Origin of the sequence: Pseudomonas sp. BN414 (genome assembly GCF_029871275.1) — a bacterium.
GTDB classification, from domain to species: domain Bacteria; phylum Pseudomonadota; class Gammaproteobacteria; order Pseudomonadales; family Pseudomonadaceae; genus Metapseudomonas; species Metapseudomonas resinovorans_C.
Map to the genome: position 1 here is coordinate 227,925 of NZ_SSOL01000066.1, position 57,671 is coordinate 285,595.

41 protein-coding genes (1 of these 41 only partly in view) are annotated in these 57,671 nt (G+C 63.5%); 24 read left to right on the forward strand and 17 right to left on the reverse strand.

Annotated elements, in window-relative coordinates:
• Nucleotides 1-21 precede the first annotated feature (21 nt).
• Together fahA and hmgA are read right to left on the reverse strand one after the other, a co-directional pair.
• Nucleotides 22-1,326 (reverse strand): fumarylacetoacetase, encoded by a 1,305-nt coding sequence (gene fahA, locus E8E95_RS15410; RefSeq protein WP_280351561.1) that lies wholly within the window; start codon nucleotides 1,324-1,326, stop codon nucleotides 22-24.
• A gap of 1 nt (nucleotide 1,327) precedes the next feature.
• Complete coding sequence (gene hmgA, locus E8E95_RS15415; RefSeq protein WP_280351563.1) at nucleotides 1,328-2,623, reverse strand: homogentisate 1,2-dioxygenase; 1,296 nt, start codon at nucleotides 2,621-2,623, stop codon at nucleotides 1,328-1,330.
• 102 nt (nucleotides 2,624-2,725) lie between these two features.
• On the opposite strand from hmgA, the gene E8E95_RS15420 reads away from it, so the two are divergent.
• Entirely contained in the window at nucleotides 2,726-3,514 is a 789-nt protein-coding gene (locus E8E95_RS15420; RefSeq protein ID WP_280351565.1) for an IclR family transcriptional regulator, read from the forward strand.
• Between the two features lie 121 nt (nucleotides 3,515-3,635).
• On the opposite strand, the gene E8E95_RS15425 is transcribed toward E8E95_RS15420, so the two are convergent.
• The 3 genes from E8E95_RS15425 to phhA form a co-directional block, all read right to left on the reverse strand.
• Nucleotides 3,636-4,829: an amino acid aminotransferase gene (locus tag E8E95_RS15425; RefSeq protein ID WP_280351567.1), complete on the reverse strand. Its 1,194-nt coding sequence runs from the start codon at nucleotides 4,827-4,829 to the stop codon at nucleotides 3,636-3,638.
• Nucleotides 4,826-5,182: a 4a-hydroxytetrahydrobiopterin dehydratase gene (locus E8E95_RS15430; protein WP_077525746.1), complete on the reverse strand. Its 357-nt coding sequence runs from the start codon at nucleotides 5,180-5,182 to the stop codon at nucleotides 4,826-4,828. The genes E8E95_RS15425 and E8E95_RS15430 overlap by 4 nt, the downstream gene beginning before the upstream one ends.
• Nucleotides 5,183-5,302: 120 nt before the next feature.
• Entirely contained in the window at nucleotides 5,303-6,094 is a 792-nt protein-coding gene (phhA, locus tag E8E95_RS15435) for a phenylalanine 4-monooxygenase (protein ID WP_280351569.1), read from the reverse strand.
• A 260-nt stretch (nucleotides 6,095-6,354) separates the two neighbouring features.
• On the opposite strand from phhA, the gene E8E95_RS15440 reads away from it, so the two are divergent.
• A complete protein-coding gene (locus E8E95_RS15440; RefSeq protein WP_280351571.1) occupies nucleotides 6,355-7,914 on the forward strand; it encodes a sigma-54-dependent transcriptional regulator in 1,560 nt (519 codons plus the stop codon).
• A 253-nt stretch (nucleotides 7,915-8,167) separates the two neighbouring features.
• Here E8E95_RS15440 and mdtI read toward each other — a convergent pair whose 3' ends face one another.
• From mdtI to E8E95_RS15455, 3 genes are all read right to left on the reverse strand, one after another.
• The gene (gene mdtI, locus E8E95_RS15445; protein ID WP_179060833.1) at nucleotides 8,168-8,497 is read right to left on the reverse strand and encodes a multidrug/spermidine efflux SMR transporter subunit MdtI; all 330 of its coding nucleotides are present in this window, start codon (nucleotides 8,495-8,497) and stop codon (nucleotides 8,168-8,170) included.
• On the reverse strand, nucleotides 8,494-8,850 hold the full coding sequence (locus E8E95_RS15450) for an SMR family transporter (protein WP_280351574.1): 357 nt from the start codon (nucleotides 8,848-8,850) through the stop codon (nucleotides 8,494-8,496). Before E8E95_RS15450 ends, mdtI begins: the two co-directional genes overlap by 4 nt.
• A gap of 434 nt (nucleotides 8,851-9,284) precedes the next feature.
• Nucleotides 9,285-10,166, reverse strand: coding sequence for a LysR substrate-binding domain-containing protein (locus tag E8E95_RS15455; protein ID WP_280351576.1), 882 nt, complete (start codon nucleotides 10,164-10,166; stop codon nucleotides 9,285-9,287).
• A gap of 138 nt (nucleotides 10,167-10,304) precedes the next feature.
• Between E8E95_RS15455 and E8E95_RS15460 the strand changes: the two genes are divergently transcribed.
• Nucleotides 10,305-10,943: an NAD(P)H-dependent oxidoreductase gene (locus E8E95_RS15460; protein WP_280351578.1), complete on the forward strand. Its 639-nt coding sequence runs from the start codon at nucleotides 10,305-10,307 to the stop codon at nucleotides 10,941-10,943.
• Between the two features lie 10 nt (nucleotides 10,944-10,953).
• Nucleotides 10,954-11,259 (forward strand): multidrug efflux SMR transporter, encoded by a 306-nt coding sequence (locus tag E8E95_RS15465; RefSeq protein ID WP_280351580.1) that lies wholly within the window; start codon nucleotides 10,954-10,956, stop codon nucleotides 11,257-11,259.
• Between the two features lie 126 nt (nucleotides 11,260-11,385).
• Here E8E95_RS15465 and E8E95_RS15470 read toward each other — a convergent pair whose 3' ends face one another.
• Nucleotides 11,386-14,493, reverse strand: a complete 3,108-nt coding sequence (locus tag E8E95_RS15470) for a transglycosylase domain-containing protein (RefSeq protein WP_280351582.1) — start codon at nucleotides 14,491-14,493, stop codon at nucleotides 11,386-11,388.
• A 548-nt stretch (nucleotides 14,494-15,041) separates the two neighbouring features.
• On the opposite strand from E8E95_RS15470, the gene E8E95_RS15475 reads away from it, so the two are divergent.
• From E8E95_RS15475 to E8E95_RS15535, 13 genes are all read left to right on the forward strand, one after another.
• The gene (locus E8E95_RS15475; RefSeq protein ID WP_280351584.1) at nucleotides 15,042-16,442 is read left to right on the forward strand and encodes an amino acid permease; all 1,401 of its coding nucleotides are present in this window, start codon (nucleotides 15,042-15,044) and stop codon (nucleotides 16,440-16,442) included.
• A 114-nt stretch (nucleotides 16,443-16,556) separates the two neighbouring features.
• A complete protein-coding gene (locus E8E95_RS15480; RefSeq protein ID WP_179060826.1) occupies nucleotides 16,557-16,964 on the forward strand; it encodes a VOC family protein in 408 nt (135 codons plus the stop codon).
• Between the two features lie 78 nt (nucleotides 16,965-17,042).
• Nucleotides 17,043-17,864 carry an aldo/keto reductase gene (locus E8E95_RS15485; protein WP_280351587.1) on the forward strand — a complete coding sequence of 274 codons (822 nt, stop codon included), beginning with the start codon at nucleotides 17,043-17,045 and terminating at the stop codon, nucleotides 17,862-17,864.
• Between the two features lie 379 nt (nucleotides 17,865-18,243).
• On the forward strand, nucleotides 18,244-19,023 hold the full coding sequence (locus E8E95_RS15490; protein ID WP_280351589.1) for an efflux RND transporter periplasmic adaptor subunit: 780 nt from the start codon (nucleotides 18,244-18,246) through the stop codon (nucleotides 19,021-19,023).
• Nucleotides 19,020-20,339, forward strand: coding sequence for an HlyD family efflux transporter periplasmic adaptor subunit (locus tag E8E95_RS15495; protein WP_280351591.1), 1,320 nt, complete (start codon nucleotides 19,020-19,022; stop codon nucleotides 20,337-20,339). The genes E8E95_RS15490 and E8E95_RS15495 overlap by 4 nt, the downstream gene beginning before the upstream one ends.
• The gene (locus tag E8E95_RS15500) at nucleotides 20,336-22,432 is read left to right on the forward strand and encodes a biotin/lipoyl-binding protein (RefSeq protein WP_280351750.1); all 2,097 of its coding nucleotides are present in this window, start codon (nucleotides 20,336-20,338) and stop codon (nucleotides 22,430-22,432) included. The genes E8E95_RS15495 and E8E95_RS15500 overlap by 4 nt, the downstream gene beginning before the upstream one ends.
• Nucleotides 22,433-22,456: 24 nt before the next feature.
• On the forward strand, nucleotides 22,457-23,257 hold the full coding sequence (locus tag E8E95_RS15505; protein ID WP_280351593.1) for an aspartyl/asparaginyl beta-hydroxylase domain-containing protein: 801 nt from the start codon (nucleotides 22,457-22,459) through the stop codon (nucleotides 23,255-23,257).
• The gene (locus tag E8E95_RS15510) at nucleotides 23,233-24,243 is read left to right on the forward strand and encodes a sulfotransferase family protein (protein ID WP_280351595.1); all 1,011 of its coding nucleotides are present in this window, start codon (nucleotides 23,233-23,235) and stop codon (nucleotides 24,241-24,243) included. The genes E8E95_RS15505 and E8E95_RS15510 overlap by 25 nt, the downstream gene beginning before the upstream one ends.
• A gap of 147 nt (nucleotides 24,244-24,390) precedes the next feature.
• Nucleotides 24,391-24,894, forward strand: a complete 504-nt coding sequence (locus tag E8E95_RS15515) for a GNAT family N-acetyltransferase (protein ID WP_280351597.1) — start codon at nucleotides 24,391-24,393, stop codon at nucleotides 24,892-24,894.
• Nucleotides 24,891-25,202, forward strand: a complete 312-nt coding sequence (locus E8E95_RS15520) for a hypothetical protein (RefSeq protein ID WP_280351599.1) — start codon at nucleotides 24,891-24,893, stop codon at nucleotides 25,200-25,202. The genes E8E95_RS15515 and E8E95_RS15520 overlap by 4 nt, the downstream gene beginning before the upstream one ends.
• A gap of 80 nt (nucleotides 25,203-25,282) precedes the next feature.
• Nucleotides 25,283-25,894 carry a tail fiber protein gene (locus E8E95_RS15525; RefSeq protein WP_280351601.1) on the forward strand — a complete coding sequence of 204 codons (612 nt, stop codon included), beginning with the start codon at nucleotides 25,283-25,285 and terminating at the stop codon, nucleotides 25,892-25,894.
• 99 nt (nucleotides 25,895-25,993) lie between these two features.
• A complete protein-coding gene (locus E8E95_RS15530) occupies nucleotides 25,994-37,687 on the forward strand; it encodes a DUF4347 domain-containing protein (protein ID WP_280351603.1) in 11,694 nt (3,897 codons plus the stop codon).
• Between the two features lie 52 nt (nucleotides 37,688-37,739).
• On the forward strand, nucleotides 37,740-39,236 hold the full coding sequence (locus E8E95_RS15535) for a TolC family protein (protein ID WP_280351605.1): 1,497 nt from the start codon (nucleotides 37,740-37,742) through the stop codon (nucleotides 39,234-39,236).
• A 147-nt stretch (nucleotides 39,237-39,383) separates the two neighbouring features.
• Here the strand turns inward: E8E95_RS15535 and E8E95_RS15540 are convergent, their stop codons facing one another.
• On the reverse strand, nucleotides 39,384-40,271 hold the full coding sequence (locus tag E8E95_RS15540) for a neutral zinc metallopeptidase (protein WP_280351607.1): 888 nt from the start codon (nucleotides 40,269-40,271) through the stop codon (nucleotides 39,384-39,386).
• A gap of 148 nt (nucleotides 40,272-40,419) precedes the next feature.
• Here E8E95_RS15540 and E8E95_RS15545 point away from each other — a divergent pair, with 148 nt between their 5' ends.
• A complete protein-coding gene (locus E8E95_RS15545; protein ID WP_280351609.1) occupies nucleotides 40,420-41,724 on the forward strand; it encodes an ATP-binding protein in 1,305 nt (434 codons plus the stop codon).
• Nucleotides 41,725-41,728: 4 nt separating this feature from the next.
• Nucleotides 41,729-42,643 carry a response regulator gene (locus E8E95_RS15550; protein WP_280351611.1) on the forward strand — a complete coding sequence of 305 codons (915 nt, stop codon included), beginning with the start codon at nucleotides 41,729-41,731 and terminating at the stop codon, nucleotides 42,641-42,643.
• A 21-nt stretch (nucleotides 42,644-42,664) separates the two neighbouring features.
• Here the strand turns inward: E8E95_RS15550 and E8E95_RS15555 are convergent, their stop codons facing one another.
• From E8E95_RS15555 to E8E95_RS15585, 7 genes are all read right to left on the reverse strand, one after another.
• The gene (locus E8E95_RS15555; protein WP_280351613.1) at nucleotides 42,665-43,705 is read right to left on the reverse strand and encodes a GlxA family transcriptional regulator; all 1,041 of its coding nucleotides are present in this window, start codon (nucleotides 43,703-43,705) and stop codon (nucleotides 42,665-42,667) included.
• Between the two features lie 156 nt (nucleotides 43,706-43,861).
• Complete coding sequence (gabP, locus tag E8E95_RS15560; protein ID WP_280351752.1) at nucleotides 43,862-45,271, reverse strand: GABA permease; 1,410 nt, start codon at nucleotides 45,269-45,271, stop codon at nucleotides 43,862-43,864.
• Between the two features lie 388 nt (nucleotides 45,272-45,659).
• Entirely contained in the window at nucleotides 45,660-47,153 is a 1,494-nt protein-coding gene (locus E8E95_RS15565; RefSeq protein WP_280351616.1) for an aldehyde dehydrogenase, read from the reverse strand.
• A complete protein-coding gene (locus tag E8E95_RS15570; RefSeq protein WP_280351618.1) occupies nucleotides 47,146-48,057 on the reverse strand; it encodes a dihydrodipicolinate synthase family protein in 912 nt (303 codons plus the stop codon). The genes E8E95_RS15565 and E8E95_RS15570 overlap by 8 nt, the downstream gene beginning before the upstream one ends.
• Before the next feature lie 74 nt (nucleotides 48,058-48,131).
• Nucleotides 48,132-49,460, reverse strand: a complete 1,329-nt coding sequence (locus E8E95_RS15575; RefSeq protein WP_280351620.1) for an MFS transporter — start codon at nucleotides 49,458-49,460, stop codon at nucleotides 48,132-48,134.
• A gap of 176 nt (nucleotides 49,461-49,636) precedes the next feature.
• Nucleotides 49,637-50,956: an FAD-binding oxidoreductase gene (locus E8E95_RS15580; protein WP_280351622.1), complete on the reverse strand. Its 1,320-nt coding sequence runs from the start codon at nucleotides 50,954-50,956 to the stop codon at nucleotides 49,637-49,639.
• Between the two features lie 316 nt (nucleotides 50,957-51,272).
• Nucleotides 51,273-52,223 (reverse strand): LysR family transcriptional regulator, encoded by a 951-nt coding sequence (locus E8E95_RS15585; RefSeq protein WP_280351624.1) that lies wholly within the window; start codon nucleotides 52,221-52,223, stop codon nucleotides 51,273-51,275.
• Nucleotides 52,224-52,468: 245 nt separating this feature from the next.
• Here E8E95_RS15585 and E8E95_RS15590 point away from each other — a divergent pair, with 245 nt between their 5' ends.
• The 5 genes from E8E95_RS15590 to proX form a co-directional block, all read left to right on the forward strand.
• On the forward strand, nucleotides 52,469-53,680 hold the full coding sequence (locus tag E8E95_RS15590; RefSeq protein ID WP_280351626.1) for an aromatic ring-hydroxylating dioxygenase subunit alpha: 1,212 nt from the start codon (nucleotides 52,469-52,471) through the stop codon (nucleotides 53,678-53,680).
• 98 nt (nucleotides 53,681-53,778) lie between these two features.
• Complete coding sequence (locus E8E95_RS15595) at nucleotides 53,779-54,699, forward strand: DMT family transporter (protein WP_280351628.1); 921 nt, start codon at nucleotides 53,779-53,781, stop codon at nucleotides 54,697-54,699.
• Between the two features lie 246 nt (nucleotides 54,700-54,945).
• Nucleotides 54,946-56,118 (forward strand): glycine betaine/L-proline ABC transporter ATP-binding protein, encoded by a 1,173-nt coding sequence (locus E8E95_RS15600; RefSeq protein ID WP_280351630.1) that lies wholly within the window; start codon nucleotides 54,946-54,948, stop codon nucleotides 56,116-56,118.
• A gap of 47 nt (nucleotides 56,119-56,165) precedes the next feature.
• Entirely contained in the window at nucleotides 56,166-57,119 is a 954-nt protein-coding gene (gene proW / locus E8E95_RS15605) for a glycine betaine/L-proline ABC transporter permease ProW (RefSeq protein ID WP_280351632.1), read from the forward strand.
• 55 nt (nucleotides 57,120-57,174) lie between these two features.
• On the forward strand, nucleotides 57,175-57,671 hold the 5' portion of the coding sequence (proX, locus tag E8E95_RS15610; RefSeq protein WP_280351634.1) for a glycine betaine/L-proline ABC transporter substrate-binding protein ProX. 544 nt of this gene lie beyond the right edge of the window; the window shows 497 of its 1,041 coding nt (coding positions 1-497); it begins with the start codon at nucleotides 57,175-57,177; its stop codon lies beyond the right edge, outside the window.

The following is a 57,671-nucleotide window of genomic DNA, read 5'->3' on the forward strand; positions in this document are numbered from 1 at the left end:
GTTGGTTGCCCCTTTTTCATTTCAACGTGCCGCCAGCAGCACGCCGCGACATTCGCCGAAGCCGATGGCGGGGTAGCCCTCCCTCTGGCAACGCGCACGCAGAATCACTTCATCCCCATCTTCCAGGAAGGTGCGCTGCTCGCCGCTCGGCAGGCTGATCGCCTGCTTGCCGCCAAAGGTGCTCTCCAGCAGGCTGCCGAAGGCCTCGGGCTCCGGGCCGGAGAGGGTGCCGGAGCCGAACAGGTCACCGGCTTGCAGCTTGCAACCGCCAACGCTGTGGTGGGCGACCATCTGCGCCACGGTCCAGTACATGTTCTGGGTGTTGCTCAGCGCCAGGCGGTGGGGTGCCAGGCCCTGCTCGCGCATGGTGGCGGTGAGGATCAGCACTTCCAGCTGGATGTCGAAGGCGCCTTTGGCCTGGTCCGCTTCGTCCAGCAGGTACGGCAACGGTTGCGGGTCGCCTTCAGGGCGGGCCGGCTGCGCAGCGCGGAAGGGTTCCAGGGCTTCGGCGGTGACCACCCAGGGCGACACCGTGGTGCCGAAGTTCTTTGCTAGGAAGGGGCCGAGCGGCTGGTATTCCCAGGCCTGGACATCGCGGGCCGACCAGTCGTTGAGCAGGCAGTAGCCGGCGATGTGCTGCTGGGCGTCGGCAATGGCGATGGAGTCGCCCATCTCGTTGCCCTGGCCGATCCAGATGCCCAGTTCCAGTTCGTAGTCCAGGCGCTTGCTCGGGCCGAAGTTCGGCACTTCCTGGCCCGGCGGCATAGTCTGGCCGAGCGGTCGGCGCACCGGGGTGCCGGAGACGCAGACGGTGGACGCGCGGCCGTGGTAGCCGATGGGCACGTACTTGTAGTTGGGCAGCAGCGGGTTGTCCGGACGGAACAGGCGGCCGACGTTATTGGCGTGGTGGATGCCCACATAGAAGTCGGTGTAGTCACCGACCTTGGCCGGCAGGTGCAGCTGGCAAGTGGAAGCGGACGGCAGCAATGCCTGACCCATGGCTTCCAGGCGCTCCTGGGCGCTGCTGCCTTCGGCCAGCAGGTCTTGCAGCTGGGTGCGCAGGGCGCGGCGGGTGGAGGCACCGAGGGCGAAAAAGGCGTTGAGGCTGTCTCCGCAGGCGGACTGCGCGGCTTCGGCCGCTTCGCCGCTGAACAGGCCGGCATCGGCGGCGACCTTGAGGTCGAAGATCGCGTCGCCGATGGCAACACCACCGCGCGGCGAGGCGCCGGCCGGGCTGAAGATGCCAAGTGGCAGGTTCTGCAGGGGGAAGTCCGGGTGGCCGTTGGCGGAGGCGATCCAGCTACGGCGGTTGTCTGCTTGGGTCATATCAAATCCTGCCCTTGTCGAAGGTCTTGGCCATGCCGGCCCAGCATGCATCGTAGTCGCTCTGCAGCTGCGGGCATTCCAGCGCGTACTGGCTGGGGCGCAGCACGCGGCTGGTCTCGAACATGAAGGCCATGGTGTTGTCGATCTTGTGCGGTTTCAGATCGGCGGCGATGGCGCCGGTGGTGGTGGCGTTGTCCGGGCCGTGGGCGCTCATGCAGTTGTGCAGGGAGGCGCCGCCCGGGGAGAAGCCTTCCGCCTTGGCGTCGTAGGCGCCCTGGATCAGGCCCATGAATTCGTTCATCAGGTTGCGGTGGAACCACGGCGGACGGAAGGTCTTCTCGGCCACCATCCAGCGCGGCGGGAAGATCACGAAGTCGACGTTGGCCTGGCCATGGGTTTCGCCGGGCGAGGTGAGCACGGTGAAGATCGAGGGGTCCGGGTGGTCGTAACTCACGGTGCCGATGGTGTTGAAGCGGCGCAGGTCGTACTTGTAGGGCACGTTGTTGCCGTGCCAGGCGACCACGTCCAGCGGCGAGTGGTCGAGCTCGGTGGACCAGAGTTCACCGAGGAATTTCTGCACCAGGGTGACCGGTGTGTCCATGTCTTCGTAGTGCGCCACCGGGGCGAGGAAGTCCCGCGGGTTGGCCAGGCCGTTGCTGCCGATGGGGCCGAGGTCCGGCAGGCGCAGCGCGGCGCCGTGGTTCTCGCAGATGTAGCCACGAGCGGTGGCGTCCAGCAGTTCCACGCGGAACTTCATGCCACGGGGGATCACCGCGATTTCCAGCGGCTCCACTTCCAGCAGGCCCAGCTCGGTGGCGATGCGCAGGCGGCCGTGCTCGGGAACGATCAGCCATTCGCCGTCGGCATTGAAGAACACCCGCTGCATCGAGGTATTGGCGCGGAACAGGTGCACGCTGACGCCAGAAGCCTGTTCGGCGTCGGCGGTGGCGGCGATGGTCAGCAGGCCATCGATGAAGTCGGTGGCCACGGCGGGTATTTCCTGAGGATTCCAGCGCAGGCGATTGGGCGTCACCGGCCCCAGGCGATTGCCGGCGATCTGGCGCTCCAGGCGCTGGTACTGCGGGTGATTGGCCGAGGGCTTGATGCGGTACATCCAGGTGCGCCGGGCTTCGCTGCGCGGAACGGTGAAGGCGGTGCCGGAAAGCAGTTCGGCATAGAGGCCATAGGGCACTTTCTGCGGCGAGTTCTGGCCAACGGGCAGGGCGCCCGGCAGCGCTTCGCTGCTGAACTCGTTGTCGAAACCGGATTGGTAAGTGAGCTGCGTGGGGGAGACCATGGCGACCTCGCGGTTTTTGTAATTTGATTACGCATAACGTAATTTGAAAGCAAAAAGGGGTCAAGCTATAACAGCGCCCTCCACACCGACCAAGGCCAGGACATGACGAACGATAACGACAGCGCAGGCGCACCCCGCCGCCAGAAGGTGCAGGCCGCGGAAGTGGGAACCGACATCCTCAAGGGGCTGGCGGAGCTGGCACCGGCCACCTCGCTGTCGAAACTGGCCGAGCACGTCGGGATGCCGGCGAGCAAGGTGCACCGTTACCTGCAGGCGTTGATCGCCAGCGGTTTCGCCGAGCAGGACGCCACCACCAACCACTATGGCCTCGGCCGCGAAGCGCTGCTGGTAGGGCTGGCCGCCATCGGACGGCTGGACGTGGTGAAGGTCTCCATGCCGCACCTGGTGGAATTGCGCGATGCGCTCAATGAGACCTGCTTCCTCGCCGTATGGGGCAACAAGGGGCCGACCGTCGTGCATGTCGAGCAGGCGCTGCGCGCGGTGACGCTGGTCACCCAGGTGGGCTCGGTGCTGCCGTTGCTCGGTTCGTCCACCGGCATGGTGTTCAACACCTACCTGCCGGAGGGTGAAACCGCGTTCCTGCGCGATGAGGAAATGGCCCTGCCGGATGCGCCCGGTAGCATCGAACTGCAGGATCAGATGGCACAGATCCGCGCCACCGGGATGCACCCGGTGCACGGCCTGCTGATGCCGGGAGTGAACGCCCTGTCGGCGCCACTGTTCGCCACCGGCAACAAGCTTGCAGGTGTGATCACCGTGGTCGGCGCCGCCAGCGTGTTCCGCGCCGACACCGACAGCTCCGCCGCCGAACGACTGCACCGGGCAGCCGAGGCCATCAGCCGGCGGATGGGGGGTCAGCAGCCGGAGTAGGGCTGATTTGGATTATGTGTAGGACCGAGGGGGACGCCCAGTTCTTGCTCGCGAAAGCTCGGGCTCAAGAGCTTCGCGAGCAAGCTCGCTCCTACAGGTGCAGTGGAGCCGGGTGTTTTGCTCAGCAGACCTTGGCGATCGCTGCGGCCAGGTCGGCGATGCGGCTGTGATCCAGCCCCGCGACGTTGGCCCGTCCGGTGCTCACCATGTACACGCTGAACTCCGCACGCAGGTGGGCCACCTGTTCAGGCGAGAGGCCGGTGTAGGAGAACATGCCGCGTTGCGCGCCGATGTGGGCGAAGCGATCCGCCAGGCCATAGGGCTGCAGGGCTTCCACCAGGCCGGCACGCAGTTCTGCGACGCGTGAACGCATGACTTCCAGTTCCGTCATCCACTCGGTCTTGAGCGTGGCGTCACCGAGGATGGTGGCGACCACCGCGGCGCCATGGGCGGGCGGGGTAGACCAGAGGTTGCGGGCGAGGAAGGCCAGTTGGCTGCGAACGTCGGCCAGCTTCTCGGTGTCGGCGGTGCAGACGATCAGCGCGCCGGTCCGCTCTCGGTAGAGACCGAAGTTCTTCGAGCACGAGCTGGTGACCAGTACTTCCGGCAGCGCATCGGCGAACAGGCGCACGGCCCAGGCGTCTTCTTCCAGGCCATCACCGAAGCCCTGGTAGGCGAAATCGATCAGTGGCAGCAGTTCGCGCGCCTTGACTACCTCCAGCACCTTGCGCCAGTCGTCCTGGGAAAGGTCGAAGCCGGTGGGGTTGTGGCAGCACGCATGCAGCAGCACCACGTCACCGTTGGGCACCTGCTCCAGGGCTTTGATCATGGCGCTCACGTCCAGGCGGTTGGCCGCATCCACGTAGGGGTAGTGACGGACCGCGATGCCGGCGCCGGCAAAGATGGTTTCGTGGATCGGCCAGGTCGGATCGCTCAGCCACACGCCACGGCCAGGCAGGTTACTGGCGATGAACTCCGCCGCCAGACGCAGTGCGCCGGTGCCGCCCGGAGTCTGGGTAGCACCGGCGCGGCCTGCAGCCTCGAGCGAGTTGCCGGTACCCAGCACCAGGTCCAGCAGCAGTCGGCCGAAGGCCGCGTCACCGTGGCCGCCGATGTAGGTCTTGGTGGTTTCGGTGTCCACCAGGCGCTGCTCGGCGAGCTTCACCGCATGGGGAATGGGCGTCAGGCCCCGGGCGTCCTTGTAGACGCCCACGCCAAGGTCGATCTTGGCCGGGTTGGGGTCCAGGCGGTAGGCGTCCATCAAACCGAGGATGGGATCGCCGGGCACCCGGCCTACCTTGGCGAAATGGCTCATTTACGGCCCTCGGCGGTCTCCGCGACCTGGTCGGTACGAGCGGACATGATGAAGTCGTTGCGATGCAGGCCCTTGGCCTCATGGCTCCACCAGGTCACGGTGACCTTGCCCCACTCGGTCAGCAGACCCGGGTGATGACCTTCTTCCTCGGCAATGGCGCCAACGGCATTGGTGAAGGCCAGGGCGTAGCGGAAGTTCTTGAAGCGGAATTCCTTCTCCAGCTGCATGACACCGTCACGCACTTCGATGTTCCAGTCGGGGATCTGCTTGATCAGCACGGCCAGTTCTTCATCGGATACCAGCGGGGCGTCGGCGCGGCAGGCTTCGCAATGGGCTTGGGACAGGGCGGTCATTAGGGTTCTCCAATTAAGGGGTTCTGTAGGTTGGCGCCGAGCCTGCGAGGCCCAACGAGCGGGGCCAGCAAGCCGGCAATGTTGGGCTTCGCTGCGCTCTGCGCCAACCTACGAAAAGCGTCAGGCAGCCTTCGGCTTCGGCGGGAACTTGGGCGCGTGCAGGCCCATGCCCATGGCCTTGTGCACCAGCGCCATGATGTCTTCATGGGCGAGGTCGAACAGGCGCTTGAGGTCCGGCAGCACGAAATACAGCGGTTGCAGGATGTCGATGCGGTAGGGAGTGCGCATGCATTCCAGCGGGTCGAAGGCCTGATGCTCGGGTTCACCCGACAGAGCGTAGACGGTCTCCTTCGGCGAGGAGAGGATGCCACCGCCATAGATACGCCGGCCCTGCGAGGTTTCCATCAGGCCGAACTCGATGGTCATCCAGTACAGGCGCGCGAGGTAGACACGTTCCTCTTTGGTGGCCTTCAGGCCGAGCTTGCCGTAGGTGTGGGTGAATTCGGCGAACCAGGGGTTGGTCAGCAGCGGGCAGTGGCCAAAGATCTCGTGGAAGATGTCCGGCTCTTGCAGGTAGTCCAGCTCCTCCGGCGTGCGGATGAAGGTGGCCACCGGGAATTGCTGGCTGGCCAGCAGTTCGAAGAAGGTCTGGAAGGGGATCAGCGCCGGAACGCGGGCAACGCTCCAACCGGTGGTCGCCTGGAGCACCTTGTTGATTTCGCCCAGTTGCGGGATGCGGTCATGGGGCAGGCCGAGCTGCTCGACGCCGTCGAAATATTCCTGACATGCGCGGCCTTCGATCACTTTCAACTGGCGGGTGATCAGGGTGTTCCACACCTGATGCTCGGCTTCCGAGTAATGGATGAAACCGTTGGCATCAGGTTCGCGGGCCACGTACTGCGTCGTTTTCATTCGGCCTCCTGGGGGATGGGGCTTCGTTGTTGTGTTGCCATATCGATAGCGCAGACCGGGCCACAACGCAGCAGGGGCAAGGCTTGCATAAGTCCAGGCAGGGCGGTCAAAGCGTAAGGAAATATTTACAGTGGCGGCGGGGAGGCCAGATATCGCCTTGTCGGAGCGGCGATATGTCACATATTCTTGACGGAAAAGTTGGGTCGAGAACGGATTCTTTCGTCGATCACCCACGGAAAAACCCGACCCAGGGGTGCCTGATGCGTATCAAAGTCCATTGCCAGAACCGCGTGGGAATCCTCCGCGACATCCTCAACCTGCTCGTCGATTACGGCATCAACGTCAATCGCGGTGAAGTCGGCGGCGACCAGGGCAACGCCATCTACCTGCTCTGTCCGAACATGATCAACCTGCAGCTGCAGTCGCTGCGGCCGAAGCTCGAAGCCATTCCGGGCGTGTTCGGCGTCAAGCGCGTGGGACTGATGCCCAGCGAGCGCCGCCATCTGGAGCTGAACGCGTTGCTGGGCGCGCTGGATTTCCCGGTGCTGTCCATCGATATGGGCGGCTCCATAGTCGCAGCCAACCGCGCGGCGGCCCAACTGCTTGGCGTGCGTGTGGACGAGGTGCCGGGAATCCCGCTGTCGCGTTATGTCGAGGACTTCGACCTGCCGGAGCTGGTGCGCGCCAACAAGGCCCGGATCAATGGGCTGCGCATCAAGGTCAAGGGCGACACCTTCCTCGCCGATATCGCGCCGTTGCAGTCCGAGCACGATGAAAGCGAAGCCCTGGCTGGCGCGGTGCTGACATTGCATCGCGCTGACCGGGTTGGCGAGCGCATCTACAACGTGCGCAAGCATGAGCTGCGAGGCTTCGACAGCATCTTCCAGAGTTCCAGGGTGATGGCCGCGGTGGTCCGTGAAGCCCGGCGCATGGCGCCGCTGGACGCGCCGCTGCTGATCGAGGGCGAAACCGGAACCGGTAAGGAGCTGCTGGCCCGCGCCTGCCACCTGGCCAGCCCACGCGGGCAGTCGCCGTTCATGGCGCTGAACTGTGCCGGCCTGCCCGAATCCATGGCCGAGACCGAACTCTTCGGCTACGGCCCCGGCGCCTTCGAGGGTGCCCGCCCTGAGGGTAAGCTGGGCCTGCTGGAACTCACTGCTGGCGGCACGCTGTTCCTCGATGGCGTTGGCGAGATGAGTCCTCGCCTGCAGGCCAAACTGCTGCGCTTCCTGCAGGACGGCTGCTTCCGCCGGGTGGGCAGCGATGAAGAGGTTTACCTCGACGTACGGGTGATCTGCGCCACCCAGGTGGACCTGTCCGAACTCTGCGCCAAGGGCGAATTCCGCCAGGACCTCTACCACCGACTCAACGTCCTGTCGCTGCACATCCCGCCATTGCGCGAGTGCCTGGACGGCCTGCCGCCGCTGGTGGAGCATTTCCTCGATTCGGCCAGCCGGCAGATCGGCTGCAGCCTGCCGAAACTGGCGCCGCAGGTGCTGGATAAGCTTGGCCACTACCACTGGCCGGGTAATGTGCGGCAACTGGAGAACGTGCTGTTCCAGGCGGTTTCGCTGTGCGACGGCGGTACCGTCCGTCCCGAACATATCCGCCTGCCGGACTACGGCGCGCCGCAGCCCTTGGGCGACTTCTCACTGGACGGCGGGCTGGACGTGATCATCGGCCGCTTCGAAAAGGCGGTGCTGGAGCGGCTCTACGCCGAGCATCCGAGCAGCCGCCAACTGGGCAAGCGGCTCGGGGTTTCCCACACCACCATCGCCAACAAACTGAAGTTGCACGGATTGGGCAAGGACGAGAGTTAGACCATCGTTCAATGGTCCGGTGAGGTATCGGAGCGTAAAAAGGGTCCTGTCTGAATCTTGCGTGATGCGGACACAAGCGTTTCTGACATTCCTCTCCCGGAATGATTGGGCGGGCGACCAGATGGTCGCCCCTTTTTTTGCCCGTAATTTTTGGCGGACGAAGTGGCCGGACAATGACGTAGGTTGGGTAGAGGAACGAAACCCAACGAGCGTGGCCACGTATCGCCGAGAGGTCCACCCTACATCCCGACCTTCACGCCAGCTTCAACAACCCCATCCCCACCAGCAGCAATCCCAATCCGAGCCAACCACGGCCCGCCAGGCGCTGGCCGAACAGCGTCCAGCCCACCGCGACGGTGGCGAGGATGCCGAAACCGCCCCAGATGGCATAGGCCAGTGACAGGTCGATACCACGTACGGCCTGCGCCAGTGCGGTGAAGGCCATCAGGATGCAGAGAATCGCCGCACCCCCCAGCAAACGACGGCGGAAGCCGTCGGAATACTTCAGCAACACGTTGGCCAGCACCTCCAGGGCGATGGCGGCGCCGAGCCAGGCGAAGTGAATCCAGGTCACGCCGTTCATGCCAGCACCTCCTGGCCGCGAGCCGAGGGTGCGGCACGGGTACCGGATTTGATCAGCAGGATGCCGGCGATCATCACCGTCAGGCCGAGTGCTTTGTACAGGCCGATGCTCTCGCCCAGCCAGGTCACACTGACGAGAGTGATCAGCACGATGCCAATACCTTCCCAGAGGGCGTACGCCACGCCGACCGGCACCCGCTTGATTGCCAGCGACAGGAAGAAATACGACAGGCCGATCAGGCCGTACATCAGCAGGTAGCCGAACACGGGGGCGTGCTCGGCGGCGAACTTCATCGAAGTGGTGCCGACGACTTCAAAAAGAATCGCGGCCAAAAGATAGAACCAGGAACGCATGGTGCCCTCCCATGGGCATGCAGAGCCCTCCGCCCGGAGGCGAACGACGTGTTTGCAGGAAATCCTGACCCTGGAATATCGGGGTGCGCCCGACGCTTCCACGGTAATGAGGAGAGGGGAGGGGGCTACAGGTCGCCGGTCCAGTGGCGCTCGCGGGAAGCGAGGCGGGCGAAGTGGAAGGGGTGAAGCAGGGTGTTCAACATAATGAACACAATATTAGCGATGTTGAGGGTGAAAGGCAATTTAACGGCTGTGACGGCTTGTCGCGGCGGTGTTTGTGTTCGTTATTTTGTTCGAATGGGCTTCGAATTTTTCCTTGTGGGAGCGAATTCATTCGCGATTGCTGGACTCCGGCAATGAAACCGATGGGAACGCTTCGCGCTCCTTCGCGAATGAATTCGCTCCTACAAAAAGGGGTGACGAATTACTGGCTACTACCCCACCTCCCGACTCAACCAGTCGAAGAAGGCCTTCACCGGCGGGTGCCGTTCGCGGCCCGGCACGCACAGGGTCGAGTAGCCCGCGCCGGCCACGCTGACTTCCGGCCGGAAGGGCACCAGCAGGCCGCTGGCCAGGCTTTCCGAAACCAGAATCGAGCTGGCCAGCACCAGACCCTGGCCTGCGATGGCAGCCTGCAGGGCGTAGTGTTCTTCGTCGTATTCCCGCTGCGGTGCGCTAGCCAGCAGGTGTTCCGCTCCAGCCGCCTGGCACCATGCCTTCCAGCCCAGCTCGTAGAGCAGGGCGTTGCGCCAGCGCACCGTGATCAGCGTCGGCACTTCGTTGCCGAGTCCGGCCACCAGAGCGGGCGATCCATAGACGCCGAAGCATTCGTCCAGCAGGCACTGGCTGTGCAGGTTGGGGTAATCGCCCATGCCGTAGCGGATCACGAAGTCGACACTGGCGTCCTGGTGCAGGTCGATCAGGCTGTTGCTGGTATCCAGGCGCACGCTTACTTCCGGGTGCTCGGCGTAGAACCGGCCGAGCCGGGGGATCAGCCAGAGCGCGGCGAAGGCCGGCGTGGTGGACAGGGTCAGATTGCCGCTGCTGCGTTGCGGGCGTAGCTGGTCGAGGGTCTGGGTGACCTCCAGCAGGGCGCCATGGAGGCTGCCGAACAGACGCTGGCCGCAAGCCGTCAGGCGCACGCTGCGGGGTAGACGGTCGAACAGTGGCACTCCAAGCCAGCTCTCCAGGCCGCGGATCTGGTGCGACACGGCCGTGGGCGTCACCGCGAGCTCTTCGGCGGCGGCCTTGAAGCTGGAAAGGCGCGCGGCGGATTCGAAGGTGCGCAAGGCAGTCAGGGGCAGGCTGGAAAACATGAAAAGCTCCATGGGTGAATCCAATTCATCCAAATGAACTAATCCTCATTTGTCCGAAATGGCTGGCATAACTAGCTTGGCGCCTGAGTTTCCGCCAATTCATGTGCTTCTGGAAGCACAGCCATCAAGGAGATTGAGATGAGTAGCATTCTTTCCGTGCAAGGTAGCCCGCGTGGCGAGCGTTCCCATTCCCGTCGTTTGCAGGAGTCCTTCCTCAAGGCCTGGCAGGCGCGGCAGGAACACGCCCAGGTGCTGCGCCGCGAAGTGGGGCGGGTGGCCATTCCCGCCGTTACCGAAGGCTGGATCGCCGCCGCCTTCCATCCGGAGCCCGAGGCGCGCACCGAGGTGATGAAGGCGGACCTGGCGGTGAGCGACCTGCTGGTGGACGAGCTGTTCTCGGCGGACCGCCTGGTGATATCCGCGCCCATGTACAACTTCGGCGTGCCCAGCGGGGTCAAGGCCTGGGTCGACCAGATCGTGCGGATTCGCCGTACCTTCGACTTCGACCCGGACAAGCCGGGCAATCCCTATACCCCGCTGGTGCTGGGACGCAAGGCGCTGATCATCACCACCCGAGGCGACCACGGCTATGGTCCCGGTGGCGCCAACGCCCACATGAACCATGCCGACGCCTACCTGCGCACGGTGCTGGGTTACATCGGCATCACCGACGTCACGGTGGTGGCGGTGGAGAACGACGAGTTCGGTGGCGAGGCGTTCGAGCAGTCCTACCAACGCGCCGAGCGGACCCTGGCAGACCTCGCGGAAACCTTCTGAGGAGGCGGCCATGGCCTGGATATTCCTGCTGGTAGCGGCGTTCTTCGAAGTGCTCTTCGCCATGGGCATGAAGTACGCCGAAGGTTTCACCCGGCCCTGGCCCAGCGTGTTGGTGGTGGTGGCCGCGGTGGCCGGGATCTGGTTCCTGACCCTGGCCATGCGCGTGCTGCCGGTGAGCATCGCCTATCCCATCTGGACGGCCATCGGCACCCTGGGCACGGTGCTGCTGGGATTCCTCTTGCTGGGAGAAGCGTTGACGCCGACGAAGCTGGTGTCGGTGGTGCTGATCGTCGCGGGAGTGGCCGGGCTCCGGTAGGTTGGTGCGGGCGGCGCTCCGTCAGAGCGAAGCGAAGCCCAACGCATCGGGGTTTCATTGAGCACCTACGTTGGGCCGCGCTGCGCTTGGCGCCAACCTACGACGGGACTGCGTCCCGTTTGGTAGCTACCGCCTGCTCACCTGCACGGCCGGCGCCAGGTCCTGGCACTGGGTGTTCAGGCCGGGGGCGAGATAGGGCTGCAGTATCGGCGCCATGCCCTTGAGGACCTGCACGGGCAGGGCGGAGGTGAAGCTGAACTTGTCGGCCTGGCTGCCTTCGACGAAGGCGGTGAGGGTGCCGAAGTGGCGCGGGCCCAGATAGAAGACGAAGGTCGCGGTGCGGTTCATCGCCTTGGAACTCTTCACCGTGCCCCAGCGCGTCACGGTCTGGATGCGGTTGTCGCCGGTGCCGGTCTTGCCGCCCATGACCAGCGGCTGGCCGTCCGGCAATGTGAAGCTGCCTTGCAAGCGTCGGGCGGTGCCGCCTTCCACCACTTTGGAAAGCGCATCGCGCAGGGTCGCGGCGACTTCCGAGGTCATCACCCGTTTGCCCTCGCTGGTCTGCTGGCCCACCAGGGTTTCGTAAGGGGTGTCGGCGGCGAAGTGCAGCTGCTCGATGCGCAGGGTGGATTGGCGCACACCGTCGTTGAGGATGATGCCCATGAGTTCGGCGAGGGCGGCCGGGCGGTCGCCGGAGCTGCCCAGCGCGGTGGCGAGCGAAGGGACCAGGTGATCGAAGGGGTAGCCCAGGGACTTCCAGTGTTCGTGGATGTCGAGGAAGGCTTCCACCTCCAGCATGATGCGGATGCGCTTGTCGCGAGCGTATTTGCGCTTGGATTTGAACAGCCAGCCGTAGACTTCGCGACGTTCGTCGCCACTGGCCTCCACGGCCTCCCGATAGGTTGCCTGCGGGTGCGCCTGCAGGTAGCCGAGCAGCCAGAGCTCCAGTGGGTGCACGCGGGCCACGTAGCCCTGGTCGTTGAGGTCGAAGGCGCCGGGACCGTAGCGTTTGTAGAGGTCTTCCACGCGCTTGTCGGTCAGCGCCGGGTTGGCCTTGGGCACCCGCTCGCGCATGAACGCGGCGAAGGTGGCGAGGTCGGCCTGGGGTTGCAGGTAGCGGTGAATGGCGGCCATCCGCGCGCCCCAGGGGTTGAGGCCGTCGAGGAAGGTCGACATGCGTTGCTCCGCATCCTTGCCCTGGTACTTGTTCCAGAAACGGCGCAGATAGGTCTGGCTCTCACGGGACACGAACAGGTCCAGGTAGCCCTGGCGGCGCGGGTCCTTGTCGTCGGACAGGAGCTGCATCTTGCCGCCGTCGGGGCGGTACATATCGTGCCGCACGATGTCGCGCATCAGACGCACGAACGGCAGGTTGATGGATTCGCGCAGGGCGTCGCGCAGGGTGGGACGACGATCGTTGTCTTCCTTGCGGAAGTTGTTGAAGGTGTGCAGCCCGCCGCCGGTGAAGAAGGCTTCATAGGGGCTGGCGGAATACTTGCGGTCGAGGGCCGCCTGGAGCATGGCGTCGAGGTTGCGGTCCTTGGTGATGATCAGGTAGTCGATGGCCCACTTGGTGATGAAGTCCAGCGGGTCGACCGGAACCTTGCGCAGCTCCGCCACTGGCAGGCCGGCGTAGCGCTGGTGCAGGGTGGCGATGTTTTCCAGGTAGGTGGCGAGCACCCGCAGCTTGGCGGTGGAGCCCAGTTCCAGCTTGCTGCCTTCGTTGATGTCGAAGGGCTGGTCGGTGTTGTCGGTCTGCACGCGCACGCGGTTGCCCGAGGGGGTGCGCTCGAAGAGGGTGAAGCTGTAGCGTACTTCGCGGGTTTTCTCCGGGGACAGCAGGCGTTCGCCGTACAGTCCGACCTGCTCGGCGAAGGCCGGGTCGGCCAAATGGCGCAGGTAGTCGGTCACGGCGTTCTGCAATTCGCTCTGCAAGGTGCTGTTGGCGGTGAGGTCGAGGCGGTCGAGGTCGTAGAGCGGCATCTTGAGCATGCTCGAGAGGCGGCTGCGGGTGACGCTGATGCCCTTGTTCGCTTCCACGGCCTGGAGCGCCGGTTCCTCCACCCAGTTGCGGAAGCGCAGCCTGGCCGACAGGGCGGCATCGCGTAGTGGCGTGTCGATGATCCCTGCGCCAGCCAGCACGCGGATATGGCTGTCGGTCAGGGTGTTCAGCTCTTCATGGGCGCTGGAGAGGTAATAGGAAGGACGGCGCTGGGCGATGAACAGCGAGAGCACCTGGCGCATGGCCAGGCCGCGTTCGGCCAGGTCGCTGTCCTTGTTCCCCAGTATCTGGTTGACCCGATTGAAGTCGGCGCCGTACCAGACGCGCAGCCCATCGGCGACGCCGTGTACCTCACCGTGCCCCGGCGCGGCCGAGAGCGGCACGCTGTTGAGATAGTCCATGACGATGCGTTCGCGGGCGGCAAGGGTTTCCGGGCCGCCCTGGTACGCGCGCACGCTGGCGGAGACCATCTGGCGAATCTTTTCCGAGGCCGAGGCGGTGCGGCCGTACGGCGAATGACGGTATTTCTCCAGTTGGGTGGCCAGCGTACTGCCGCCCGCCGACTGGCCGTCCAGGTCGATGGCCTTGCCCACCTGGGTCAGTGCCGCCTTGGAGAAGCGCGGCCAGTCCACCGCCGGGTTGGCCAACGGCGTCTCCTGATCCAGCAATTTGCGGTTTTCGATGAACAGCAGGCTGCTGACCAGAAGCGGGGGGATGCTGGCGAAATCCGGGTAGCGCTGTTGTGGATAACTGAACTGATAGAAGGGCAGGCCACGGCAGTCGCAGATGCTGATGCCGGCCTGGCTCTTTTCCCGGTAGGGCGGGAACAGCCCACGGTCGGCGTAGTTGATCAATGCCGGCGAGAAGCGCGTCTGCTGCTCAATCGCATAGCCACGTTTTTCCAGGCGTTCGAGCATCTCCGGCAGGGAGGCATAGCCCAGGCGGCGGTCGAAGGGGCCGTCGCCGGGATAGCGGATTGCCTTGCTCGGGCCATCTTCCAGCTTGTAGCTCAGCGTCGCGGCGTAGCGGCTGAGTTCTCGCGCCTGAAAGCGCGACGTCTGCATTTCATGAGTGGCGGCAGCAGCGACGATACCGCTGGTCACCAGGAAAATGCTCCAGAACAGGAGACGGTGCCTGCGGCGTGGCGGCTTTTCCGGCGGAATGCCGGAGTCATTGAGACTACCTGGGGGTACCTCGTTCCTGGTTTCGTCGGATTGCCATATTGCGCCCATAGTCCACCGGCCTGGCCTGTCACCGCTCTTGATTGCAATGTTAGTAGGTCGTCGGCTGGCTGCATGGTGGAGTTGCGGCAAAAACGGGAGCGAATCAATGACAGGCGACAATCGGATGCAACTCGACAACAGCTGGCGCGCCAACGTTTCAAGTTGGACACGTCCAGCGCGAGAAAGTCGCAGCGAAGCCGGCACTTGGCCACTGACGGGGTTTTGCGGTCCCTCGCGATGGGGATCGTTCCTCAACCCGTCCTACGAATATGAAAAGTCGAAAAAGTAGGAAGGGTTGAGCTTGCGAAACCCATGGGGCGGGTCGCGAAAGAGAGCGTCCCCCACCCGTTCTAACGGTACTTCAGCGCACCAAAAGTAGGCATGACGTTGCCTCGTCTTTGTGCAAGACTCGCCGCCGATCTCGGACGCGTCTGCGCCCGCCGGACCGTTCCGCCCCACAAGGACGGCACTTCCAGGCGGCCAAGGGTCGTTACCACGACCCGGCTTCTCGGCTACGCGGCTGACTCCTCGACAACTACAAGATGAGGTACCACCCCATGTCCGTAGCTGATCATCAGCCACAACATGAATCGCTGCACCGAGACCTCGGTGAGCGTCATATCCGCCTGATGGCTTTGGGCGCCTGCATTGGCGTCGGCCTGTTCCTGGGTTCGGCCAAGGCGATCCAGATGGCCGGTCCGGCCATCATGCTGTCCTACATCATTGGCGGGCTCGCCATCCTGGTGATCATGCGCGCCCTCGGCGAGATGGCTGTGCATAACCCCGTGGCGGGCTCCTTCAGTCGCTATGCCCAGGATTACCTCGGCCCGCTGGCCGGTTTCCTGACCGGTTGGAACTACTGGTTCCTCTGGCTGGTGACCTGCGTGGCGGAAATCACCGCCGTGGCTATTTATATGGGCGTCTGGTTCCCCGAGGTGCCGCGCTGGATATGGGCCCTGGCGGCATTGATCAGTATGGGCGGCATCAACCTGATCGCCGTGCGCGCTTTCGGTGAGTTCGAGTTCTGGTTCGCCCTGATCAAGATCGTCACCATCGTCGCCATGGTGGTCGCCGGCACCGGGATGATTGTCTTCGGCCTCGGCAACGAGGGCATCGCCACCGGTATCTCCAACCTCTGGGAACACGGCGGCTTCATGCCCAACGGCGTGCAGGGCGTGCTGATGTCGCTGCAGATGGTGATGTTCGCCTACCTCGGCGTGGAAATGATCGGACTCACCGCCGGTGAAGCGAAGAACCCGCAGAAGACCATTCCCCAGGCCATCGGCTCGGTGTTCTGGCGCATCCTGCTGTTCTATGTCGGGGCGCTGTTCGTGATCCTCTCCATCTATCCGTGGAATGAGATCGGCACCCAGGGCAGCCCCTTCGTGATGACCTTCGAGAGCCTGGGCATCAAGACCGCTGCCGGCATCATCAACTTCGTGGTGATCACCGCTGCGCTGTCGTCCTGCAACGGTGGCATCTTCAGCACCGGCCGCATGCTCTACAGCCTGGCCCAGCAAGGCCAGGCGCCGCGCGCCTTCGCCGTCACCTCCAACGGTGTGCCGCGTCGCGCGCTGCTGGTGTCCGGCGCTGCACTGCTGCTGGGTGTGCTGGCCAACTACCTGGTGCCGGAGAAAGTGTTCGTCTGGGTGACCTCCATCGCCACCTTCGGAGCCATCTGGACCTGGGCGATGATCCTGCTGGCGCAGCTGAAGTTCCGCCGCAGCCTCACCCCCGCCGAGCAGGGCAAGCTGCAGTACCGCATGTGGCTGTTCCCGCTCAGCTCCTACCTGGCCATGGCCTTCCTGGTGCTGGTGGTCGGCCTGATGGCCTACTTCCCCGATACCCGCGTCGCGCTTTACGTGGGGCCGGCCTTCCTGGTGCTGCTGGTGGTGCTGTACAAGGCGCTCAACCTGGCTCCCGCCAAGTCGGAAGAGCCGATCGGCGCCGCTGCCTGATTTTCGTCGCTCCACCATCGGGCCCGCCATGTGCGGGCCCGATGCTTTTTGGCGACAGCGGATTGCCGGAAGCGACTAGGCTGAATCCATCCACTTTTTCTGGAGATCATCGCCATGGCCGGTTCAGCTGCCATTCCCTGCCTGCGTTACCGCGACGCGCCCGCCGCCATCGGCTGGCTCTGCCACACCTTCGGCTTCGTCGAGCATCTGGTGGTGCCCGAGCAGGACGGCAGCATCTCCCATGCCCAGCTAAGCCTTGGCGACGGCATGATCATGCTCGGCTCCGTGCGCGACACCGATTACGGCCGCCTCATGCGTCAGCCCGATGAAACCGGCGGGCTTGGCACCCAGAGCATCTATCTGGTGGTGGCCGACGTCGATGGTGTGCACGCCCGCGCCGTGGCCGCCGGCGCCACCATCGTGCTGCCGCTGAAGGACGAGGATTACGGCGGACGAAGCTTTACCTGCCGCGACCCGGAAGGCCACCTGTGGAGCATTGGTTCGTACGATCCCTGGGCTTGAGCCGCTCGGCCCATTGCCGGAAGATCGCGCCCCAGCTGCCGGCAATCCCGACTGAACGGAATTTCCGAGGAATACGCCATGCAAAGCATCACCTTCCCAGACGGCACCCGGGTGCCCGCCATCGGCCAGGGCACCTGGCACATGGGCGAGAACCGCAGTGAGCGCAAGCGCGAAGTCGCGGCGCTGCGCCAGGGGCTGGAGCTGGGTCTTCGCCTGATCGATACCGCCGAGATGTACGCCGAAGGCGGTGCCGAGGAAGTGGTAGGCGAAGCCATCGACGGCCTGCGCGATCAGGTCTTCCTGGTCAGCAAGGTCTACCCGTGGAACGCCAGCCGCCGTGGTACCGCCCTGGCGTGCGAGCAAAGCCTCAAGCGCCTGGGCACCGACCATCTCGACCTTTACCTGCTGCACTGGCGTGGCGAGCACCCGCTGGAGGAAACCGTGGAAGCCTTCGAGCGCCTGCGCGAACAGGGCAAGATCGCGCGCTGGGGCGTTTCCAACCTCGACCTTGACGACCTCAACGAGCTACCCGCCGGTTGCGCCGCCAATCAGGTGCTGTACAACCCCGAGGCGCGCGGAATCGAGTTCGACCTGCTGCCCTACCAGCAACAACAGGGCATGCCGCTCATGGCCTACTGCCCGGTAGGGCAGGGCGGCAAGCTGCTGCGCAATGCGGCGATGCAGGAGGTCGCGCGTCGCCACCAGGCCAGCACCGCCCAGGTGGCCCTCGCCTGGGCCTTGCGCCAGGACGGCGTGATTGCCATTCCCAAGGCCGTCGACCCGCTGCACCTGAAGCAGAACGCCGAAGCCCATAAGCTCCGGCTCAGCGACGATGATCTCGCCCTGATCGACCACAGCTTCCCGCCGCCACGGCGCAAGCGTCCGCTGGAAATGCTCTGAGCCTGTAGGAGCCAGCTTGCTGGCGAATGAAGGGCAGGACTGCGTCCTGCTTCGCGATTGAAATCGCCCCCACAGGAAAAGCAGAAGCTGTCCGATTGGCACAGGCTGCTCCCTCTCCCTCTGGGAGAGGGTTGGGGTGAGGGCTGTGTCAGGCTGGCTCGAGACCAGTTCTATTTGCGAATGAACTCGCCGTTGCTTTGATGGGTTGCCAACAGTCACGGCTGATTGACACGGAATCTCCTGCAGCAGAAAGGTGCATTTCGACCCTCCACTCGGCGGCAAAGTTCTTCCTGATGGCGAGATAATTCCTCCGGCCAGATTCCTATTGTCCGACAGCTCTCATAGACTCTTGCCCACTTCTTTCCAGGGAATGGCCTTGATGAAACGCACGCTGTGGACGTTGTTGGGCTTGGTTGGGCTGATTGCTACCGCAGGGGCGGAAGAGCCGCCCGCGCAGGATCCCTTGCTCGACGTTCCCGCTGCAGCGAGCGCTTCGGGCAGTGAAGCCCGTGGCGTTCTGCGGGCCCGCAACCAGGCGGTGCTGGCCAGCGAACTGGCCGGGCGCATCGTCGAAATGCCCTACGCCGAAGGCCAGGCGTTCAAGAAGGGCGAGGTGCTGGTGCGCTTCGACTGCAGCGCCTATCAGGCTCAGCTCAACGCCGCCAATTCCGCCGTGCGCGCCGCCCGCGAGGAACTGAAGAACAAGCAGCAGCTGGCCGCCCTCAACTCGGTGGGCCGTTTTGAAGTGGCCCTGGCGGAGGCACGCCAGGCCCAGTCCCAGGCGGAGGCGCAGGTCTACCAGGTGCAGGTGCAACGCTGCCAGGTCAAGGCGCCCTTCGACGGCCAGGTGGTGGCGCGCAAGGTCCAACCCCATGAAAGTGTCGCCAGCGGTGCGCCGCTGCTGGACGTGGTGGACAACCGCACCCTGGAGATCCATCTGCTGGTGCCCTCGCGCTGGTTGAGCAAGCTCAAGCCCGACCAGGCTTTCGAATTCGTACCCGATGAAACCGGCGAGCCGCTGCACGCCGTGGTCAAGCGCCTTGGCGCGCGCATCGACGAAGGCAGCCAGACCCTCCTCCTGATCGGTGGCCTGCCCGCCGACGCACCGGGCCTGCTGGCTGGCATGAGCGGCACCGCGCGCTTCCCGGAGAAGCCATGAACGCAGCTGCGCCGGGTGCGGTCGAGCGCGTTTTCGCGCTCTTTCTCGGCCTGCAGCAACAGGCCCATCAGAAGGCCACTACCGAGCAACTGGCCTTCGCCATGGTCAACGACGGCCAGGCGCTGTTCGGCTTCCGTCATGCGGCCTTGCTGATTGCCGGCAAGGTGCGGGCGCTGACCGGCATCAGCCTGGTGGAGCCCAACGCGCCCTTCGTGGCCTTTGTCGAACGAGCCGCCGCACAGTTGCTTGGCCAGGATCGGTTAAGCGCAACTGCCGCCATCGAGGCCGAATCCCTCGACGAACAGTCCCGCGCCGACTGGCAGGCGCTGTCCGCCGCCCACGCCTGCTGGGCTCCGCTGAAAGATCGTCATGGCGACGTCTTCGGTGGGCTCTGGCTGGCCCGCGAGCACCCCTTCAACGACGCCGAGCTGGCCCTCCTGACCCAACTCGGCGACACCTACGCCCATGCCTGGCTGGCCCTGCAACCGCGCAAGCCCTGGCGCCTGCGCTGGCCCAAGAAGAAGCTGCTGGCCATTGCCGGCGGACTCTGCCTGCTGCTTCTGGTGCCGGTGCGCCAATCGGTGCTGGCGCCCGCCGAAGTGGTGCCCCAGGGGGGACGAGTGGTTGCGGCGCCCCTGGACGGGGTGATCGCCGAATTCCTGGTCAAGCCCAACCAGAACGTGGCTGCCGGCGACTTGCTGGTGCGCTTCGATGCCACCAGCCTGAAGGCTCAGGCAGACGTTGCCGAGCGCGCCCTGGGCGTCGCCGAGGCCGAGCTCAAGGCCAATACCCAACGCGCCTTCGCCGATGCCGAATCCAGTGCGCGAATCGACCTGCTCGCGGCACGGGTGGAGCAGAAGCGCGCTGAACGCGACTATGCCCGCCAGCTGCTGGCGCGTAGCGAAGTGCGCGCCGAACGTGCCGGCATTGCGGTATTCGCCGACGCCGAGCGCCTCACCGGCAAACCGGTGCAGACCGGCGAACGCCTGATGCAGATTGCCGATCCGGCCCAGGCCGAACTGCGCATCGAGCTGCCGGTGGGCGATGCCATCGCCCTGCAACCCGGCGCCGAAGTGGCGCTGTTCCTCGATAGCGATCCGCTCAACCGTCATGCCGCGCGCCTCGAGCGTGCGGCATACGAAGCCCAGAGCACGGCCGCCGGGCAACTGGCTTATCGACTCGATGCCGCCTTCAGTGATGCCCCGCCCCGTATCGGCCTGCGTGGCACCGCCAAGCTCTTCGGCGACCGCGCGCCACTGGCCTATTACCTGTTGCGCCGGCCGCTCGCCGCGGCTCGCCAGAGCCTGGGCTTCTGATGCTGCCCGCCCTGCGCTCCGACCTGCAGTTGTCGCCGGCCGCCCCCGGCCTGGATGGTGCGCCGCAATGGACCTTGGCCGACCCCCTGCGCGGTCGCTATTTCAAGCTCGGCGCCGCCGCCGTGCGCCTGTTGCGCCACTGGGCCCTGGGCGAGCCGCGACGGGTGCTGGACGCCGCCAACGCCGAACCCGGTCTGCCACTTGGCGAGCTGGAACTGGATGAGTTGCTGCGCTTCCTGCGTGGCCACGACCTGATCGCGGCCCTGGATGAGGAGCAGCGCTCGAGCTATGGCGTTAAAGCCGGCGCCGCGAAGCAGAGCCTGTGGAACCGCGTGTTGCACCAGTACCTGTTTTTCCGAATTCCGTTGTGGCGGCCCGACGCCTTCCTCAACCGCGCCTGGCCTGTGCTGGAGCGAAACGGCCATTGGCTGTTGCGCTGGGGGTTGCCGCTGGTGTTCGCCCTCGGCCTGTTCCTGGTGGCGCGGGACTGGCAACGCTTCATCGCGACCTTCCCGCACCTGTTCAGTCTGGGTGGCGCACTGGCCTTCGGCGTTGCCCTGACCTTCGCCAAGCTCTGTCACGAGTTCGGCCACGCCTTCATGGCCAAGCGCGCCGGCTGCCGAGTACAGAGCATGGGCCTGGCGTTCATGGTGCTGCTGCCGATGTTCTACACCGACGTCAGCGATGCCTGGCGGGTCAACGACCGCCGCTCGCGGTTACTGATCGGCGCCGGCGGCGTGCTCGCCGAGCTTGTGTTGGCGGTGCTCGCGCTGCTGGCCTGGTCACTGCTACCGGACGGCCCCGCGCGAACCTCGGCCTTCATGCTGGCCAGCGCCACCTGGATCACCACGGTGATCATCAACCTCAACCCGTTCATGCGCTTCGATGGCTATTTCCTCCTCAGCGACCTCTGGGGCGTGGAAAACCTCCAGGCGCGCGCCTTCGCCCTGTGTCGCTGGCGCCTGCGCGAGACCTTGTTCGGCTATGGCGAGCCCATGCCGGAACCTTGGCAGCCGGCGATGGCGCGGAGATTGATCTTCTGGGGTTATGGCTCCTGGCTGTGGCGCGCGGTGCTGTTCTTCGGTATCGCCCTGGCGGTCTACCACCTGTTCTTCAAGGTGCTGGGCATCTTCCTGATGCTGGTGGAGCTGGTCTGGTTCATCGGCCTGCCGATCTGGCGCGAGTTCGGTGAGTGGTGGCAGCGGCGCGATCAGACCGAGCCGCGCAAGGCCCTGCTGACCGGCGCCGGCCTGCTGCTGGTGCTGATCCTGCTGGCGCTTCCCTGGCGCAGTTCGGTGGAGGTGCCGGCGTTGCTGGAGGCCTCTCGTGCAACGGCCCTGCACGCCCCTGTGGCGGCGCGATTGAAACAGTTGCACGTAAAGGATGGGCAGGCAGTGAAGCAGGGCGACCTCCTGCTTGAACTGGAGTCTCCCGACCTGGATTCCCGCCAGTCGATCGTTCGCCGCGAGATCGAAATTCTCCAACTGCAGCTGCGCCGCCAGGCCGGACGCAGTGAAACTGCCGCCGACGCCGGCATCCTCGAGCAGCGCCTGGCCGAAGCAGTGGCCGAGTACCGCGGGCTGGCCGCGCAGCGCGAACGTCTGCAGTTGCGAGCGCCCCAAGCCGGCGTAGTGCGCGACCTGGTGCCGGACCTCACGCCCGGCCGTTGGCTCAGTCCGATCGATGCACTGGCCCGTGTCGTGGAACCCGGCCTGCGCCTGCGCGGCTACCTGGCTGAAGAAGAGCTGTGGCGTGTCGAGCCGGGTGCCGAAGGCCGCTTCATCGCCGACGACCCGGCACGTCCGGCGGTAGCTGTACGGCTGGACGAGGTGGACGCCACTGGCGTCGCCTATCTGGAACTGGAAGCCCTGAGTTCCGATCACAAGGGGCCGATTGCCGTACGCCGCGACGAGCAGCGCCGTCCTGAACCGGTGCAGGCGCAATACGGCGTGCGCATGAGCTTGCTGGACGATTCCATCCACCCGGCCCAGCCGCTGCGCGGTGTGGTGGTGCTGGACGGAGAAGGGCAGTCGGTCCTCGGTTTCGCCTGGCGCCGTCTGGCGGCGCTGGGGGTGAGGGAAAGCGGTTTCTGATTTCCAAGGAGCAAGGACGGTTCCATGCCAATCCCCCCAATGCCGATTTGCTCGCGCCTGCCTCTGACGTTCGAGATGGCACCTCTGCTGGAAGCCCTGGCACGTATCGAGGCTGGGGCGTGGCAGAGCCACTTCAACACCGGCTACTTCGAGGGTGACTGGAGCGGCGTTGCGCTGATCGCTCCAGATGATGCGCCATTGCCGCTGGCTCCCGGACAAGGCGCGCCGGTTCGCAGTGGCTGGTGGCAACGGGAGGCCGCCTGGAACGATCTGCTGGATGCTTTCCACGCCACGGTGCGCAGTGCACGTCTGCTACGCCTGGGGCCGGGCTCGCGCATCCACGAACATTGCGACCCTGACCTCGGCGTGCCAGGCAGTGACCTGCGCCTGCACGTGCCGCTGCTGAGCCCACCGGGTGTGGAGTTCCTCGTCGATGGCCTGCAAGCGCCCATGCAGCCGGGGGAATGCTGGTTCCTCGATCTGTCCCGCCCGCATCGTGTGGATAACCCCGGGCCGGGCGAGCGCATTCACCTGGTGCTGGATTGCCAGCCCAACGATTGGCTGCTTGGGCTCATCGAACAGGGACTGCCCGACACACCCGCGCTGCAGCCGGGGAGGGCGGGGCAGGCCTTCGCACGCTTCCGCGAGCTGGTGGAGCGGGACCTGAAGCTTGCGCAGCGGTTGCAGTCGCTGGCCGATATCCGCGAGTTCCTGCGGGAATCGGTAGCGCTGGGCGCCGCGCATGACTTGCACTTTTCCGAGGCGGAAGTCCGTTCCGCCATGCGCCAGGGCAAGCAGGCATGGAACGAACAATGGAAGGCATGAGCATGGGGGACATGCACGGCTGGCTGCCTATCCGGACCTGGCGGCGCGACGGAGAATGGCGTCTGGACTGGTGCTGGTTCGGCGAACAGCGGCTGACCCGGCCTTTTTTTCGCGATGATGTCGATTTGTCCCTGCGCTTGCCCTTCAACCAGGCCTTCCGTCGTGAAACGACGATGGATGCACTGCTCGACTGGCAGGTTGCCAGTCCGGGCGTTGCGCCGGGTGCCTTCATCTATCACGCGTCGCGCTGCGGCTCGACCCTGATGGCGCAGATGCTGGCAGGCCTGGAACGAAATATCGTGCTCTCCGAGCCTCCACCGCTGGACAACCTGCTGCGTGCCCACTTCGTCGACCCTGCCATGCAGGACCAGCAGCCACACTGGATTCGGGCGCTGTTGTCTGCCTATGGCCAGCGTCGGCTGGGCAACGAAGAGCGGTTGCTGATCAAACTGGATGCCTGGAACGTCTTCGAGGCGCCGTTGATGCATGCGCTGTACCCGGAGACACCGCGCATTTTCCTTTATCGCGATCCGCTGGAAATCGTCGTCTCGCAACTACGCCAGCCCGGCATGCACCGTGTGCCGGGCCTTCTGGGTCCATCGGCGCTGGATTTTGCCGGGATGGATGCCCAGGCCATGGCGCCGCTGGAATTCACCTGCCGTCTGATCGGCCGCATCCTTGAACAAGGGCTGGCACTGTGTCGGCAGCTGGGTTGCGTGCCGGTGAACTACAGCGAGCTGCCTGAAGCGCTCTGGGGGCGACTGGCCCCCATCTTCCACCTGGTCGATACCGATGCCCCGAGGTTGCGGGATATTGCGGCCTTCGACGCCAAACAGCCGGCGATGTGGTTCAGTGCTGACAGCCAGCGCAAGCGCGATGAGGCCGGAGAAGAGGTACGCGCGGCCGTGGAGCGCTGGGCGCGTGGGCCCTACGAAGGATTGGAGCAACTGCGCCGCTTAGAGCGGACACTTCATACAAATGTTTAGGAATACTTCTATTGATTATTAACTAAACAGTGGCTAGTGGCCTTTACCTTCGGTTAATCTTCCAGCGTTGTAGTCGCGTGATAGCAAAATAATACGGTGTTGGCCGGTTCCCACCCAGGAGCCAGCTTCAGCAAGGACGCACGACACATGTCAACTTTCGAGTTGAACCTTCGCCCCATCACGGAAGCCGATCTGTGCTTCCTGCGGCAGCTTTACGCGACCACCCGCGCCGAAGAAATGGCCTCCACCGGCTGGAACCAGCCGGCCATCGACGCTTTCCTTGCCCAGCAGTTCGACGCCCAGCACCGCTATTACCAGGAGCACTACCACGATGCGCAGTTCTCGCTGATCTGCCATCAGGAACAGCCAATCGGCCGGCTGTATGTGTTCCGTGGGCCCAGCACCTTCAACCTGATGGATATCGCCCTGCTGCCCGAATGGCAGCGGCACGGCATCGGTACGCGCTTCCTGGACGCTTTGATCCGCGAGGCGGACGAAGCCGGCAAGGCGATCCGCTTGTTCGTCGAGGCCACCAACCCGGCCCGGCGTCTCTATGACCGCTTCGGTTTTGTCGTGACGGGCGACAACCGCGTCTACCTGCAGATGCAGCGTGGCGCCAGGACTTCTCTTGAACAGGAAGTATCCGCATGAGCCAGATACCGAGCCGGCTGGACTTCGAACAACAGCTCCATCAGCCCTGGCAGCTCAGTTGGGGAAGTGGTGAAGGCATTGCCGTCACCCTGATCGAGGTAAGCGAGGGCGCGCCGATGAACGCGCGCCATGAATGCTACAGCGCGATCTTTGCGCAACCCGCCGGTGTCCAGTTGCCCCAGCACACTTACCAGTTGCGTAGCCCCGGCAACGCCGAATGGACAGTGCTGCTGTGCCCGATCGGGCCGGACGAGGACGGTGAGCGCCATCTGTTGCAGGCAGTGTTCCACTGCCGCAAGGCCCAGTAGGTCGGGCCTCGCACGAAAGGTTGTCCCGCGCATCGATGCGCACCCTGCCGCAGACGCGGCACATACAAGGAGCAACAGCAATGAGCGACCCCTTCCTCGGCGAGATCCGCATGGTTGGTTTCAACTTCGCCCCCCGTAGCTGGGCTTTATGCCAGGGCCAACAGATGGCCATCTCGCAGAACTCCGCCCTGTTCTCGCTGCTCGGCACAATGTACGGCGGCAATGGCCAGACCACCTTCGGACTGCCGGACTTCCGTGGCCGCAGCCCCGTGGGACAGGGGCAGGGACTGGGCCTGAGTCCGATCACCATCGGCGAAGTGAGCGGCACTGAGAACGTGACCATCCTGACCACGCAGATGCCGGCACACACCCACACCGCAGTGCCCACCAGCACCTCCATCGCTGCATCCGGCCAGGTTTCGATCCCCGCCGCGACCACGGGGACCACCCAGACCAACCCGGGACCGACCACCGTGCTGGGTCCCGTCGCCGCAGGTGGACGGGCCGGTACGTTGTATTGCACCGGCGCTCCCGACACTACCTTGGCTCCGGTCAACGTCAGCGTGCTGGGCGACATGCCGGGCATCAACATCGGCATTTCCGGTGGTAGCCAGCCTGTGGCGATCCGCAACCCGTTCCTGGGCACCAACTTCGTAATCGCGCTCGAGGGCATCTTCCCGTCGCGCAACTGACCCCGGCCCGCACCAGGCGGATTACTCGAGTCGTAACAGTACAGAGGGGGAAGGCGAGACTCGTCTTCCCCCTCGTTGAATGGCAGTAGGAGGTGTTCCATGTGGTGGAAGAAGACTGCTCGCGAGCAAGCGGCCGCTCAGCCGGCTCGCTCGGCGATTGCCTTGGCGCTTGAAGCTCGAATGATGTTCGACGGCGCAGTCGCTGCTACCGCGGTGGAAGCGGCAGATGCCGCACCGGCCTCCGATGTATCTGATGCACAGGGCAGCCAGGCGGATGCGCCGCAGCATGACAACGCGACCGACAACCTGGCCGCGGCCCCGTCGGGCACTGCCGACAACCGCCAGGAAGTGGTCTTTGTTGACAGCAATGTCAGGGATTACCAGCAGCTCGTCAGTGGCCTGAAGCCCGGCACCGAAGTCGTCGTACTAGATGCGAACAAGGACGGGCTGCAGCAGATTGCTGACTACCTCGACGGTCGCAGCGGCATCGATGCCATTCACATCCTTAGTCACGGCGATGTGGGCAAGATCCAGCTGGGTAACGACTGGCTGGACGGTGGCGATATAGCCGCTCGTAGCGAGTTGCTCGACGCCATTGGCCAATCTCTCGACAAGGATGGCGACATCCTGGTGTACGGCTGCCGAGTGGGGGCCGATGGGGCGGGTAATGAGTTCGTCCAGGCTCTGGCCAATGCAACAGGGGCCGATGTCGCCGCTTCGGACGACATGACAGGCGCAGCCGGATTGGGCGGCGATTGGACCCTGGAGCAGAACCTGGGCACTGTCGAAACCAGCGCGTTGCTTGGCCTGGAGGCCTACTACGGGCTGCTGGCGACGCCCGCGGACCAGAATTTCGACGCCCTGCCTGTTGCGGGCCAGGGGAGCAACAGCGCCACTATCGGCGGGGTCACGTACTTCAATAACGACAGCGTTGCCATTTCGATCGTCAATGACGGCTTCATCGCGGCCGGCACTGACCATGCCCTGGGATACCGGAGCACCGGCCCCGGCACCTCCACGGAAGTCGGATTCAAGACCCAGGATGGGTCGGAATTCAAGCTCAACAGCTTTGTCGTGGACCGCGGTTTTGGTGGAGACAGCTCGTTCACCATCAGCGCCTATCGGAATGGTGTGCTGATCGATGCCAAGGTCGTCGATGTGACGTCGGGCACCGCGACCTTCAACGTCAGCGTAGACAGCAAATGGGAGTACATCGACGAAGTCAGGATCACCGGAGCTGACCTCGACGTCGACATCGACGACATCAATTTCAGCGACGCCGTCATCCCCGATACCACGCCGCCAACGGTGACGTCCGTCAGTTCCAGTACGGCCAATGGAACTTACAAAGCGGGAGACGTGATCTCCGTCACCGTGACCTTCAGCGAGGTGGTCACGGTCACCGGTACGCCCCGGCTCACCCTGGAAACTGGCGCCATCGATCGGGTCATCAACTACAGCAGCGGTTCCGGGACCAGCACCCTGACCTTCAACTACACCGTACAGGCCGGTGATACCAACGCCGACCTGGACTACCTCAGCACCGGCGCCCTGGCCCTCAACGGCGGCACCATTCGTGATGCCGCCGCCAACAATGCCACCCTGACCCTGGCGTCACCGGGCGCGGCCGGCTCGCTGGGCGCCAACAAGGCCATCGTGATCGACTCGGCTCCCAGCATTAGCAACGTCAACGGTGACAGCGTCGCCTGGGCTGGAGTTGGCAACACGGTCACGCTGGATTCGGGCAGTAACGCTGTCTTCAGCGATACCGAGAAAGGCGCGCTGAATAGCGGCAACGGCAACTGGGCGGGCGGGAGCCTGACCGTGCAGCGCTCGGGAACAGCGGTTTCCGCGGATACCTTCGGGTTCAACACCGCAGGCGCGCTGTTTACGGTCAACGGCAATACCCTGGAGTCCGGTGGCCAGACCTTCGCCACCTTCACCTCCACCGGCGGCGTGCTGACGATCACTTTCACCAGCAGCGGCACCGCCGCCACGACCGCGCTGATCAACAACGTGGCGCAGCGCGTCACCTACCGCAGCGACACCCCGGCCGGCGATGCGACCGTGCGTTTCACCCTGAGCGATGGAGCCTCCAGCGCCACCGCCGATGTCACGGTCACGAGCGACACCATCTACGTAACTAACACCAGCGATGTTTCCATCATCGATGCCAGCAACGGTGTGGGCCTGCGCGAGGCAGTGGCTATCGCCGCGGGGGACGCCACGGGCCAGCAGACCATCGTGTTCGGCAGCGGCATGGCGGACCAGACCATCACCCTGGGCAGTGGTCTAAGCCTTACTGAAAACCTGACCTTCAACGCCGATGCTGCCGCTGGCCTGACCATTACCGGCAGTACCATTACGCTCGGTGGCGGCACCTCCCAGACAGTCACCCACTCTACCGGCACAGTCACCCTCGGCAGCACGCTGGCTGGCACTGGCACGCTGCTCAAGCAAGGTGCCGGAACGTTGGCCCTCACCAGCACTGGCAACGAAGCCAATATGTCCGGCGGCATCCGAGCTTTCAACGGCACCTTGCAAATCAGTGACGATGACAATCTGTCGTCCGGAACGTTGGTGCTGAGCGGCGGCACCCTGTCCAACAATAACGCCTCCTTTACCGTGGACAACGCCATCAACCTCGGCATTGGCGGCATCATTGATGTCGGGGGCACCGCTGCTACGCAACTGACCCTGAGCGGCGTAATTTCCGGCAGCGACGGCGGCACCTTGCTGAAGTCCGGCCAGGGAATCCTCCAGCTCGATGGCAACAATACCTACACCGACGGCACCAGCATCATGGCTGGAACGCTGATCCTCGGCCACGCCAATGCGCTGGGTACCACTGCTGGCAGCACCTTGGTCTGGAACGGTGCGACGCTGCGCGTGACGGGTGGCCTCACCGTCGCCGAGAACCTCGTGATCCAAGGCACCGGCACGCAGGTGAGCAGCGTCAACTACGGCGCCCTCCATCTGATTTCGGGCTCTTCGACCCTCAGCGGCACCGTCAACCTGGGCAGCGCCAATATCAGCGTGACCTCAGGCAGCACCCTGACCATCAGTGGTGCGCTGAGTGGTACGACCGATCTGACCAAGACCGACAGCGGCACCCTGATCCTTTCCAACAGCAACAACGAGGCTGGTTTCACCGGCGGCACCACCGTCACCGGCGGAACCTTGTCGATCGGCAACGACGATTACCTGGGTTCCGGCCTGATCTCGCTGGACGGCGGCACCCTGGCCATCAGCGGCGGTACCACAGTCGATAACGCGATCTGGGTGCTCTCCGCCTCGACCATCAACAACAGCGCCACCGCTACGCTAAGTGGCAGCCTCGGTGGCAGCGGCAGCCTGACCAAGACCGGTGCCAGTACGCTGACCCTGTCCGGCAACAACACCCACATTGGCGGTGTCAACCTCAGTGCCGGTGGCCTGACGCTGAGCGGTGGCTCGGCGCTCGGCAACAACAGTGCGGTGACGCTATCGGCCAGCACCGTGCTGACCGTCTCCACCGCCGAGATCATCGGTTCGCTGGCAGGCAGTGGCAGCCTGGTACTCAACGCCACGCTGACTACCGGCGCCAACAACACCAGCACCACCTATTCCGGCGTGATCTCGGGCCTGTTCGGCCTCACCAAGGCCGGCAGTGGCACGTTGACGCTGACCGGAAACAACAGCTACACCGGCGCCACCAACGTGTCGGCGGGCGGACTGACGCTCAACCGAGTCGGCGGCGCGCTGGACGACAACACGTCGGTGACTGTGGCGTCCGGCGCGACCCTGACCGTTTCCGCCGACGAGACCATCGACGCCCTGTCCGGCGCCGGTACCGTGGCCCTCGGCACCTCCGCGCTGACGGTCGGCATCAACGGCACCAGTAGCACCTTCTCCGGCGCGATCACCGGTTCCGGCACCTTGGCGCTGGATGGCGGCGGCACCTTCACGCTGTCCGGCACCAACAGCGGCCAGAGCTGGGGATTGCAGGTATTGAGCGGCGGTACGGTTGCGATCGCCGGCGACGCCAATCTGGGCAGCGGAACCGTGCAACTGAACGACGGCACGCTGTCGGTCACCAGCACGGGGACCATCGACAACGCCATCACGCTGGGCGCAAGCGCCGGCCGCGTCTCGGTGGATTCCGGCCTGGCCGTCAGCCTGAGCGGCGCGATAGGCGGCGCTGGCGCCTTGACCAAGACCGGCAGCGGCACGCTGACCCTGTCGGGCGGCAACAACTACTCGGGCACCACCACCGTCTCGGCCGGCACCCTGGCTGTGGCCGGGGACGGCAACCTCGGCGCAGGCGCGGTTACGCTGGCGGCCGGCACGACCTTGCAGGTGACCGGCGCTACCACCATCAACAATGCGTTCAACCTCGGTGGCGCGGCCACATTCCAGACCGATGCGGCAGTGACTGTCTCCGGCGCGATCACTGGCGGTGGCAGCCTCACCAAAACGGGTGCGGGCACACTCACGCTGAGTTCCCTCAGCAGTAACTACTTGGGCGGCACCACGCTGGCCGCGGGTACCCTTTCGGTACAGTCCAGTGCGGCCCTGGGCAGTGGCACCATCACCTTCAATGGTGGCGCGCTGGATGTCAGCACGACCACAGCGCTGGCCTTCTCCAACGCCGTGAACATGGCCACGGCCGGCAGCATCAGCTTCATTGAGGACGCCGAAGCCACCTTCAGCGGCGCCTTCAGCGGCACCGGCGGGCTTACCGTGACGGGCGTTATCAGCGGTAACCGTGAGCTTCTGACGCTGAGCAACAGTGGCAACTCGACCACCTGGAGCGGCACGCTGACGGCGACCAACGCAGCCTTGCAGTTCGCCGCCGACAACATGCTGAGTTCGGGCACGATCACCCTCAACAGCGGCAGCGTGCTGCTGAACACCGCCTCCACCACCGTCGACAACGACGTGGTCCTCGGCGGCGCGGGCATCCTCTTTTCCAACGCTGGCGACCTGGTGCTGTCGGGCGTGATGTCGGGTTCGGGCGCGCTGACCACCGGCGGCACTACTGGCACCAGCGTCACGTTGTCCGGCATCAACACCCACACCGGCAGCGTCACGGTCGCCGCCGGCAAGCTGATCCTCAGCGGCGGTTCGGCCGTCAGTGACAGCGCGGCGGTCACCGTCAGCAACTCCACCACGCTCGAACTGGCGTCCAGCGAGACCATCGGCTCGCTGGCCGGCACCGCCGGCAACACCCTGGCGCTCGGCAGCAACACCCTGACCACGGGCGGCAACAACAGCAACACTTCGTTCGCCGGTGGGATCAACGGCACCGGCAGCCTGGTCAAGACCGGTAGCGGCACGCTGACACTGTCGGGAAGCAACACCTTCACTGGCGGGGTCCAGGTGTCGGCCGGCGGCCTGACGGCCAGCGGCGGCGCCGCCATCGCCGACACTGCCCTCGTGAACGTGGATTCGGGCGCCACCTTCACGCTGTCGGCGACCGAGACCATCGGCGCGCTGTCCGGCGCCGGCACGGTACAACTGAACAGCAATACGCTGTCCACCGGCGGCACCAATCTCAGCACGACTTTCAGCGGCAGTATCAATGGCTCGGGCAATCTGATCAAAACGGGTACCGGCACTTTCACGCTGAGCGGCAGCAACGGCTATCTCGGTACCACCACGGTGGGAGGTGGCGGCACGCTGAGCATTACCGACGCCAGCAATCTCAGCGTCAACACGCTGGGGTTGAATAACGGCGGCACCCTTGAAGTCACCGGCAGCAATGTCACGCTGACCAACGCCATCGTGCTCGATACCGGTGGTGGCAGGATCAGCAATGCCTATGGGCTGACGCTTGCCGGCGTGCTGACGAATTCCAATTCATTTACGAAGCTGGGCGCCGGTACGTTGACGCTGACCGGTGGTTCCAATTACACAGGCGCGACCAATGTCAACGCCGGCACCCTGTTGGTGAATGGTGCGCTGGCCGGTACCTCCAGCCTGACGGTGGCTTCTGGCGCCACGCTTGGCGGCAACGGCAGCATCTTCGCCAACAGCTCCACCAACACCCTGACCGTGCAGAGCGGCGGGGTCCTGTCGCCGGGCAACAGCGCGGGCACCCTGACGGTGAACGGCAACCTGCAGATGAACGCAGGCAGCATCCTGGCGGTCGAGATCAACGGCACCACGGCCGGAACCCAGTACGACCAGGTTGTGGTCAACGGCACGGTGGACGTTTCCGGCGCCACCCTGGCGGTCACCCATGGCTATACGCCCGGCCTCGGCGACACCTACACGCTGATCAGCAACGATCTCAACGACAGCGTGACCGGCAACTTCAGTGGCCTCGCCGAAGGCGCCACCCTGGCCGCCGGCGGCAACAGCACCGAACTGACTGTCAGCTACGTCGGCGCCACCGGCAACGACTTCACCCTGACGGCGCCGACCAACGAGCCGCCGGTAGTCGGCAACCTGAATGGCGACAGCGTGGGTGTCATCGAAGGCGGCGGCGCGGCCCTGCTGGATTCCGGCAGCGACGCCACGGTGACCGACAGCGATTCCGTGGACTTCGATGGCGGCAAAGTCACCGTTGCCATAATCGCCAACCGCGCCAGCGGCGAAGACTTCCTCTCCATCCTGAATCAGGGGACGGGGGCAGGGCAGATCGGTGTTTCCGGTTCGAACGTCACCTTCGGCGGCGTGGTGATCGGCACCTTCACCGGCGGCACCGGCAGCAACGACCTGGTGATCAGCCTGAACGCCAATGCGACCCCGGCGGCCGTCCAGGCGCTGGTGCGCACTATCACCTACACCAACGGCAACACCCTCGATCCGAGCACCGCCACCCGTACCGTGCGCATCACCGTGGACGATGGCGACGGCGCCACCAGCGCCAACGCGGACATCGCCGTCAGCGTGACCGGCGTGAACGATGCACCCACCTTGTCCGCCACCGGCGGCACGTCCACGTACACCGAGAATGGTGCGGCGGTGGACCTGTTCAGCGGCGTGAGCGTCGGCACCGTCGAGGCGGGCCAGACCATCACTGGCCTCACCCTGACCGTGAGCAACCTCGCCAACGGTGCCAGCGAAATCCTGCGCATCGACGGTACCGACATCATCCTGGTCAACGGCACCAGTGGCACCACCACCGGCGGCAATGGAATCAGCTATAGCGTCAGCGTCAGTGGTGGCACCGCTACCGTCACCCTGGCCATCGCCGGCGGCCTCAGCACGGGCAACGTCCAGACCGTCATCGATGGCATGAGCTACCGCAACAGCAGCGAGACGCCGAGCGGCAGCAGTCGTGCGGTCACGCTGACCAGCATCAGCGACAGCGGCGGCACCAGCAATGGCGGCGTGAACAGTACCAGCGTCAGTGTCGCGGCCATGGTCGGCATCGAGGCGGTGAACGATGGCCCAAGCATCACCGCGCCCGGTTTCATCGCTGTGACTGAGGATGTCACCACGGCGCTGACTGGCATCAGTTTCGCCGATATCGATGCAGGCACCGGCAGCGTCACCGCCACCTTCAGTGTGGCCAGCGGCACCCTTGCTGCCACCAGTGGCAGCGGCGTCATCGTGGGTGGCTCGGGCACCGGCAGCCTCACGCTGACTGGCAGGCTGGCCGACATCAACGCCTTCATCGCTGCCAGCGGCCTGAGCTTCACCACCGCCAGCAACGCCACGGCAAGCGTGACGCTGACGGTCGCCATCGACGATGGCGGCAACACCGGCAGTGACCCGGGCCTGTCCGGTACCGGCAGCAGCGAGGCCGACTCGACCACCCTTACGCTGGCGGTCTTGGCCGTCAACGATGCCCCGGTCAACAGTGCCCCTGCCAGCGCCATTGTGGATCAGGACGACACGCTGGTATTCAGCAGCGGCAACGGCAACCTGATCACCATCAGCGACGTGGACGCGGGGGGCGGCACCGTGCGCGTCACCCTCACCGCCACCAATGGCCTGATCACATTGAGCAGCCTGACAGGCCTGGTCTTCACGGTCGGCACTGGGACTGGCGACGCCAGCATGACCTTCGATGGCAGCATCGCCGACATCAACATCGCCCTGAGCGGCCTGACCTTCAGCCCAATCACGGGCTACAACGGTCCTGCCAGCATCCAGATCACCACCAGCGACCTGGGGGGCACGGGTAGCGGCGGCGTCCAGACCGATACCGACACCATCAACATCACCGTCAACCCGATCAACCCGCTGGTCACCGATATCGGCGTCAGCAATCCGGATGGCGGCTACAAGGTGGGTGATGTCATCACCGTCACCATCAGCTTCGACCAGACCGTGGTCGTCGACACGTCCGGCGGTCTGCCTTCGTTGCTGTTGGAAACCGGCCTGCTGGACCGTACCGCCACCTATGTTTCCGGCTCGGGCAGCAACACCCTGACCTTCAGCTACACCGTGCAGGCAGGTGATGTCAGCGCCGACCTGGACTACCAGTCCACCGGCGCCCTGGCCCTGAACGGCGCGACCATCCGAAACGTCGGCAGCGACGACGCCATTCTCACCCTGCCGGCCGTGGGTGGCGCCGACTCCATCGCCGGCCAGCACGGCATCGTCATTGACGGCCTCGTGCCGCAAGTGACCAGCGTCAGCGTGCCCGCCAACGGAACCTATGTGGCGGGGCAGAACCTCGACTTCACCGTCAGCCTCAGCGAAGCGGTGATCGTCGACACCATTGGCGGCACGCCGCGCATCGCCATCACCCTGGACGGCGGGGGTACGGTCTTCGCCAACTACCTCAGCGGGTCCGGCACCTCCGCCCTGGTGTTCCGCCTGACCGTCAGCAGCGGCCAACTGGATACCAATGGCATCAGCGTCGGCGGCGCGATCCAGGCCAATGGCGGCACGTTGCGCGACGGCGTGGGCAACAACGCCAATACCACCCTGAATAACGTCGCCAGCACGACGGGTGTGCGGGTGGATGCCGTGGTGCCGACCGTGGCTAGCGTGAGCGTCCCGGTGGGCGTTGCGTATAACGCCGGCGACACCCTGAGCTTCGTGGTCAATGCCAGTGAGGCAGTGTTCGTCAATGGCACGCCGCGCCTGAGCCTGGATATCGGCGGCAATACCGTGTTCGCCCAGTACGTGAGCGGTTCCGGCACCAGCACCCTGGTCTTCCAGTACGTAGTGGTCACCGGCGACACCGATGCCGATGGCATCGCTGTGAATGGGCTGGAGGCCAACGGCGGAACATTACGGGATGCCGCCGGCAACAGCCTGGACCTGGCGCTGAACAACATCGGTGATACCAGCGGTGTGATAGTCGACACCCTTGCACCGGTGTCGAACGGCATCGTCACCCTCGACCCGTCGCCGACCAACGCCGACAGCGTGCGTTACACCGTGACGTTCAGCGAGGCCGTCAGCGGTGTGGACCTCAGCGACTTCGACCTGGTGACTGGCGGCACTGCCGCCGGCAGCCTGACCGGGCTGGTGCAACTCGATGCACAGACCTATCAGGTCACCGTCAGCGGTGTGAGCGGTACCGGCACACTGGGCCTGAACCTTAAAGGCTCCGGTACCGGCATCGTGGATCAGGCCGGCAATGAGCTCTTCGCCGGCCTGACCGGCGCGGTGTACAGCGTGGACCGCGACGTGCCCACCGTCACCAGCGTCAGCGTGCCGGCCAACGGCACCTATGTGGCGGGGCAGAACCTCGACTTCACCGTCAACCTCAGCGAAGCGGTGATCGTCGACACCACTGGCGGCACGCCGCGCGTCGCCATCACCCTGGACGGCGGGGGTACGGTCTTCGCCAACTACCTCAGTGGTTCCGGCACCTCCGCGTTGGTGTTCCGCCTGACCGTCAGCAGCGGCCAGTTGGATACCAATGGCGTCAGCGTGGGCGGCGCGATCCAGGCGAATGGCGGCACGTTGCGCGACAGCGTGGGCAATAACGCCAATACCACGCTGAATAACGTCGCCAGCACGACGGGCGTGCGGGTGGATGCCGTTGTGCCGACGGTGGCCAGCGTGAGCGTGCCCGTGGGCCTTCCCTACAACGCCGGCGACACCCTGAGCTTCGTGGTCAACGCGAGCGAGGCGGTGATCGTCAACGGCACCCCGCGCCTGGCCCTGGATATCGGCGGCACGACAGTGTTCGCCAATTACGTGACGGGTTCCGGTACCTCGACCCTGGTGTTCCAGTACACCATCCAGGCGGGCGACAACGACGCCAACGGCATCGCCGTCACCGGCCTGGCGGCCAACGGCGGAACCTTGCGGGATGCGGCCGGCAACAACATGAACCTCGCGCTGAACAGTGCGGGCGACACCAGCAACCTGATCGTCGATACCCAGGCTCCCAGCCCGATCGGGATCGTCGCCCTCGATCCGTCGCCCACCAATGCCGGCAGCGTGCGCTACACCGTGACCTTCGACGAGAACGTCAGCGGCGTGGACCTCGGCGACTTCGCTTTGATCACCACCGGCACTGCCGGCGGCAGCCTGACCGGTTTGCTGCAGATCGATGCCCGTACCTTCCAGATCACCGTCAGTGGCGTAAGCGGCACCGGCACGCTGGGGCTCAACCTCAATGGTTCGGCTACCGGCATCGTCGACGTTGCCGGCAACGCTATCACCGGCGGCCTGACCGGCGCGGTGTACAGCGTCGACCGCGATGTGCCCACCGTCACTGGCGTCAGCGCGCCGGTCGGCGTGCACTACAACGCTGGCGACACCCTGACCTTCGTGGTCAACGCCAGTGAAGCGGTGATCGTCAACGGCATTCCGCAACTGGCCATCGATATGGGCGGCGTTACCGTGTTCGCGGATTACGTGGCGGGCTCGGGCAGCAACACGCTGGTGTTCCAATACACGGTTCGCGCCGGCGACAACGACACCAACGGCATCGCCGTCACTGGCCTGGTGGCCAATGGTGCGACGCTGCGCGATGCCATCGGCAATTCGATGAATCTGACCCTGAATGGCGTCGGCAACACCAGCGGCGTGATCGTCGATACCACGGCTCCCAACGCCAGCGCGACTGTCGCGCCGCTCGCCACTCCGGGCAGCGTGCAGTACACCGTGACCTTCGACGAAAGCGTCAGCGGCGTCGATCTCGGCGACTTCAACCTGGTGACCACCGGCAACGTCACGGGCACCCTGCAGTCGCTGACGCAGGTGGATAGCCGGACCTTCCTGGTCACCGTCAGCAATGTCGCCGGCGCCGGTACCCTCAGCCTCGGGCTGAACGCCACCGGAACCCTGATCACCGATACAGCGGGCAACCCGATGCTCAGCGGACTGTCGGCACAGACCTACAGCGTGCCGCAGAGCGACGGCGATCCGGAGTTCCGCACCAATCCGCCGATCATCGTGCCGCCAGAGCCGACGGTTCCGGTGGACACCGTGCTGCCGAATCCGCCGCCGCCGTTCACTTCGCCGCTCATTCCGCCGCCGCTGTTCGAGCAGCCGACCCTGGGCAGTGGAATTCCGACCCTGGGCAACATCTTCATCAACCAGGGAGCCCTGGCGCCCAGCTTCATCGCGCAGGTGTTCGGCAGCAGCGACGGCTTCGGCGATGGCTCCGGCTCAGGGTTCCTCGGCTTCGGTGGAGGGGACGGCGGCGTGTTCGGCAGCAGCAGCCTGTCGAGCTTCTTCGACAAGGATGTACCGCAGGATTCCGAAGAGATGAAGCTGTTCGACGGCAAGCAATGGAAGGGTGGCTCCGGGGGGAGCGGCCAGGGCATCTTCGGTGCGCCCACGCTTGGCCAGCAGTTGCAGGACATCAAGGACAACGAGCAGCGTCAGGTCAGGGAGCTGGCCATGGCACTGGGACAGATCCAGGCGGATCGCCCGCAGGCTTGAAGAACAACGAATTAGAAATCTGTAAGTGCCGTGTCTAGGGGGCGGCCCAAGGATGAGCAAAGCAGCGAAGTTTTTCAGCGTAAGTGTGCTGGCGCTGGCGGTCACGGGTTGCGCGGTGACCAGCCAGCCCATCGACCGTAGCGTCAGCGAGCAGCGTGCGCGCCAGGACCTGGCGACCATGTTCAAGGACCAGGAGCCCCTCAGCGGACCCCTGACCCTGCACGAGGCCATGGCCCGCGCAGTGAAGTACAACCTCGAGGCACGCCTGAAGGTGATGGAAGAAGCCCTGGCCAAGCGCCAGGTGGATCTGGCCAGCTTCGACATGCTGCCGCGCATGGCCATGGAAGCGGGCTACGCCGGGCGCAGCAACGTCAGCGCCTCCAGCAGCCAGAGCGTGCTGACCGACACCCAGTCGCTGGAACCGTCCACCTCCCAGGATCGCGACCGTGGTGTCGCCGACCTGACCATGGTGTGGAACGTGCTCGACTTCGGCGTCAGCTACGTCAGCGCCAAGCAACAGGCCGACCAGCGCCTGATCGTCCAGGAGCGCCGCCGCAAGGTTGTTCACACCATCATCCAGGACGTGCGCTCGGCCTACTGGCGCGCCGTGGCGGCCGACCGTCTGCTGAAGCAGATCGACAGCCTGATGGCGCGCGTCGACGAAGCTCGCACCAGCAGCCAGCGCATGAGCTCGGAGCGCATCGGCGACCCGGTACAAGCCATGAGCTACCAGCGCGCGCTGATCGAGGCTACCCGCCAGCTGGAAGAGCAGCGTCGCGCCTTGTCCCTGGCCAAGACCGAACTGGCCGCGCTGATCAACCTGCCGCTGAACACCGACTTCACCCTGGCCGCCACCGACGACTACCAGGTGCCGGAACTCAAGGTGGACATGAACCGCCTGGAAGAAGAAGCCCTGGCCAGCCGTCCGGAACTGCGCGAGCAGGACTACCAGGCGCGCATCAGCGCTGCCGAAACCCGCAAGGCCATGCTGCGCCTGCTGCCGGGCCTGGAGTTCTCCGCTGGCGGCCATTACGACAGCAACTCCTTCCTGGTCAACCAGAGCTGGGCCGACTACGGCGTGAAGGTTACCTGGAACCTGTTCAACGTCCTCTCCGGCCCGGCCGCCATCGACGTCGCCAAGGCCGGCGAGTCCGTCGCCGCTGCCCGTCGCCAGGCGATGTCCATGGCTGTGCTGGCGCAGCTCTATGTGGCCAACGCCAACTTCCACGAGGCCCAGCGCCAGTTCAAGACCAGCGAAGAGCTGGCCGACCTCGACGGACAGATCGCCGAACAGCTGCGCAATCGCTACAAGACCCAGAGCATCGGCGAGCTGGACCTGATCCAGGGGGAACTGAACACCCTCCAGGCGCAGCTCAAGCGTGATCTGTCCTACGCGGAACTGCGTAACGCCTATGCCCAACTGTTCGTCAGCGCCGGTGTCGACCCACTGCCCGAATCACTGCCGGACGACAAGCTCGCCACCATCGCCAATGCGCTGGAAAGCGGCGAGTCGCGCTGGGAGAGCGGGGACATCAGCACAGCCAAGTAGGTCAGAGCGAAGCCCAGCAATGGTGCAGGCCCTGTTGGGCTTCGCGGCACTCGACGATGAGCCGCCCGTGCCTGACCTGCAGGCTGCACCTGCCTGGCGCCCGTGGGCGAACCCATTCGATGCGACGCGGCCCCGCCATTCAGACCACTACTGCGCAATCCCCGTAAACAACTGCAAGCATCGTTGCGGGTCGCCGGTTTCGATGCCGGTATGCAGCCACTTCTGGCGTTGCTCGAAGCTGCCGTGGGTGAGTGGGTCACGCATGGGGGCTTTGCCCGGGATGGCGGCTTGTTCCTTTCCATAGGCCATGACCGCCTGCAGCATCTTGTCCACCTCTTCGGGTTTCACCCAGGCGTACTTCTTCTGGGCGTAGCTGACCCAGCTGCCAGCCAGGCAGTCGGCCAGTAGCTCCTGGGTGACCACCAGGCCTTCCGGTCCGGAGAGTTCGACGCCGCCTTCCTTCATATCCTTGATCCAGCTGTTGACGCCCACGAGGTTCTGCATGTGGTGGGCCACCTCGTGCGCGACGACGTAGCTGCGCGCGAAGTCGCCGACGTCAGGCGACTTTTTCTGCACGCCGTCGAGGAAGTCCAGGTCCAGATAAAGGGTCTTGCTGCCGGGGCAATAGAAGGGGCCGCTGGCGGTGCCGACGTCTTTGCAGGGGTACTCGACCTTGCCCCGGTAGGTGACCAGCTTGGCCTTCTTGTAGGAGTAGTCGCCACGGGCGAGGAACTCGCCCCAGATGTCTTCGATGCTCTCCATCATCAGCTCGACCATTTCCTGCGATTCGGCTGGTGCCTGGACAGGGGCGGGAACCGGCGCGGCGGCAACGGGTGCGGAGGGGGCTTCGATGCCATTGCTCTCCGGGAATACCGGTGGGGGCGGCTTCAGGCGTTCGAACAGCTGCGCGGGGCCGAACGCCAGGTAAAGTGCTACGCAGACCAGCGATACCGCCATGAGCAGCCAGGCAAGGATTCGCAGCAGGCGGAGCAGCAGACCTTTGCGGGGGCTCGGAGCGGCAGCTTTTTCGGGCATGGTGATGGTTCCTGTTGGCGTCGAGCTTCAGTGTTGTCGCTACTTCGCTTCCTTGCCATTTGTTTCTTGCATGAGACGCCTGTCACATGATGGCAACCTGATGCTGCTTGAATGCGCTGCACCTCAAATGTCGTCCGGAGTACCGCTAATGGCAGCCGCAAGCAGTCTGGCTCGCCTGCTCAAGACCGTGGAGCCGCTGGCCCCGGAGATGAGCATCAGTGATGTGGCTGATCGCCTGCTGACGCCCGAGCACAAGGCCTTCCTGTCCCTACCGGTGGTGGACGCGCAGGGCAAGCCGCTGGGGCTGGTCAGCCGCTACACCTTGCAGGACATCTTCATGCAGCGCTTCGGCCGCGACCTCTGGGGTCGGCGTCCGGTGGGCGACGTGATGAATCCGGTGCCGCTGACCGTGGCCCTCGCCTCTGGCCTGGAAACGGCGGCCAAGCAGGTCACCGCGCAATTGCAGTACCCCATTACCGAAGATTTCATCCTGGTGGACGACCAGGGACACTACCTCGGACTGGGTACGGTGCTTGATTTGCTGAAAGCCATGGAGCTGCGCGTTGCCCAGCGCAACCGGGTACTGCGCCAGGCACTGGTGGACCTGAAGGAGTCCCAGGCGCAACTGGTGCAGTCGGAGAAGATGGCATCCCTCGGCCAGATGGTGGCGGGCGTCGCCCATGAGCTGAACACGCCGCTGGGGTATGTGAAGAACAACGTTCAACTGATGGAAGAGCTGACCACGCCGTTGTTCGCCCTGGCCGCAAGCCAGGCTGCCTTGGCCGCTTGCCTGGAAGACCCGAACTGTGACGAACAGCGGCTCACCGTTGCGCTGCAACGAGCCGCCGCCAGCCGCGAAGCGGCCGCTCCCGAGCTGCTGGCGGACGACTTGCGGCAGCTGTTCGGCGACACGCTCTACGGCCTCGGCCAGATCACCGAGCTGGTGTCCGGACTCAAGGATTTCGCCCGTCTTGATCGTGCCATGAGCGAGGAAGTGGACCTCAACGACTGCATCCGCAGCGCCTTGCTCATCGCCCGCAACCACATCAAGGACAAGGCAGAGGTTTTCCAACTGCTGGGTGAGCTCCCGCGTATCGCTTGTGCTCCGTCGCAGATCAACCAGGTGCTGTTGAACCTGTTCACCAACGCTGCCCAGGCCATGGATGCACCGGGACGCATCCAGGTGAAGAGCTGGGCCGACGACGGCAATGTCTGCATCTCCGTGCAGGACAGCGGCCGGGGCATGCCGCCGGAAGTCATGCAACGCATCTTCGACCCGTTCTACACCACCAAGCCGGTGGGGCAGGGGACGGGATTGGGGTTGTCCATCAGCTACAAAATCATTCGCGACCACGGCGGTAGCATCCGCGTGGCGTCGGAGCCGGGGCGCGGAACGCGCTTTCTCATCAGCCTGCCGCGCAGTCAGGCGGTCGAACTGAAACGGAGTGCCTGAGCCCATGACCTCACCTGTCCGCATCCTCTTCGTCGATGACGAGGAGCGCATCCTGCGTAGCCTGGCGCTGCAGTTCCGTCGCCAGTACGAGGTGATCACCGAGAGCGATCCGCTGCGGGCGCTGGAGCGCCTGAAGGAAGAGTCGGTGCAGATCATCGTCAGCGACCAGCGCATGCCACGCATGAGCGGCGCGGAGCTGCTGGCCCGCTCGCGAGAAGTCGCCCCGGAGTGCCTGCGCATCCTGCTCACCGGTTATTCGGATCTGGACGCTGCGGTGGAGGCCCTGAACAACGGCGGCATCTTCCGCTACCTGACCAAGCCCTGGGACCCGCAGGAAATGGCCTTCACCTTGCGCCAGGCAGCGGAAATAGCCGAGCGCCAGGCCAGTGCGCCGGTCACCGCCGCCACCAGCGACCTGGCGGCACCGCTGAACCTGCTGCTGCTCGACGACGACTCGGAAACGCTGCATTGCGTCGAAGCCTTCTGCCAGGCCGGCGGCCATCGCCTGATACGCGCCCACAACCTGAGCGAAGCGCTGGTGATACTGAACCTGGAACCCGTGGACCTGCTCGTCAGCGACCTCAAGCTCGGCGACGAGGACATGGCGCCGCTGCTGAAATCCCTGGCCCAGGCCCATCCGCGCCTGCTCAGCCTGGTGGTGACACCATTCCGCGATACCCAGGCCCTGCTGAAACTGATCAACGAAGCGCAGATCTTCCGTTACCTGCCCAAACCGATCCGTCGGGGGCTGTTCGAGAAGGGCCTGAAGGCTGCAGCCGAACAGGCTTTTCTCTGGCGTTCCCAACCCCTCGACCTGGTCCCGCGTGTGGCCGAGGTGCCGAAGGAGGCCGGCGAGAACCAGCGTGTCGGCAGCATCCTCGGCATGCTGGCCAGGTTGCGGGAGCGGGTGATCGCCTGACCTGGCAAGCCCTCGCGCCTGCTATTTCGTGGATTTCACATAGCCGTGTCGAACTTCCCTGGACGGGGAGTAACCATAAAACGCGGCGTAGCACTTGCTGAAATGACTGGCAGAGGCGAAGCCGCAGGCAACGCTGACCTCGGCAATGGGAAGGTCTGAGTACTGGAGCAGTCGGCGGCTTTCGGTAATACGCAACTCCAGATAGAAGCGAACCGGAGTGGTTCCGAGTTGCTGCTGGAAGAGTCGCTCCATTTGCCGCTTGGAGCGGCCGACGTATCGCGCAAGCTGGTCCTGGGTAAGAGGCTCCTCGATGTTCGCGCTCATCAGGGTAATCGCGTCTCGGACCGGTTCGCTCATCTTCTCGTGCAGAGACGGATGGACGCGTCGATAGCGTGATTCTTCGAATGCCAGGATATCGACAATGGCGTCGACCAGCCCGCGGCCATGCAAGAGGTCGATCCATTTCAAAACCATGTGGAAGGCGCCCATCGGACTCGCGGCAGTCAGCCGGTCGCGATCGACGACAAAGCTCTCGCATGTCACCTGGCTGCTCCTGGCCAGTTCAGCGAGAGCGGCCCGATTTTCTGGATGCACCGCACACTTGTAGCCATCGAGCAACCCGGCCTGTCCCAGGAACCATGCGCCATTCCAGAGGCCGGCGAGGGCGACGCCCCGGTCCTTTGCCACGTGCAGCACGTGTGTCAGCTGCGGCGAAGCACATAGCGTTGTCCGAAGCCCGCCACACACAACAAGCAGATCGAGTTCGTGCAAGAGCTCGCCGTGGAGTGGCGAACTCGGCGAAATCACCAGATCGAGGTCGCTGGCTACTGACGTGCCATCCAGCGTGAAGGTTTTGGTGGAGAACGCACCTGCGCGGATCAGGTTGGCGGTCACCAGGGTATCGAGCGCTTGCGTGAAGGCCGGGAGAGAAAAATGCTCGAGCAGGACGAAGCCCACTCGAGCCTGAGGTAACTGCTCATCCTTGTGTTCACCCACAAACCGGAGGTTTCGTCCCTGCAAACCGTCGCTGAAAAACCTCCGCTCTCTCAATCTCTTCCTCATTCAATTTCAACTGGTTCGATACCTCGGCATCTGGCCTGACCCGGATCGTCATGCCAGGCACAAGCCAGGAAGCAGGAAACGCCCAGGCGTCATCGCCCGGGCGCTTCGAGTCCGACCCGTGGTGGAAATACCCCGGGTGATGTGTAGTCGTTCAGATCAGGCGGTTTTTCCTACGGCGCCGACACGCTCGGGTTGATGGTCCTGTCGTTTCGTGGTGATGCCGATCAGCATGATCATGACCGCCAACCCCAGGGTCGAAGTCACCTCGAGCCGGTGCTGAGGCATGACGAACATCACGCCCAGGGCGAAGACGATGAAGGCGATGACCGCCCAGGTCAGCCAGGGGAACAGCCACATCTTGAAGGCGATTTCTGCGTTCTGTTTCTGCAGCATCGAACGCATGCGCAGTTGGGAAAACGCGATGACCAGATAGACCAGCAGGGCAATGGAACCGGAGCTGGCCAGCAGGAACGCAAATACTTGAGCGGGTGCGAAGAAGTTCAAGGCGGTCGTCAGCATACCGATGAGGGTGCTGGCGATGACAGCGGCACGGGGTACGCCCGCTGCGGAAGTCCGCTGGATGAAAGCGGGCGCATCGGAGCGCTTGCCGAGCGAGAAGATCATGCGCGAGGAAATGTAGATCGACGAGTTCAGGCAACTGGCGACTGCCACCAGTACCACCATGTCGACCAGGAACTTGGCGTAGGGGATGTTCATAATTTCCAGTGCGCGCTGGTAGGAACCCTGGACCGGCAGCAGCGGGTCATTCCACGGCACGACGGAGATGATGACGAAGATCGACAGGAGATAGAAAACACTGATCCGCCAGATCACGGAGCGGGTAGCCTTTGCGATGTTCCTGGCAGGGTCGCTCGATTCGGAAGCCGCAATGGTCACTGCCTCGGTACCCATGTAGCTGAACATCGTCGTCAGCAGGGCACCGATGATTGCGGTCCAGCCATTGGGCATGAACCCACCGTGCTCCAGCGTCAGGCGCTGCAGGCCGCTTACCTCACGATCAGGCAGGATTCCGAGAAGAGCACTGGCACCCAGCGCGATGAAGGCCACGATCGCGATGATCTTGAGCATCGCGAACCAGAACTCGAACTCGCCGTACTTCGCCACGCTGAAGAGGTTTGTGGCGGTCAGCAGCACGGTCACCGCAAGTGCGAAGAACCAGGTCTCGACCTGGGGAAACCAGTTGTTCAGCACAACGCCTGCGGCGATCGCTTCAATGGGAATGACCAGCACCCAGAACCACCAGTACAGCCAGCCGATGGTGAAGCCGGCCCATCGGCCGATGGCCCGGTCGGCATAGGTGGAGAACGAGCCCGTATCGGGGCTGGCTACCGCCATTTCTCCCAGCATCCGCATGACCAGCACGACAAGGGTCCCGGCCAATGCATAGGCCACGATTGCGGCAGGGCCGGCAGATGCGATGGCATGTCCGGAGCCAACGAACAATCCCGCGCCGATGATGCCGGCGATTGAGAGCATGGTTATGTGGCGAGGCTTGAAGCCTTGCGCCAGCTCGCTGCTTGCGCTTTCCGCTCGGGTGATAGTCATTCTGATCTCTTCTCTTGGACTTGTTATGGAGACGCGAGGCTGCCACCAGATCGCTGGTAACTCATTCGCCGCTCGACTCGGCGGCGCACCAGCGCTGACACTCATTTCTGGCAAGCATCACGCGAGGCCAACATAGTCCACGTGGCGCGGAGATCGGTTGGTCCTACTCGCCACCGCGTTGAGGAAAAGCGACATCGATTTGTGCGCGCGCGGCATCTCACTTTCCGAGCGGGACATGCCAAATGGGAATTGGGGACGGGCATCCGTACTTCGCGGATGCCGAGTGCGGCAGCATTGGCGGAGCGGCTGCTTGGGCGCGGTCATGCAAAACTCCCCGACTCGACCACCGCGCAGAAGGCGGTGGCGAATCGGGTCAATCGACGCGTCGTTATTCAGCCGCGTTGATCCAGATCGTTTTCAGTTCGGTGTATTGATCATGGGCCCAGATCGACTTGTCGCGACCGCCGAAGCCAGACTCCTTGTAGCCGCCGAAGGGGGTCGAGGCATCGCCTTCACCGAAGCAGTTGACGGTGACCACGCCGGCACGGATCTCCCGCGACAGGCGCAGGGCATTGCGCAGGCTGCCGGTGTAGGCCGAAGCGGCCAGGCCGTAGACGGTATCGTTGGCCAGCTCGATCGCCTCATCGATGGTCGAGAAGCTGGTGACGCTCAGTACCGGGCCGAAGATCTCCTCGACGAACAGGCGGCTGTCGCGAGACACGCCGTCGATGATGGTCGGCTGCACGAACACGCCCGAATCAGTTTCGCCACCCTGCACCACATTGAGTTTCTGCTCGGTGGCGTATGTCAGGTAGGAACGAACCTTCTCGAAGTGCGACTTGCTGACCATGGCGCCCAGGCGATTGTCCGGGTCCAGCGGGTCGCCGAGTTTCCAGTCCTTGAGGTGCTTGACGATCAGCGACAGCAGCTCGTTCTTGACGTCCTTATGAACGATCAGACGCGAGGACGCCGAGCAGTTCTCGCCCATGTTCCAGAACGCACCAGCGGTCACGAACTGGGCGACTTCGTCCAGGTTCTCGCAGTCGTTCATGACCACCGCCGGATTCTTGCCACCGAGTTCCAGCACGATGCGCTTGAGGTTGGACTCGGCCGCGTACTTCAGGAACAGGCGGCCGGTTTCGGTGGAGCCGGTGAAGCTGACCATGGGGATGTCCATGTGGCGGCCAATGGCCTCGCCCACTTCACGCCCACCACCCGGGACGAGGTTGAACACACCCGCAGGAATGCCCGCCTCATAGGCCAGCTCCGCTACACGCAGGGCGCTCAGGGTGGTTTCCTTGGCCGGCTTGACGACGATCGAGCAACCGGCTGCCAGCGACGGGGCGATCTTCCAGGCGAGCATCAGCAGCGGGAAGTTCCACGGCAGCACCAGGCCGACCACGCCGATTGCTTCGCGCACCACCATGGTCACGGCCGCATTGCCGGTCGGGGCGGTGCAGTCGTAGATCTTGTCGATCAGCTCGGCGTGCCAGCGGATGGTATGGATGGTTTCCGGCACGTCGACGTTCTGGCACTCGCTGACCGGCTTGCCGCTGTCCAGCGATTCGAGCACCGCCAGTTCATGGGCGTTGTCTTCCAGCAGTTGGGCGAATTTGAGCAGGATGTGCTTGCGCTCGCCGGGCTGCAGCTTCGACCAGCGGCCGTCCTCGAAAGCCTGCTTGGCGGCGGCCACGGCCACATCGACATCCTGCACGTCGCAAGCGGCGATCTCGGCCAGTACCTCGCCGGTGGCCGGGTTGGTGGTGACGAAGGTACGGCCTGACAGCGCCTTGCGGAATGCACCATCGATAAACGCCTGGGTACGGAATTCCACATTGGCGGCGATTTCCGCGTACTGGGCCTTACTCAGCAATTCAGCCATTGTTGGAACCCTCGGTGATTTTCGCGATGTTGCGCTTGAGAACGCTGAGGACCTCCTGCAGGCCCTGTTTCTCTTCGCTTTCGAGCGGCTGCATGGGCGCGCGCACGCCACCCGCGCGCAGGCCGATCAGCTCGCAGCCGTGCTTGATGGATTGCACGAACTTGCCGCTTTCGAGGAAGTCCATCAGCGGCATCAGTTCGGCCATGATGCGACGGCCCTTGTCGAAGTCCTTCTCGATCACGCAGGCCTCGTACAGGGCTACGTGTTCGCGGGGAATGAAGTTGGAGCCGGCGCAGACCCAGCTGCGTGCGCCCCAGGCGAAGAATTCCAGCGCCAGGTCATCCCAGCCACAGGACAGGGCGATGTCGGGGTGCTGCACGGCCAGGCGATGCAGGCGGGCGGTGTCCCCCGAGCTTTCCTTGATGGCTTTGATGTTCTTGCAGCCAGCCACCTCGGCGAAGAACTCGTCACCCATGCCGACGCCCATGCGGGCGGGGTAGTTGTAGAGCATGATCGGCAGGCCCGCGGCGCGGTCCACGGCCAGCACGTGAGTCGCGATTTCCTTCTGGGTCGGCAGGGCGTAGGGCGGCGAACCCACCAGGATGGCGTCGGCCTTGATGGCCTTGGCGTGTTCGGCATAGGCGACCGATTCCTCGGTGCGGACGGCGCCGGTGCCTACCACCAGCGGCAGACGGCCGTTGATGACATCCTTGGCCTGCGCGGCGAGGTCGAAACGCTCCTGGGCGGTGTGGGCGTAGTACTCACCCGTGGAACCGCCGATGACGATGCCGTGAACCTTCGATTCGATCAGGTGTTCCAGTACCGCAGCGAAGGCTGACTTATCGATGGCTCCGTCCGCCGTAAGGGGGGTGATTGCCGGGGTGAAGATACCGTCAAAGTTCACGATGCATTCTCCAGGGTGTTGAATGTTGAATGTTCACCGAGTCCCGGTTCATTCCAGGGATCGGCGCATTGTTTTCACGTTAGCGAGGCCGCCTGCTGCAGGTTGAGCGAGCGGGTTTCCGGGGCAAGGGCCAGTGCGAACAGCAGTCCGACCAGCGTTACAAGTGCGGCGGCATACATGGTCGAGGCGATGCCGAAGGTCTGCAGGGAGATCGGCACGAGGTAGGTGCCTACCGCAGCGCCAATGCGCGACAGTGAGGTCCCGATGCCGACGGCGAAGGTCCGAATCTCGGTGGGGAAGAGTTCGTTCGGATAGACCAGGGTCAGGACCTGCGCACCGCCGATGAACAGGGCGTACGTACCGAACAGGAACAGAATCAGCAGCTGCGAACTGGAGTGGTAGATGCCCAATCCAAGCAGTGCGAGGCCGGACCACAGGAAGCTGTAGATCAGCATGCTGCGGCGTCCGATGGTGTTGATCAGGCGGGTCGCGATGATGCAGCCCAGTACGAAAAGAAGGGTAATCGCCACTGAGCCAAAGGAAGCCCAGTCACCTTTGAGGTTAAGCGCCTGCAGGACCGTAGTGGCGAAGGCGTAGACCGCAAAGACCGGGATGACCGAGCAGGTCCAGAAGGCGGTGACAAACAGCATGCGTTTGCCGTATCCGGAATGGAGCAGGTTCCAGAACGAGAGCTGCTTCCGTTCCTGCTGCTCGGGGAGATTCCGTAGAGAAAAGTCGGGCCCGTATACCTGCTTGATGACGCCCTCAGCCTCGGCGATGCGACCTTTGCTAAGTAGCCAGCGGGGTGACTCGGGGGTGCCGATTCGCAGCAGGAAGAGTAGGGCGCCAATCACCGCTGCGCTGGCCAGGACCAGGCGCCAGGCATCATCGCCACCGACGCGCAGGATGATTTCACCCACGACATAGGCAGCCGCTGCGCCGGCGAACCAGAGGATTGTCAGCGTCGCCAGCCGCGGGCCGCGATACTTTTTCGGCAGGAACTCGACCAGCAATGCCGTAGCGACCGGATACTCGATGCCTACGGCCACGCCTATGAGAAGGCGCAGGGCGAACAAGCCTTGGGCGGAGTCAACCCAGTACTGGGCGAGCGACGCGATCATGAACAAGGTCGGCCCGACGAAGAATGTTTTCTTGCGTCCGAATCGCTCGCTCAGCCAACCGCCGAAGAACCCACCAAAAAAAATGCCGATCAATGCCGAGGCGGCAATCAAACCTTGCCAGAAGCTGCTGAGGCTCATTGCCGAAGTGACTTGCACCATGACAACGCCGATGATGCTGAGCACATAGCCGTCAACAAACGACCCGCCGCCTGATCGAAGGGTCAACAGCTTATGAAAGCCGTTGATGGGGACGTCTTCGATAGACGTACTAGGAATTATCATTATTTTCTCCTGGCTTACATGGTTTTTGCGTAACTTCAGGCGGAGCTGATCCTCAAGGCTGATATCTGATTAGCTCCAGAGTTTGCCAAGTCGCCTGAATTGAAAGTGGCGTGCCATCGCGGGGCGGAATGCCAATTGATGATTGGGCCGGATCTGTCCGTTAAAACTATCGCTGCCTAGCTTTCTTTCCCGGCGCGATACTGTCCCCATTTGAGGTTCAGGTTTACGCCAACAGAAAGGAGAGGCTCCGGCGGGTTCATGTTTGGGCCGGGAGCGTTCAGCAAGAAGTCAATTAACTCGCTCTTTTTTCCGGCCAGCCAGTCAGCTAGCAATTTACCGGTGGCGGTCCCTCGGGTGACACCAAGACCGTTGCAGCAGAGGGCGCCATAAACATTGTTGGCTAACTGTCCGAAATACCCCATGTGATTTCTCGACAGAGCCAGTGCCCCGCCCCAGGTGTATTCGAAATCAACTCCGGGCAACATTGGGAATCGACTTTCGAATGACGCACGGTGTCGACTGATGAACCGGTCGATAAACTTTTTATTGCTACGCCCATCAGGGTTGAAGCTGAAACTGTTGCGAATCAGCAAGCGGTTATCCGGCGTACGCCGAACTGTCGTGCCGAACGGGTCGGCGGGGATGACCCCCCAGAACGGCTTTCCACCCAGTCGCGCCTGCTCGTCGGCGCTGAGCGGGCGAGTGATGCTGGCATAAGTGAAGATCGGCAGCATGCGGCCCTTGAGAAAGCCGAAGCTCATGCCGAAGGCGTTGTTGGTGAGGACGAGCTTATCGGCGGTGATGCTGCCACAGGCGTGAGTGAGGACGACTTTTTCGCCGTATTCGACCTCGGTAATGGGCGTGTTTTCGAAGAGGCTGACATTCCCCGGGAGGCTGTCGGCCAGCCCTTTCACCAGGGCAGAAGGTTGAATCAGTACCGTTCCCGGGGTGAACAGGGCTTTACGGTAGAAGTGTGTACCGATATGCGCTGGAAGTTCGTCGGCCTCGATCATTTCATAGGCCTGACCCAACTTGTCCAAGCCACGCCTGTAAGCATCCAGCACGGCAATGCCACGATCTTCGATGGCAGCCTGGTACTTGCCGCAGGCTTTCATCTGACAATCAATGTTGTGCTGCTCCACCAGGTCCTTGAGCAAGGATTGTCCGGTGAGATTCAGTTTCAAACTGATTTTGGCGGTGTCGATATCGCCGATGTAATCCTCGGCCCCTATATCGTGAGGGAGGTCTATGGCAAAACCGGCATTGCGGCCTGAGGTGCCGAATCCGACTTCCTGAGCTTCGACAAGAATGATTTCTTCATTGGGGAAGTTGAGCGCCAGTTGCCGGGCGGCGGCAAGCCCGGTGAATCCCGCTCCCACCACAACCCAGCGTGCGGAGCTCTTGCCGAAATGGCCAGGCCTTGGCTGACGAGGTTTACTGAGGTGGTACCAGCCACAGCTCTTGTCGTCGGCAGGCAAAGACGTGATTTTTGTCATTTCATAGACCTAACTTTCTTATTTCAGCTTGGTAAGCATCTCTTTCACGAGATGAGCACGCTGCCAACTTGGCATCGTTGAGTTCGGCGCCCGTTGGATGGGGTTGGAAAGAAGGTTAATGACAGGGTCAGGTCATCAACAAGCAACATTTAGGGGTGGCAATCGATGATCGGAGGTTATGGATTGTCGAAGGAAGATAGAAACGAAAAAACCCGCACTTGGCGGGTTCTTTGGTGAATATAAAACGTTAACTATGGCAGTGTTTCTTTGAATCTTTAATTGATAAATAGTGAGGGGAAACGATAACGCCAGGTCATCAGAGCTGTGCGATCAGCCAGTCACGCAGGCGGCAGCAGGCTTCGTCACTTTCCTTGTCTTCGTTAAAGGTCAGGTAATGCAGGGCGTCCTTTAGCACCAGCTCCTGCTCGACGGGCCGGACCAGCAACCCTTGATCAACCAGTTGACCTATCAGGTGGTTCCAGCCGAGCGCGACACCTTGATCATTCCGGACCATCTGTATGAGCAGGGTGTAGTCGTTGGCGTTGAAGAAGTGCGGGCCGTTGGATGGGCGTGCTTCGAGATCGATATCGTTGAGCGCCAGCCAGACCTTCCAATCGACATGTTCGGCGACCTGCGAGCGACCGTAGGGGCTGAGATTCAGCAGCACGGTATCGCGAAGCCCTTCCAGGGTGGATATCTCTGGGTGCTCCGCGAGGTACTTCGGCGTACAGACCGGGTAGATCACATCGTGCATCAGGGGATAGCTGCGATACCCCTCGCGGATCTTGGCCATTTTGGTGATGAAGATGTCCGGACGCACGCCGGGCTCCATCGATAGGAAGTTCTGCGTCGTAATCAGGTTGAGGTCAACGTCCGGGTTTGCGCTGAAAAAGCTTGGCAAGCGCGGAGCCAGCCAGTGCGCCGAGAACGCGGGTGAGCAGCAAAGGGTGAGCACACGTCTCGACGTGCTCTTGCTGCGGATACGCTCGGCGGCCTGGGAGATGTTGACGAAAGAAAGCTGCACTGCATCGAAGAAAATCGAGCCGGCTGCAGTGAGTTCCACGGCGCGGCCCTCGCGCTTGAACAACTCAGCGCCCAGATAGGTTTCCAGCTCGCGGATCTGCCTGCTGATCGCTGCCTGCGTCACGCACAAGGCTTCCGCCGCACGGGTGAAGTTCTGGTACTTGGCCGCCGCAACGAAGGATTTCACGGCGCGAAGTGATGGCATCTTGACCAGTGTCTGATCGGGTTCAGTGTGCTTAACCATAACTACAAGTAATCAAGATCCTGAATAAAAAGTCGGTTCTGCCGACTGGGGACCTCACCCTAGACTGCGACCTGCTGCAATCGCGGCGGGGCGGCTTTGCTGCTGGTTTGAGGTTATCCGAAAGGGCACTCATGCAGAAAGCCCTGACCTTGGAAAGTGCGAGCTGACGAGTCGATGACTCCATTTTTTCGCCGATTAAGCAAGCACCGACAACTTCATGCGCCTGTTCTGGAGTGCAAATAACAATGGATAAAAATACTGCTGTATTAGCCCTGATCCGCCAACGCAAAGAGCGTCATGCCCTGCCTCGAGCTGTCTACAGTGACGCTGAGGTTTATCGCCAGGATCTCGAGCATATCTGGCATAAGGAGTGGATCTTCGCCGGACATACCTTCGAACTGGAGAAGCCGGGCCAGTACCTCACCTTGCAGATCGGGGACTACCCGGTTGCCGTGGTGCGTGGCGGCGATGGCCAGGTGCGGGCGTTCCACAATGCATGCCGGCATCGGGGCTCCAAGGTGTGCACCGAGAACAGCGGCAAGGTCGCCAAGCTGGTTTGCCCCTACCACAAGTGGGTGTTCGATCTGGATGGAAAATTGCTCTTCGCTGGCAACATGGGGCCCGACTTCAACACGGCTGACTACGGCCTGAAGCCGGCGCACTGCGAAGTCGTGAACAGCTACATTTACGTCTGCGTAGCCGACAAGGCGCCGGATTTCGAGAAGTTCCGCAAGGCCGTCTCACCCTTCATCACTCCGCACAACCTGGACGATTGCAAGGTGGCGTTCGAGTCCAACCTGGTCGAGCGCGGCAACTGGAAGCTGGTGTTCGAGAACAACCGCGAGTGCTACCACTGCGATGGTACTCATCCCGAGTTGCTCAACTCCTATGTCGAGAACCTGTCGGTAGCGGGTGTAGGCGGGGAGGATGACCCGGAGTTGGTGGCGCACTGGAATCGTTGCGAGGCAGCGGGCCTGCCCAGTCGCCTGGTGATGGACGAGGCGGGGCAGTTCCGTATGACGCGCATTCCGCTCTCTGCCGGTGCCGTGAGTTACACCATGGATGGCAAGCCCGCAGTGGCCGGGCGCCTCGACCGCAGCGGCGAGGCCGATATCGGCGCGCTGCTGTATTTCAACTATCCCTCTACCTGGAATCACTTCCTGGGCGACCACGCCCTGAGTTTCCGTGTATTGCCGCAAGGCCCCAATGAAACCCTGGTGACGACCAAGTGGCTGGTGCCCAAGGACGCACAGGAGGGCCTGGATTACGACCTCGAAAGACTGACCCGCGTCTGGATCGCTACCAACGACCAGGATCGTCGTCTGGTGGAAGGGGCTCAGGCGGGCGTCAGCTCTCCTGCCTATGAGCCGGGGCCGTACTCAACGATTGCAGAGAACGGCGTCTGCCAGTTCGTGGACTGGTATTGCGAGACCATGACCAGCCGACTGGCCGACTGAGTCCTGTTCCGCTTCGAATTGGCCCCGTTTCATCCGCCGGGTGAAACGGGGCTTTTTCTGTCTGGAAGGCCTTGGGGCCGAACGCGGTGACACTACACATGAACTCGCATTCTCATCGAAATGGTCATGCCAGGGGCTTCGGCCTCGTGCTGCTGGCTGCGTTCTGTTACGGCCTGCAGCCGCTGTTCGCCCAGTACGCCTACGCGGGCGGTGCCGATCCTGTGGGGCTGCTTTTGTCGCGCTTCGCAATTGCTGTCGGCGTGCTGCTGGTATTCCTCCGTTGGCGCGGAATACCGCTTCCCACAGGGCAGCTGGCGCGACAAAACCTGTTGCTCGGCTTCGGTTACGGGCTTGCAGCTTTGGGCTACTACAGTGCCGCGCGATCTGCGTCGGTCAGTCTGGCGATCATCCTGGTGTACACCTTTCCGGCCTTCGTAACGGTCGTATCCATAACCTGCCTGGGGGAGCGGTCCAGCACACTCAAACTGGTCAGCCTGGCATTGGCCCTGGGCGGGGTATCGATGGCTACCGGGCTCAACCTGTCTGGCGCATCGATCGGGGCGCTGTGGGCGCTGTTCGCTGCTGTGTGCTACGGGGCGTCGGTCATCTACGGCACCCACCGGATCAACCATGAAAACCCATTGGCTTCAGCGGCGATGCTGCTTCTGGGCTGTGCGCTGACGTTCGCCGTGGCAGCCGTCCTGCAGGGTGCTTCATTGCCCTCGACCGTTCTCGCATGGTGGGCAACCGTGGGGCTGGCACTGTTCGCCACCCTGGTACCGGTGGCAGCCTTCCTGGCCGGCTCCCCGCGCATAGGTCCGTCGACGGCCGCGACCCTGTCGACCTTAGAGCCGGTGGTAGCCATAACCATTGCGGTGCTGCTCATGGGCGAGCAAGTCACCTACGCGATGTTGGCGGGTGGACTGATGGTGCTGATCGCGGCGGTTCTCCTGGCGCGTCAGGGGCCTTCGGAACCGGAGTTTTCTTCGTTGGAAGGCTCCGCCACTCGCGATCAATAACATGGCGTTATGGTTACGGGCGAACAAATGTCGTTGGACGCTGTAATGCCCAACCCCTAATTTGAAGCTGCAACGCGGCATTCATAAATCGATGTCGCTTTTATGGAGCAGGATTTTCTGCGCGCCGGTTTACCCACGTCAGAGACGAATGGAACTCCGGTTTTGCTGGACGCTAATCACCGTCGATTTGACGAATGAAGAGCGCGAAGTTGACTGATTGGTTAATAAGCATAACAAAGAGGTTTTATGAATCAGGCCGACGAAATTCTTTCGGTAAAGAACATCTTCAAGGTATTCGGACCCCATCCGGAAGTTGCCATGGAGATGTTGCGCAAGGGCGCCGACAAGAACGAAATATTCCGCAAGACCGGTCATGTCGTCGGTGTGTTCGACGCCAGCTTTTCCGTCAAGCGTGGCGAGATCTTCGTGATCATGGGGCTGTCCGGATCGGGTAAATCGACCATGGTGCGGCTGTTCAACCGCCTGATCGAACCCACCTCCGGCAGCATCCATCTGAATGGACGCGAGATCACCGGCCTGTCGGACAAGGCACTGCTCGATGTCCGTCGCAAGGAGATGGGCATGGTCTTCCAGTCCTTCGCGCTGATGCCGCACATGAGCGTCCTGGAAAACACCGCGTTCGGCCTGGAGATTTCCGGCGTGGGCGAGCGCGAGCGTCAAGCCCGCGCCAGCGAGGCTTTGAGCCAGGTTGGTCTCGCCGGACATGAGCACAGCTATCCGCACCAATTGTCCGGAGGCATGCAGCAACGTGTGGGGCTTGCCCGCGCTCTGGCGAACGACCCCACGATCCTGCTGATGGACGAAGCGTTCTCTGCGCTGGACCCGCTGATCCGAAGCGAGATGCAGGGAGAGCTCATGCGCCTTCAGGCAGAGCAGCAGCGCACCATCATCTTCATCTCTCACGATATCGAAGAAGCCATTCGAATCGGCCATCGCATAGCGATCATGGAAGGCGGTCGGGTGGTGCAGATCGGCACGCCGCAGGAGCTGCTGAACCAGCCCGCCAACGAATACGTCGAGACCTTCTTCAAGGGCTTTGACAGTTCCCGGGTGCTCAAGGCCGGTGACGTGGCTCAACTCGACCCCGAGATGGTCTGTCGAGTGAATGGCAAAGCCCCGAAATTCAAGACTGGCATTCCTTACGGTTACCTGATCGACGAGTGCGACCAACTGCTGGCTGTAGTGGGAGCAGACGAAACCGGCGGCGGAGTCGCGGGGCTGCCGGGCGAGGCGCTCAGCATGCACAAGCAGCACCCCGTCTACACCGACACGCCCCTTCACGACGTGCTGGATATCGTCGCGGCACTGCCATACCCGGTGCCCGTCCTGGACCGCAGCGGTGCTCTGAAGGGCACCATTTCCAAGAATCAGCTGTTGCACACCTTGAGCCGCCATTGAGCGAAGCCCTCGATCACGCAGCAGCCTTCGGAGAATAGGTAGCCACCATGTCAGAGTTCAGTCTTCTCGATCCTTTCCAGAGCGCCGTCATCCCACTGGGTGAGTGGGTGGAAACCACCCTGAGATACCTGGTGCACAATTTCCGGGATGTGTTCCGTGCCATCCGCTGGCCCATCGACCAGGTGCTCAATGGCATTGAATTCGTCCTGCAGAGCATCCCGCCGACCATCGGCATCATCCTGTCCTCGCTGCTGGGCTGGCAGCTAGCCGGCAAGCGCATGGCACTGCTGTGCTTCGTCACCCTGACGCTGCTTGGCTTCATCGGCGTGTGGTCGGAGTCCATGACCACGCTGGCGCTGGTGCTGACCTCGGTGTTCTTCTGCGCCGTGATCGGTATTCCGTTGGGAATTCTCTGCGCTCGCAGCGACCACTTGGAACGAGTGATTCGGCCAGTCCTCGACGCCATGCAGACCCTGCCGGCGTTCGTCTACCTGGTGCCCGTGGTGATGCTGTTCGGCATTGGCAACGTGCCTGGCGTGCTGGTGACCATCGTGTTCGCCCTGCCACCGCTGGTGCGCCTGACCAACCTGGGCATTCGCCAGGTACCCGAAGACAAGATCGAGGCCGCTCGTGCCTTTGGCTGCACCCGTCGGCAGATGCTGACCCGCGTGCAACTGCCGCTGGCCACCTCGACCATCATGGCCGGCCTGAACCAGACCCTGATGCTGTCACTGTCGATGGTGGTGATCGCCTCGATGATCTCCGTTGGCGGCCTCGGGCAGATGGTCCTGCGCGGCATCGGTCGCCTGGACATGGGCCTGGCAACGGTCGGCGGGGTAGGCCTGGTGTTGCTGGCCATCTTCCTCGACCGCCTGACCCAGGCCATGGGAGCGCGCTCGAGCGCCGACCCGAGCCTGCGTTGGTACCACACCGGCCCCGTTGGCGCGCTGCTGCGTCTGTGCGGTGCCGGGCACTCCTCCGGGCGGCGCAAGACTGCCTGAGCCGATTGATTCGATCTGCCGAACCCGACAGAAAACAATATAAAGGTACGAGACGATGCATCGATCCAAGATCTCCCACAGCCTCCTGCAATGCGCCACCGCCCTGTCCCTGGCAGTCGCCGCCCTGAGTGCCAGCGCTTCGACCGACAAGCCCGGCGAGGGCGTCGAGATCACGCCGATCTTCCCCTCCATCGCCGAGGAGCGCTTCCGTGGCGAGGTGGCGATGGAAGGCCTGCGCGAACTGGGCTACGACGTCCAGGAACCGAAAGAGACCGAGTACGGCGTGATGATGGTGGCGCTGGCCAATGGCGATGCCGATTTCACCGTGCATCTCTGGGAAAAGCTGCACGACAAGTTCTACCAGCAGGCCGGCGGTGACGACGTGATGGTCAAGACCGGCAACATCCTGCCGGGGGTCAGCCAGGGTTACCTGATCGATAAGAAAACCGCCGACCAGTACAACATCAAGTACATCACCGACCTGAAAAAGCCGGAGATCGCCAAGCTGTTCGACACCGACGGCGACGGCAAGGCCGACCTGACCGGTTGCAA

What these genes read in the sequence shown, in the direction of transcription:
- E8E95_RS15580 (WP_280351622.1), bottom strand. Translation starts at nt 50,956, where the DNA reads ATGACAAAAATCACGTCTTTGCCTGCCGACGACAAGAGCTGTGGCTGG.
- E8E95_RS15480 (WP_179060826.1), top strand. Translation starts at nt 16,557, where the DNA reads ATGGCCGGTTCAGCTGCCATTCCCTGCCTGCGTTACCGCGACGCGCCC.
- E8E95_RS15490 (WP_280351589.1), top strand. Translation starts at nt 18,244, where the DNA reads ATGAAACGCACGCTGTGGACGTTGTTGGGCTTGGTTGGGCTGATTGCT.
- E8E95_RS15550 (WP_280351611.1), top strand. Translation starts at nt 41,729, where the DNA reads ATGACCTCACCTGTCCGCATCCTCTTCGTCGATGACGAGGAGCGCATC.
- E8E95_RS15535 (WP_280351605.1), top strand. Translation starts at nt 37,740, where the DNA reads ATGAGCAAAGCAGCGAAGTTTTTCAGCGTAAGTGTGCTGGCGCTGGCG.
- E8E95_RS15495 (WP_280351591.1), top strand. Translation starts at nt 19,020, where the DNA reads ATGAACGCAGCTGCGCCGGGTGCGGTCGAGCGCGTTTTCGCGCTCTTT.
- E8E95_RS15520 (WP_280351599.1), top strand. Translation starts at nt 24,891, where the DNA reads ATGAGCCAGATACCGAGCCGGCTGGACTTCGAACAACAGCTCCATCAG.
- E8E95_RS15450 (WP_280351574.1), bottom strand. Translation starts at nt 8,850, where the DNA reads ATGCGTTCCTGGTTCTATCTTTTGGCCGCGATTCTTTTTGAAGTCGTC.
- E8E95_RS15530 (WP_280351603.1), top strand. Translation starts at nt 25,994, where the DNA reads ATGTGGTGGAAGAAGACTGCTCGCGAGCAAGCGGCCGCTCAGCCGGCT.
- E8E95_RS15540 (WP_280351607.1), bottom strand. Translation starts at nt 40,271, where the DNA reads ATGCCCGAAAAAGCTGCCGCTCCGAGCCCCCGCAAAGGTCTGCTGCTC.
- E8E95_RS15455 (WP_280351576.1), bottom strand. Translation starts at nt 10,166, where the DNA reads ATGTTTTCCAGCCTGCCCCTGACTGCCTTGCGCACCTTCGAATCCGCC.
- E8E95_RS15585 (WP_280351624.1), bottom strand. Translation starts at nt 52,223, where the DNA reads ATGGTTAAGCACACTGAACCCGATCAGACACTGGTCAAGATGCCATCA.
- E8E95_RS15515 (WP_280351597.1), top strand. Translation starts at nt 24,391, where the DNA reads ATGTCAACTTTCGAGTTGAACCTTCGCCCCATCACGGAAGCCGATCTG.
- E8E95_RS15525 (WP_280351601.1), top strand. Translation starts at nt 25,283, where the DNA reads ATGAGCGACCCCTTCCTCGGCGAGATCCGCATGGTTGGTTTCAACTTC.
- phhA (WP_280351569.1), bottom strand. Translation starts at nt 6,094, where the DNA reads ATGAAAACGACGCAGTACGTGGCCCGCGAACCTGATGCCAACGGTTTC.
- E8E95_RS15465 (WP_280351580.1), top strand. Translation starts at nt 10,954, where the DNA reads ATGGCCTGGATATTCCTGCTGGTAGCGGCGTTCTTCGAAGTGCTCTTC.
- proW (WP_280351632.1), top strand. Translation starts at nt 56,166, where the DNA reads ATGTCAGAGTTCAGTCTTCTCGATCCTTTCCAGAGCGCCGTCATCCCA.
- E8E95_RS15505 (WP_280351593.1), top strand. Translation starts at nt 22,457, where the DNA reads ATGCCAATCCCCCCAATGCCGATTTGCTCGCGCCTGCCTCTGACGTTC.
- E8E95_RS15485 (WP_280351587.1), top strand. Translation starts at nt 17,043, where the DNA reads ATGCAAAGCATCACCTTCCCAGACGGCACCCGGGTGCCCGCCATCGGC.
- E8E95_RS15460 (WP_280351578.1), top strand. Translation starts at nt 10,305, where the DNA reads ATGAGTAGCATTCTTTCCGTGCAAGGTAGCCCGCGTGGCGAGCGTTCC.
- E8E95_RS15590 (WP_280351626.1), top strand. Translation starts at nt 52,469, where the DNA reads ATGGATAAAAATACTGCTGTATTAGCCCTGATCCGCCAACGCAAAGAG.
- E8E95_RS15425 (WP_280351567.1), bottom strand. Translation starts at nt 4,829, where the DNA reads ATGAGCCATTTCGCCAAGGTAGGCCGGGTGCCCGGCGATCCCATCCTC.
- hmgA (WP_280351563.1), bottom strand. Translation starts at nt 2,623, where the DNA reads ATGGTCTCCCCCACGCAGCTCACTTACCAATCCGGTTTCGACAACGAG.
- E8E95_RS15475 (WP_280351584.1), top strand. Translation starts at nt 15,042, where the DNA reads ATGTCCGTAGCTGATCATCAGCCACAACATGAATCGCTGCACCGAGAC.
- E8E95_RS15470 (WP_280351582.1), bottom strand. Translation starts at nt 14,493, where the DNA reads ATGGGCGCAATATGGCAATCCGACGAAACCAGGAACGAGGTACCCCCA.
- fahA (WP_280351561.1), bottom strand. Translation starts at nt 1,326, where the DNA reads ATGACCCAAGCAGACAACCGCCGTAGCTGGATCGCCTCCGCCAACGGC.
- E8E95_RS15565 (WP_280351616.1), bottom strand. Translation starts at nt 47,153, where the DNA reads ATGGCTGAATTGCTGAGTAAGGCCCAGTACGCGGAAATCGCCGCCAAT.
- E8E95_RS15420 (WP_280351565.1), top strand. Translation starts at nt 2,726, where the DNA reads ATGACGAACGATAACGACAGCGCAGGCGCACCCCGCCGCCAGAAGGTG.
- gabP (WP_280351752.1), bottom strand. Translation starts at nt 45,271, where the DNA reads ATGACTATCACCCGAGCGGAAAGCGCAAGCAGCGAGCTGGCGCAAGGC.
- E8E95_RS15430 (WP_077525746.1), bottom strand. Translation starts at nt 5,182, where the DNA reads ATGACCGCCCTGTCCCAAGCCCATTGCGAAGCCTGCCGCGCCGACGCC.
- E8E95_RS15545 (WP_280351609.1), top strand. Translation starts at nt 40,420, where the DNA reads ATGGCAGCCGCAAGCAGTCTGGCTCGCCTGCTCAAGACCGTGGAGCCG.
- E8E95_RS15600 (WP_280351630.1), top strand. Translation starts at nt 54,946, where the DNA reads ATGAATCAGGCCGACGAAATTCTTTCGGTAAAGAACATCTTCAAGGTA.
- E8E95_RS15595 (WP_280351628.1), top strand. Translation starts at nt 53,779, where the DNA reads ATGAACTCGCATTCTCATCGAAATGGTCATGCCAGGGGCTTCGGCCTC.
- E8E95_RS15555 (WP_280351613.1), bottom strand. Translation starts at nt 43,705, where the DNA reads ATGAGGAAGAGATTGAGAGAGCGGAGGTTTTTCAGCGACGGTTTGCAG.
- E8E95_RS15510 (WP_280351595.1), top strand. Translation starts at nt 23,233, where the DNA reads ATGGAACGAACAATGGAAGGCATGAGCATGGGGGACATGCACGGCTGG.
- E8E95_RS15440 (WP_280351571.1), top strand. Translation starts at nt 6,355, where the DNA reads ATGCGTATCAAAGTCCATTGCCAGAACCGCGTGGGAATCCTCCGCGAC.
- E8E95_RS15575 (WP_280351620.1), bottom strand. Translation starts at nt 49,460, where the DNA reads ATGATAATTCCTAGTACGTCTATCGAAGACGTCCCCATCAACGGCTTT.
- mdtI (WP_179060833.1), bottom strand. Translation starts at nt 8,497, where the DNA reads ATGAACGGCGTGACCTGGATTCACTTCGCCTGGCTCGGCGCCGCCATC.